The following is a 56,173-nucleotide window of genomic DNA, read 5'->3' on the forward strand; positions in this document are numbered from 1 at the left end:
CCAAGATTTTGAGTTTGAATATTTCAGCCATTTCGTATCGGATGGAAAAGGCAAATTCATTGAAATACCGTTAAGAAGAGGAAGGGATGACGGTGCATTTATTGACCAAATCACTTTCACAATTCATGAAGACAGTTTGCCTAAAGTAACAGGTAAAGGATTGGTATCAGATACAGAATTTATTGTGAAGTATAGCGAGCTGTTAGAAGAAATTTTAGGTTTTGGTATTACCCAAAAACTACCGTTCAAAGGAAAGTTTTTCTATAAAAGCTGTTACCAACTCGGCCCGGATAACGTCGAATATGGCAAGGTTCATTACGGCGGTCAGCGAGAAACAATGCTGGTTGAATTGAATGGTACAGGTTGCCAGGCTGCTATACCCGGTTGGGAAAACCGACTGTATGAGTTTTTAAGTAAGTGCATACGTCCAAAAATTACCCGTGTTGATGTGGCCCATGATTTTTTTAACGGCGAATACACACCCGATCAAGCATTACTTGATCATGATAACGGTCATTTTGACGTTCATAACATGAGGCCAAAAAGCGAATGCCGCGGTACTGCATGGCGCACTGATGATGGTAGCGGCAAAACATTTTATGTAGGTAAACGCGGCAATTCTAAATTCACTCGAGTTTATGAGAAAGGAAAACAATTCGGCGATGTCAACAGTCCATGGGTCAGGTTTGAAACTGAATTTCGGGCAGGCGATATAGAAATCCCCTTAGATGTTTTGCTTTATCCCGGTTCGTATCTTGGTGGTGCTTACCCGATATATTCGGCGATATTCAAAACAGAAGCCAAGCGGATGGATGCCAAGACAGAAACAGTAAATTTATCTTTCGATCATAAACTGTTCCATGCGCGTAATCAGGTAGGAAAGATGGTTAATTTCCTCCGCGATATAGGCTGGGATGATACAAAAATTGTCGATGAACTTGTAAAAGGCATTGAAGGTTATCCCAAAGGTTTACAACCTGAACAATACGACTGTAGAGATCAGACACAAAAGATTCAGTATATACACGAAGAGCAAAAAGCAATTGATGATTTGAACATGCAAACATTACTTGATGATTTGCTTGATGAGAAAGAAACCGCATTCCCACAAGATAGGGAAAAACAACACATTAAAGACATCGAACTCGAAGAGAAAATTATTTCAAATTTTTTAAACAAGTAAAGGAAATTCAAAATGTTTGAGCAAAGCCAAGTAACCACGTATTCAGCAACCTTGTTGGGTGCAAAACAATTTAAAGGCGAAATCGACGGTAACAAAATCGATTCTTGCACAGTTTTGGTAGCCAGCCCAATGCCGTCAAACGGCAATGCCGTAGGCTTTACCGCAGCAAGCATGAAATTTGGCGATAGCCATAATTTCGAAAAGCTGAAAAATCTCAAGTTCCCATGCGCGGTTGATGTAACCGTAGCAATGGAATCAACAGGTAAAGGCCTCGTTCCTAAATTGCTTGATTTCCAAGTTAAAGGCGCAGCGCCCAAAGCCTAAGGAAGGCTGGATCATGAGTAAGTATCAGCAAAAATTTATTGTTCAAGAACTTGAAAATCATGAATTCATCTATCCCGATCCATTCGGCGATATTGGTTTCACGCCTAACATTAAATCTGCCGGTCAATATGAAAGTTATGAAGATGCTTTCAGTTCGGCGATTGAAGAAATCGGCGGCGAATTTTTAATTTTCAGTTTTTATACAAAAGAAGATTAATTTTAAGAGGCTCGGCGGGCGGTCTCTAAAACCTTCACATAGCCCGCAAACACATTTTTTTAAACATTTCGTAAAGGAAAACATCATGAAATTGATGAATACTTGCCGTAAATACGGCGCAAAATTGGCTGTTGCTGCCGCTGTTCCATTGGCTTTTGCTACTCAAGCATGGGCTGAAGTTCCTGAAAGCGTTAAAACCGACTTGGAAACTGCAAAGACTGACGCATTATCTGTTGCGGCAATCGTACTGGGTATTATCGCTTCAATCTTCGCTATCCAGCTGATCCGCCGCGTATTGCGCTAATTTGAAGCATATTTCAGACGACCCCTTAAAGGTCGTCTGAATACTAATTGACATGAGAATTTAAATAATGGGCTACCAAGTCGGAAATAATTGTTACGCAACCCGTCAGGATGCCGAAAACGTCTATTTCAGTTTAGTGCCTCCCAAAATTGGTGATGACGGAAAGCTATATCAGCTTAATTTTACTAAGTTTGGCTGGAAATATGGGGAGCAGATTTTAAAAGCTGAATTGCCAGAATGTAACCCGATAGACAGCATGAAAGACGGATCCTATATAGGCTGGTCAGTTGTTGCCATCATGGCAGCGGTTTGGGGTATTAGGTTGATATGGCAGAAATTGAGGTAGTACCATGATGGATTTTTATTTTTATCTTGGTGTGTTTGTTCCGGTCGTGGTGGGCTGGATGATTTTTAAATGACGTGGCTATATAATCTAACTTTCAGCAACCATTACGAAAGTTAGCATTATGTTTATTAGAATTTTTAATCTTGTTTTTTTTATTCTATATACATTTCATTTTTTAAATATTATTTTTATTCCTAATGAAATTAGATATTCAATTATGGCATTGTATCTAGTTATTAATTTATTAGGTTTTATTCAAAAAAAATCTAAATCTAATATTAAATTTTCTGATAATGATGACTTTTATTTAATGAATACAACTCCAAAAAAACCAAGCCCTAAAGATCCTGATATGGTTAAGTTTATGTCTGATTTAAATGAATCCATAGAGAATAAGAAAATAGAGAAAATAAAAGTTAAAAATGAATAAATTTATCATTCCGTTATTAGTTTTATTTACTTCTAGCTTTGCTATTGCTGGCGAAATTCAAGTTAATAATTCAAAGAATATCACTTATACAAAACAACATACTGAACATTGGGATAAAAAACCGTGGGCGCGTTCTGTATCTGATAATTCGTATAGAAAATTTCAAACCGAGGCAATGAAGGCTAGATATGAAGGCTATTTGTCAAAACAGACTGTAAGTGCAACTGTTGAAGCCCAAGTATCCCGCAAAGCCGTCCTTTCAGGCGCATTTGGCCTGGTAAAAAAAGGAGCAGCATTAGGAACACGTTTAAGCGGTTGGGGTACAGCTGCTTATTTTGCTTACGAGGCCTATCAAGCTGTTAAATCTCCGTTGGAAAGTGAAGGCTACAAATGGAATGAAGCTAGCGAAGAATTTTTAAAAGAATGGCCGGCGAGGAATTGTATTTATAATTCACGAGATGAGGTTATTACAGCTTGTTATGGTGTTGATAGTTCTATATTAAGAACTTATTACACAGGGGGACAAAGCGAAAAAGAAGCTTTCCAATTGATGAAATCACAAATGGAAAAAATAGCTAGAACTTATTGGGAGAAAGAAAAAAAAGAACGTGATAAAGATTCAACTTTTAAATATTGGGAGTATTTTAATTTTACTGGATGTGAGTTCGATTGGAACGGAGGTTCATGTACTGTATCAAGAGGAGATGATAATAGAGAAGGAGTTATTTTTAGTTTAAGAAGGAATGACACAGAAGTTTTAACTAAAGAAAAATTCCTACAAATCGCTACCACATCTATAGACTCAAACCCTACGCCTTTTGTAGAAGGAACGGGTAAACCTGAATATAAAGAAAATATCAAAGTCCCTGCCGGTACTGTTGTAACCATTGGCCCTGTCACTCCCGAAAACGGCAAACCGGTTCAAATTACCATAACTTTCGGCAAAGACTCCAACGGCAATACAACGGCAGAAGTCGCAACTACTCAACGTCCCGATCTGACACCGGGCGGATCTGAAGCACCCAATACAAAGCCTGATCCAGATCCTACGCCTAATCCTGACGGAAAGCCTGATAAAAAGCCGGATGATAAACCCGATTCCGATGATAAGCCTGATAAACGTCCAGATGATAAACCTGATCCGGATGATGATCCATCTGATAAAGATAAAGACAAAAGAAAAGAAGACAAAAAAGATGACAAGAAAGAAGAATCCAAAGGGTTACTCTGTAATATTTTCCCTGACATATTAGCTTGTTCAGAAAAAGGCGATGTAGAGGAACAAGAAGAACCTTTCAAAATTCATCATACAAATAACGATACAACATTTAGCACTGATTTCTTCCTACCCGATAATGGTGTTTGCCCTGCTCCAAGAACTGCAACCTATTTGGGCATAACCATGGAATTTAAATATGACATGATTTGTAATTTTGCCGAAATGATCCGATTTCTTGTGATTGGTATCGCTGCGGTAGCAGCAGCATATATCATGTTTTCAAGTAGAAAGGACTAAAGCATGAAAGCTGCGTTTTTCGCCATATTACAAAGGCTATTAACCTATATTGTTGCAAAAGTATTTATTGCCCTTGGCATTAGTTTTGTAACTTATACAGGCTTTACAGTTGGATTAGGTTTTATAAAAGACTACGTAAAAAATCAGTTCAACTCAATGCCATCAGACATTCTTCAAATTGTCATGATGGCAGGTTTCGGCCATGCATTAGGTCTGATATTCGGTGCATTTGCATTTAACGTTGCTATGCAAAGTATTAGCAAACTGTCATTTATTCCAGGGGGAAAAGCTAAATGATTATTTTACAAACTGGCGTACCAGGTAGCGGAAAAACTAGCTCTGTCGTCAATATGCTGATGACAGACGAAAGCTACACACATTTTACTGATAAAGACGGCGTAAAGAAAAAACGTCCGTTGTTCGTCAACGGCATTCCTGAATTGAAGATAGAACATGAAGAACTTACAGATGAACAAATTAAAGAAAAGCCATTTCAAGATTTTCTCCCTTATGGCTCGCTCGTCATCATAGATGAAGCGCAAAGGCTGATGGGCACACGTTCAGCCGCTTCAAAAGTACCTCCATTTATAGAAGCTTTGGCATTACATCGACATCATGGTTTAGATATTGTGCTGATTACTCAACATCCAAGTTTTCTTGATAGCTTCGTAAGAAAGGTTGTTCAACGTCATATGCATGTATCGATTAAGCCGGTAGGACGTAAACTCTATGAATGGAACGAATGTGTAGATCAGCCTGATAGCAGTGTGAATATCGCTAGGGCAATCGAAAGAACGTTTGTAGTTCCTAAAAAGTCTTTCGGAATGTACAAATCTGCTGAAGTACACACCAAGCCTAAAAGACGTATCCCCAAAAGTCTTATATTCGTAGCCTTGTTTTTACCTTTATTAATTGGTTTTGCTGTTTATACCATTAATGGAATGAGTAAACGATTTAATCAAGAGGAAAATCAACAGACAGCGGCATTGTCGACATCAGATACAACGGATGAAGTTACAACGTCAGAAAGTAGTACACCGCCTCAACCGATTAGTAGTTTAAAGCCTGAAGATTTTGTACCTACTCTTGCCGAAAAACCTGAAAGTAAACCCATTTATGACAATGTAAGACAAGTTAAAACCTTTGAATACATCGCCGGTTGCGTACAAGGTGGTAATAGTGGCTGTACTTGTTATAGCGCCCAAGGCACGCCGCTGAAAGAAGTTACTAAAGCCATGTGCAAGGATTACGTCAAAAATGGCCTTCCTTTCAATCCCTATAAGGATGAACAGCACACCGTACAACAGCCACAAACAGCACCGCAGACAGCATACGCGCCTGAAAATGGACAAGTGCTTACGATGGGCGGCAAAAGCCCTCAAAACCTTATGTATGACGGCTATGTTGAAGCAGGCGAAAAAACAGGATTGCAAAACGGTGCAAAGGTCGGCAGTTAAGAGATATTTATTTAATTGTTGATGTAGCATAAGCGGAATCAACGGTTAAATAAATATCAATGGGGTGCGGGAACACCCGCCTTTTTGAAATTGGGTAAATTAAATTGAAACCTGTAAATCGTTTTAATTAAGACGGTTTACAGGTTTTTGTTTAAGCGCAAAACAAAAGCCTGGGCGGTTTAGACAGTATAACGACCAGAGTTAAAAACTGAGGAAAAGATATGTCGAACCGTCCAATTACCTTAAAGATTGAATATCATCATAGCCGTATCAGGCTGAATAAATAAGGAAAATGAAATGAATGTCATAGGGTTTGACGTATCTAAAGACACGATAGACGCAACATTGATTACAACTAAAGGAAGCAAAGACTATATAAAAATAGCCAACAATACAGAAGGATTTGAGAATCTGATTAATTGGATAAAAACAAAACGAATTAGAAAAATTGCCATAAGTATGGAAGCAACAGGCATTTACTATGAACAGGCGGCAGAATATTTGAGCGCGCTATATACGATCTTTGTTATCAATCCCTTAAAAATCAAAGAATACGCAAAAAGTCAGTTTAGCCATACAAAAACAGATAAAGCAGATTCAAAACTTATTGCTGAATTTGCAAACCGACATTTAGACAAACTGACACCGTTTAGGCCGTCTGAAAATCCAATACTCTACAAACTGATAAATCTGCTGCAACAACTAAAAGAACAGCAAAAAGAAACACAAAACAGGTTACATACTGCAAAAGACATCTACATAAAATCAACCCATGAAGCAATCATAGAACTGCTTGAAGAAAAAATAGATCAGACATCAAAGCGGATAGAAGGCATGATAAAGCAGAAAGAAAGCCTAAATATCGAATATCAAAACCTACAAACTATACCGGCAATAGGGAAAGAAACCGCAGTTATCCTACTAAGACACCTGACAGATAAAAATTTTGAAACAGCAAATAAATTTGTAGCCTTTGCCGGCCTAAGTCCAAAAATTGAACAATCAGGGACAAGTGTCAATAAAAAAGGCAGATTGAGCAGATACGGACACCGGCAATTAAAACGCGCCTTGTTCATGCCTGCCATTGTTGCCTACCGTATGAATGCATTTCCTCAACTTGTCAGAAATTTGGAAGCGGCAAAAAAGCCTAAGATGATAATCATCGTTGCACTAATGCGGAAATTGGCAAAAATCGCCTTTTATATACACAAGACTAAAAAGCCGTTTGATAAAGCGCGACATCAGACGGTTTAACGAATTTATACAAAACAAAACGGCTGTAAAAACAGCCGTTCTTTGTCGTTTCCGTTGAAAATGCAATAACTAAATATCCATTAAAAACATAAACATAAGAAATTAACCTATTTTAATAATTGACAGGTCAATATATCATCTTTTCCATTTCTGTTTATACGGTTTGCGAGTATTTGGCTTTGGTTTCTTTATGGCGCAAATGGTAGTCGAACACCATAGCGATGTTGCGGATCAAGAAACGGCCCTTCGGCGTAACGGTCAGGCCGTGCGGTTTGAGGCGAACCAGACCGAGGGTTTCCAGTTGTTTCATATCTTCCAGTTCCGCTACAAAATAGCGGCTAAACGGAATGCCGAACACGCTTTCGTAAATTTGATAATCAAGCGAGAAGCGGCACATCAAATCCTGAATGATGTTGCGGCGCAGAATGTCGTCTTGATTAAGCTGGTAGCCGCGCATAATCGGTAGATGTCCGGCATCGAGTGCGGCGTAATAGGCATCGATATCGCGCTCGTTTTGGGAGTAGGTGCTGCCGATTTTGCCGATAGAAGACACGCCGATCGCCACCAAGTCGCAGTCGGCATAGGTCGAGTAGCCTTGGAAATTTCGTTGCAGGAAACCTTCTTTGAGAGCGATGGAGAGCTCGTCGTCAGGTTTGGCAAAGTGGTCCATGCCGATGAAAACGTAGCCGCGCTCAGTCAGGGTTTGGACGCAATATTGCAGCATATCGAGTTTTTCTTCGCTGCCAGGAACGACATTGGTGTCGATACGGCGTTGCGGTTTGAAGATATGCGGTAGGTGGGCGTAGTGGTAGAGGGCGAGGCGGTCGGGGTCGAGGGACAAGACCGTGTCAATGGTGGTTTTGATGCTTTCGGTGTTTTGGTGCGGCAGGCCGTAAATCAAATCGACGCTGACCGATTTAAATCCGGCTTCACGCGCGGCATCAATCACTTCTTTAGTTTCTTCATAACTTTGAATGCGGTTGACCGCTTCCTGCACTTTAGGGTCAAAGTCTTGAATACCGACACTCATGCGGTTGAAACCGAGTTTGCCCAGTTTGAGGACGGTTTCGCGGCTGACTTTGCGCGGGTCTATTTCGATGGAGTATTCGCCGTTGGGAATCAGCTGGAAGTATTTACAAATCATGTCGAAGACGCGTTCGAGTTGGTCGTCGCTCAGGAATGTGGGCGTGCCGCCGCCGAAGTGGAGCTGCGCGAGCTGGTGTCTTCCGCCTAAATGAGGTGCCAGTAATTCCATTTCTTTTTCCAGATACTGGATATAGGCATCGGCACGGCTTTTGTCTTTGGTAATGATTTTGTTACAGCCGCAGTAGTAGCAGATGGTATTGCAGAAGGGGATGTGGATGTAGAGCGAAAGGGGTTTGTTGAGCGCGCCCATGTTGCGCAGGTTTAAAGCTTGGATATATTCGGCTTCTTTAAAGCCTTCATGGAAGCGGTCGGCGGTCGGATAGGATGTATAACGTGGACCGCTTGATGGCAAACTGGCAATTAATTCACGGTCAAATTCCGGTAATTCATTGTTTGTGTTGGTGTTATTTGAGATGGGGATGATTTTCATGGTAGGGGCTTGTAGTATAAAGTAGGGAAATTAGGGAAAATTTTAGTCAAAATTTCGATAGTTTGGTAGAATGCCTCATAATGATATGCCGACTTTGACATGGGTCAATAGTTATTCGGCTTCATCAGGGATTTATAGAACTATGCAGATTAAGGGTGCGTTATGGCCACACACAATGCAACACATCAAATGAAAACCTTGTGTTCCACATGTTCTTTACGCGAGCTGTGTTTGCCTGTCGGACTGATGCCTAACGAATTTTCACAATTAGATGCGGTTATTCGTCAAAGCCGCCGTCTGAAAAAAGGTGAATACCTGTTCCGTGCCGGCGAGCCGTTTACCTCTTTGTTTGCCATCCGTGCGGGCTTCTTTAAGACAACAGTCGCCAGCCAAGATGGACGAGATCAGGTAACCGGCTTTTTTATGTCGGGCGAGCTGATCGGTATGGATGGGATTTGTTCCCATATTCACAGCTGTGATGCTGTGGCTTTGGAAGACAGCGAGGTATGCGAGCTTCCGTTTACACATATTGAAGAACTTGGACAGGATATTCCCAGTCTTCGTTCTCACTTTTTCCGCTTGATGAGCCGTGAAATTGTCCGAGATCAGGGCGTTATGCTGCTTTTGGGCAATATGCGCGCTGAAGAGCGATTGGCAGCATTCTTGCTCAACCTGTCTCAGCGTCTCTATTCACGAGGCTTCGCCGCCAATGATTTTATCTTGCGGATGTCGCGTGAGGAAATCGGCAGCTATTTGGGGCTGAAGCTGGAAACAGTCAGCCGCACCTTGTCTAAATTCCATCATGAAGGCTTGATTTCGGTTGAACACAAGCACATCAAAATCTTAGATGCGACAACCTTGAAGAAAATGGTTTCCGGTTGTTCGCACGCTATCTGAATCTTAGGCCGTCTGAAATATTTCAGACGGCCTTTTTAACAAGAATTAAAGAATAATTGTTAAGTTACGCAAGTGATAGTCAGGTATTAAATTGAAAAATCTTCAACAACCGGCGTGTACAGAATGCGGTCGACTACTTCTCTGGTCAGTTTCGGTGCAAACATCTGGATAAAGTCATACGCGTAACCGCGCAGGTAAGTATCCGAGCGTAAGGCTATCCAAGTGGGCGACGGTTCAAATAAGTGTGCCGCATCAATAAGCTGTAAATCTTGATCGACAACGGGATCGTACGCCATTTTGGCCATCAAACCAACGCCCAAGCCTAAGCGGACATACGTCTTCAATACATCTGTATCGGCAGCCGATAAGGCAACATCAGGTTGCTCAATATGCGCTTTATTAAATGTACGCGCAATGCTGCTGCCGGAATTAAAAGCAAATTCGTAAGTAACCAGCGGAAAAGAAGCCAAATCTTCAAGGCTTAAAGGATTGCGGCAGTCCAAAAGAGGGTGGTCATGCGGAACAATCACGGCATGGTTCCATTCGTAGCAGGGCAGCTTGCCTAACTCAGGATGATCATCAATCTGTTCGGTAATAATTGCTAAATCTGCTTCGCCGCTGCTGACCATTTGCGCAATCGCAGAAGGGCTGCCTTGTTTGATGCTCAAATTGACCTTAGGGTAGTTTTTGACAAATTCCGCAACGATTTTGGGCAAGGCATAACGCGCCTGGGTATGCGTTGTCGCGATGGTCAGCGAACCGCTGTCATGATCGGTAAACTCGCTGCCGATATTTTTAATGTTTTGTACATCGCGCAAAATTCGTTCCGAAATTTCTAACACGGCTTTGCCCGGTTGCGAAACGGAAACCACACGCTTGCCGCTGCGGATAAAAATTTGGATACCCAATTCTTCTTCAAGCAGGCGGATTTGTTTGGAAATGCCGGGCTGGGATGTGAAAAGCGCATCGGCGGCTTCAGAGACATTCAGATTGTGCCGGTAAACTTCAAGGGCGTAACGTAATTGTTGCAGTTTCATGGTAGCAGTACCGAATACGTTGTTATTGTGGATTTTGTGCGACAAACGGCATGTAATTTAACATATTTTGCCCAGTTTTGCCCCGAGTTTTGAAAATGGTTGTTTTTAATGAAAATATCTTTTAATGATATGAAAACAGGAAATTCAGGAAAGAAGAGGGAAAGGGGTTTTGTTGTTTTTGTACAACTTTAGGTAGGTGAATTGTCTGATTTTGCCCTAAATTAATGACACAAGATTGATTTTTCGGCATGATTAACTACTAGGAAGCAGGCACTTCATGATTGTTTGAAGGCATCGAGTATTGACAGTTTGCCTTGCGCTTCTTTATAGTGCAACCTGATATATCCGATTTGCCGCTGTTTTGATACTGCGGCCTGTATATTGGTACTTTGCAGCGGTTGCTTTCCTAGTCCGCCGCATAACAATTTGATGAGGGAATAAAATGACCAAACAGCTGAAATTAAGCGCATTGTTCGTTGCCTTGGTTGCCTCTGGCACCGCTATGGCCAGCGAAGCGCACACCAAACACGGTTACACCGTAAGCAGCCAATCTCAAGAAATCGTCCGTAACAACTACGGCGAATGCTGGAAAAACAGCTACTTCGACAAAGCTACCGAAGGCCGTGTTGAATGTGGTGACCGCGAAGCAGTTGCTCCTGTACAACAAGCTCCTGAGTATGTTGATGAAACTGTTTCTCTGTCTACTAAAACTCTGTTCGGCTTCGACAAAGACAACCTGCGTCCTGAAGCTCAAGAAAACCTGAACTCTTTGGCTCAACGCCTGAGCAACGACAGCGTACAAACTGTACGTGTTGAAGGTCACACCGACTTCATGGGTTCTGAAGAATACAACCAAGCTCTGTCTGAGCGTCGTGCCAACGTAGTTGCTAACTACTTGGTAGGCCGTGGCGTTGCTTCTAGCAAAATCTCTGCAGTAGGTCTGGGCGAGTCTCAAGCTCAAATGACTGCTACTTGTGAAGCTGAAGTTGCTAAACTGGGTAAAAAAGTTTCTAAAGCTAAGAAACGTGCTGCCCTTATCGCTTGTATCGAACCTGACCGTCGCGTTGATGTTAAAATCCGCAGCGTTGTTACTCGTCAAGTTGCTCCAGGCCAAACTATCGAAGGTCAAGGTGAATTGCCTGCTACTGATGAAGGTTGGATCCCGGCTCCTTACAATGGCGTTCACGGTTACGCTAAACCTTAATCGGTTTGTGAAAAATGCCCTGCAATATGCAGGGCTTTTTTTTATGGTTTATATTTGAAGAGTCAGGGAATTTATGATTCAAAATAAAAGGCCGTCTGAAAGACTTTTTTCAGACGGCCTTTTATTAAGACAGATTAGTTTGGTTTGGGCCATTTCCATACGCAGATGGCTGCCAGTATCGTACAAATCAAAAAGATAATACTGGATAAGCCGTGCCAAACGCCGAATGTTCCGCCTACTAGGGACAGCAGCCAGTTATCCAGTCCGTACTTGTGTGCCTCGATAACCGGCGTAACCAAAAGATGGTTGCAGGCTAAGAGTAGCCAAAGCACTAAGATCCACCAAGAAAGTGAGGCCAGCTGTTTTCTGAAAAAGGCATAGGCTGCGCCAAAAATAACTAAGCCACATATTGCTGTAATGGCAAACAAGATGCCGGCAATTTCTCCCGCCTGCATTTTGGGCAGGAGGCGGAACAGGATAGGGGCAGTAACATAGCCTGCGGTCAGCTGCATACCAAGCCACATGGCGGCAGCGGTTTGGATAATTTTGTACAGTAGATTCATTATGCTTCTCCTGGGAAGATTTCACTTTTCTATTATGGTGTTTTTAGATACAACAAAAGGCCGTCTGAAAATGTTTTCAGACGGCCTTTTGTTTATTTAGATATATTGTACGGCAATAATGTCATATTCACGCACACCGCCAGGTGCTTGAACTTCTGCAACGTCGCCTTCTTCTTTGCCGATCAGGGCGCGGGCAATTGGGGAGCCAACGTAGATTTTGCGTTCTTTGATGTCTGCTTCATCTTCACCGACGATTTGGTAGGTAACTTGTTCTTCGGTTTCCAAATCTTCCAGTGTCACAGTTGTGCCGAATACGATTTTGCCTTCGGCATGGATTTCGGCAGGGTTGATGATGTGCGCCATAGAGAGTTTGTGTTCCAACTCGGCGATGCGGCCTTCGATAAAGCCTTGACGCTCTTTGGCGGCTTCGTATTCTGCGTTTTCAGACAAGTCGCCGTGCGAACGTGCTTCGGCGATGGCTTCGATGACTTCTGGGCGTGCTACGCTTTTGAGGTGTTGAAGTTCTTGTTTCAACAATTCTGCACCACGGACGGTCAAAGGGATTTTTTGCATAGAGTTCTCCATGAAAGCATGATGATGCTTTTAAAATTTTATCCGGCCACGCACGGTAGCCGGATTGGAAATAAAAATACAAGCCGCCAAAGCTTGGCGGCTTGATGAATAAATAAGTAATGCCCGTATTCTACCAAATTCTGCCGAAACCGCAATGATTAAAACGGATTTTCAGTAAAGTGTTGTTTTCTGTCTATTTTGTTTTTTCAGACGGCCTGAAAACTAAATATTGAAGTATTTCAAAGCTGCATTGGAAAAACGGTTTCTTAAATGAATGTTTTTGATTAAAATGTTTGTTAATAATCCTTAAGGATTAGTCTTATATAATTATATAAAGAGAATATATGGAAACAAAACCAACTTCCAAAAATGAACAACAGGCTAACCGCCGTTATTTGACTGTTTGGCGATGGCATTTTTATGCCGGACTTTTGGTTGCGCCGTTTTTAACCCTGCTGGCTGTTACAGGGTTGGGAATGCTGCTATTTGCCAATATCACCGGTAAAGAAGGCGAACGCATACATGTTGCGCCGCAGGCGCAAGTGCAGCCTTTGTCGGCTCAGGCTGAAGCTGCCAGACAGTTTGTGAATCCGGAAACTGCCTCTGTGGTGCAATATATTGCGCCGCGCGCAGATGATATGGTTGCCGTATTCCGCGTAAACAATGACGATAAAGCCACTATGGTTGCTGTTGATCCCTATACAGCAAAAGTTGTGAATACGATGCCGCGCGGGCAAGGCTGGTATCACACGATGGATGAAATTCACGGCGATATTATGCTAGGGGCGACAGGTGACTACCTGTTGGAAACCGCTGCGTCGCTAACCATCATCATGATTGTGACCGGTATTTATTTGTGGTGGGTAAAACAGCGTAGTCTGAAGGCCATCCTTTTGCCTAAGGCAGGAAAAGGCCGTTCTTGGTGGCGCAACCTGCACGGTGCATTTGGCTCTTGGGTTTCTTTGATTTTATTGCTGTTCTGTCTGTCAGGTATTGCTTGGGCAGGTATTTGGGGCGGTAAAGTGGTTCAGGCGTGGAGCCAATTTCCTGCGGGTAAATGGGGCGTGGAGCCTAATCCGGTATCTTCCGTACCAACCCATGGTGATGTGCTGAATGACGGTAAATCTAAAGAAGTTCCGTGGATTTTGGAGCTGACGCCTATGCCGGTTTCCGGTACGACAATGGGCGAAAATGGCATTAATCCGAGTGAGCCGATGACGTTGGAGACGGTTGACCGCTTTGCGCGCGAAATTGGCTTTAAAGGCCGCTATCAGTTGAACCTGCCTAAAGGTGAAACCGGCGTATGGACGCTGTCGCAAGACTCAATGAGCTACGATATGATTAGTCCGACTGCGGATCGTACGGTACACATTGATCAATACAGTGGCAAAATCCTGGCTGATATTCATTTCGATGATTACAACTGGTTTGGTAAATTCATGGCGGCAAGCATTGCTTTGCATATGGGTACACTGGGCTGGTGGAGCGTATTGGCAAATGTCTTGTTCTGTCTGGCGATTATCTTTATCTGTGTCAGCGGCTGTGTAATGTGGTGGAAACGCCGTCCTTCGGAAGCACGTGGTTTGGTTCCTCCTGCACAGAAAATCAAATTGCCGGTATGGTGGGCAATGGCTGCGCCACTTCTGATTTTGGCCGTGATTTTCCCAACAGCCATTGCCGCAATCGCTGTTATTTGGATTTTGGATACATTGTTGTTATCACGTATCCCAGCATTGGCAAGATGGTTTAAATAACCGTCCGATGTTATTAAAGGCCGTCTGAATCTTTTGTTTCAGACGGCCTTTTTTATAAAGGTTAAAAGAGGTAGGTAAGTTACGATTCTGTTTAAGTTTATATGTAAAATGGAGATTGTGGTTGGCTTGCAGGATTGGTGTAAGAAAGACGAGGAGATCTTGTATAAAAACAAAAAACCCACTTCATTGAAGTGGGTTTTTGATGAAGGCTATTAACCTTTGCGAGCAGGCAATTTTTCTTTAATGCGAGCTGCTTTACCGGTCAGGCCGCGCAAGTAGTACAGTTTGGCGCGACGTACGTCACCACGGCGTTTAACTTCGATTTTTTCTACGGTAGGAGAGTACAGTTGGAAAGTACGTTCTACACCTTCGCCGCTAGAGATTTTGCGAACGATGAAGTTGCTGTTCAGGCCACGGTTGCGGCGAGCGATAACAACACCTTCGTATGCTTGCAGACGGCTGCGAGAACCCTCAACTACGCGTACAGATACGACAACGGTGTCGCCTGGAGCGAATTCAGGGATTTCTTTGTTCAAGCGAGCGATTTCTTCTTGCTCTAATTGTTGAATCAAGTTCATTTGTTTTTCCTAAGTTATGATTGGATTTCCTGTTGCTCTTGCAAGATTTCTTTTAAGAGGCGGGATTCCTTTGGGATTAAACTGCGCTTTTCCAATAAATCGGGTCGGCGCTCTAAAGTGCGTCGCAGCGATTGTTTCAATCGCCACTCGGCAATCAAGCCATGATTTCCTGAGCGTAAGACATCAGGAACCATCATGCCTTGGAATTCTACGGGTTTGGTGTAATGAGGACAGTCTAAAAGGCCGTCTGAAAACGAGTCTTGTTCGGCTGACTGTATATCGCCCAATACGCCCGGAACCAATCTTAAGACAGCATCCATCAACATCATGGCGGGTAATTCGCCACCTGAGACGACAAAGTCGCCAATGCTGATTTCTTCGTCCACACTGCTTTGCAGTAGTCTTTCATCTATGCCTTCATAGCGTCCGCATAGAAGAATAAGATGGGGCAGTTCGGCAAGTTCTGCAGCTTTTTTATGTGTCAGCGGCTGACCTTGCGGACTGAGATAAATTACTTTGGCAGGTTTTTGCGAGTTTGCTTTGGCTTCTTCAATTGCCGCTTGAAGCGGCGGCGCCATCATAATCATTCCCGGACCACCTCCGAAGGGGCGATCATCGATATAGCCAAGTTTGTTGTCGGCAAATTTTCGGGGATTGATGGCTTGAAACTGCCAAAGATTTTGTTTTCTTGCTCTGCCTGTAACGCCGTATTCGACAATACTGTCGAACATCTCTGGGAAAATGGTGATGGCTTGAATCAGCATCAGTAGTCCAAACCCCAGTCGGCAATAATGGTTTTGCTGTCGGTATCGACAGATTCGATATAGTTGGAGACGAAGGGAATCAGGATTTGTCCGTGTTCGCCTTTAATCATCAAAACATCGTTTGCACCGGTTTCCATCAGGTTGCTGACTTTGCCGAGGATGATGTTTTCTTTGTTGATGACGGTCATGCCGACTAAATCTGCCCAGTAGTATTCGTCTTCTTCAGTAGGGGCGAATGACTCTCTGGGAATTTCGATGGTATAGCCGCGCAAGGCAAATGCTTGATCGCGATCGTCTATACCTTCAAATTTGACCTGAAGTTCGCCATTGACAATTTTACCTGCCTCAAGCACAACATTCAGGGTTTTGCCATCCTTGCACAACTGCCACTCGGGGTAGTCCAGCAGGCTGTCGGTATATTCGGTATTGGCAGCAATTTTAAGCCAGCCTTTAATGCCGAATACGCCTTTGATGTAGCCCATGGCTACCCGTTTTTGAGTGTCTGTCATGGTCGTTTCGGCTGATTAAGCAGCGATTTTTTGCTCTTTAATCAGTTTGGCAACTGCGTCGCTAACTTTCGCGCCTTGAGCAACCCAGTGGTTGATGCGGTCTGCGTCAAAACGTACGCGTTCTTGTTTTTCGTTGGCAACGGGGTTGTAGAAACCTACGCGCTCGATGAAGCGGCCGTCACGACGGTTGCGAGAGTCAGTTACGACTACGTTGAAGAAAGGGCGGTGTTTTGAGCCGCCGCGAGCCAAACGGATAACTACCATTTTGAGTCCTTTTGAAAAATGCGGATATATAGAAACCGCTAATTTTAGGATATTTCACACGGGTTATGCAAGTTTTTATTTGTTTTTGTTGCTGTTTTGCCATTCGTTCAAATCGAGGCTGGCTTGATACAGGCCGCGGTCGGTTTCCGACGGGGTAACGGTAAATCCTGATTTTTCAGCGAGTTTGAGCATTGGTGTGTTTTCTTTGAGGATTTCCGCATTCATGGTTTGGTAACCTTGCTGTGTGGCAGTTTGGATAATGAGGCTCATCATTTTGCCTGCCAAGCCGGTTTTGCGTGCTTCAGGTGCTAAAGTAATGCCGAACTCGCACTCATTACGATTGATGCGGCTGTAACGGCTGACTGCGACGATATGGCCGTCTGAAGCGAAGGCTGCCCACGCGCATTCGGTATGGAAATCAGGGCGTGTCAGCCGTGCGAGCGTGGGCAGCGGTAACTCGTTGGTATGGGTCATGAAGCGCGTATAGCGGTCGGCCGCGGGTAATTGGCGGACAAATTGTTGTTTGGCTTCGGCATCTTCAGGCTCTAGTGCGCGGATGTGTAGTGTGTTGCCGTCTGGCAGGGTAAAGGTATCTGTTTGGCTCGGATAGGGTGCGAGTACGTTTTGTATCTCGGGCGTTTCGGTTTTAGGGTGCAGCAGTTCGGAAGCGGCTTCACCGGTGTTGCGTAGGAACTCGGCCGCTACCGGATTTTTTTGTTGGAGGTAGGCGGCGGCGCTTTGCATTTTTGCTGCGGCCTGTTCTAAGGTTTGGACGGCTTTTTTGGGGATTTTGGTTGTCGGTGCGGCTGGTTTTTCCACAATTTCGGGAATGATGGTGCTGCTGTATTGGCCGCCGTTGTAGTTGAGGATGATGTCGCCGATATGCTGATTGTTGTGGATAAGCGTGTTTAGGGAATGCAGGAATTGATTGAGAACGGAAGTATTGTCAAGTTCTGCAAATTGGCTTAAACGCTGGATATCGAGCGTGGTAAAGGGCGGTAATGCGGCTTGGGTTTGGCCGTTGTAATGGGCGGTAAGGATGTTGCCGTAAATGGCATGACGGCTGAACCGGAATTGAACGGCATTGTGCTTTTGGGTTTGGCACGGAGGCAAGTAAAGGGCCTCTGTCATCAGGTCGGTTTGACCGGATGCAATGGCTTTATCGATACTTTTGTTTTTAGGCGTTTTCAGACGGCCTGTTTTGGCTGGGGCGGGGGTGTTTTGCGCTTGTTGCAAACAGGCGGTTTGATTGCGGAAATAAAGTGTCAGCAAGGCTTCTTCCGGGGTGTTGAACCGGGTCAGGCCGTCTGAAAAACGATGGCTGATGAGAATGGGCTTGCTGGTTTTTTGTGCTAAGTTATTCAGTGTTTGATGAATGCCGTACGCGGCCGGCGTGTCCGGCGAAATAATGCCGAGCAGGGCTTGGGTGTGCGGATTTTGCAATTGTTCGAGTGCCAGGCGGTGGATGCGTGCGGGCGTGGGGTCGCTGCCGATGCAGCCTTGTTGGATGGATGGTGCGTCGGTTGGAAGGTTGAGGGTCAATTGGCAGGCATCGGCGGTGCTGCGCAGCCATTCTATCGGCGTATCGGACAAAATAGTGGGATGGGTAATGACGGGAATGCCGGAAAGATGGGCTTTTAAGGCTGCTTCGAGTTCGTTGATATTGAATACCGGCAGGAAGTTGCAATGGCGGCTGAGGCTGTGTAGGACGGCTTTGTCTGTGTCGTCGGTGTAATGTGTGGACAACAGGATAAGCGGGGTGTGGCGTGTAAAGTGTCGGATGGCGCTGAACAGCTCGCGTTGGTTTTCGGCCGGATTGTAGTGGATGACGGCAACTTTGGTATGACGGTTGTGGCCGAAGCGGTTGAGCCAGTCGGCGGATGTAGTGGGGCTTAGGTTGTAGTTGAGGCTGATGTGGCGCGATACGCCTTGATGCATTGTGTTCAACAGATGGTTGATGTTGCGGCTGACAGTGCTGTGGCCGGTGAGTAATGCGATATGGCCGGCCGGATAGTCGGCTTGGGTGCCGATATTGAGATTGAGTGAGGGAAGTTGGATGCCTGCGCTGTTACACACGCTGATGTTTAATTCGTCGCCGTGATATTTTTGAATGATGGAACGGGCATTTTTGCAGGATTCGGGCGGCAGGTTTTCCCAATCTTGGATCAGGATAATGTGGCGCAGGCCTTTTTTGCGGCAGGCTTTGAACAGTGTGTCGTAATGGTCGTGCGGGATGACAGCGACAACTAGGTCGGCCCGGCCTGGAATTTTGCTGAGGCTGGAGTAGGAAGGGAGGCCGGCGACGCTGCTGTGGCGGAGATTGACGGGCGTGATTTTGCCTTGATATGAGGAACCGAGCAGGTGGCTGAAAATGCGTTCACCAAGGCTGTGCGGACGTTCGCTGGCGCCGACAAGGATGATGTGTTCGGGCATGAAGAAGTAGCCGGTTTGGACGGTTGCATTCATGATGGTTCCTTATTTGTGTTTTGGGCCGTCTGAAGAGTTTCAGACAGCCTTATTTTTAGGCTTCTTTTTTGTCTCCGGCTTTCTTTTTGGGAAGGATGAAACGCATCCTCAGGCCGTTGGGTTTGATATTTTCAGCAATGATTTTGCCGCAGTGCTGCTCCATGATGTGTTGCGTCAAGGCAAGTCCCAAGCCGGTGCCTGGCTTGTGTGCGCTGGAGTCGGCACGATAAAAGGCGGTAAAAATATGCGGAAGCTGCATTTCATCGACACCCGGGCCATTGTCGGTAACATCGATAATCCAGTGTTTGCCGTCTTGTCCGATATGGGCCTGAATGGTACTGCCTTCCGGACTGTAGTTGATGGCGTTGCGGATAACGTTGTCAAAGGCGCGGTACAAATAGCCTTCGTTAGCACTGATCACGGCATTTTCAGGGATTTTAGGGTCAATGCTCAAGGTAACGCTTTGATTGTTTTGGTGGGCAATGCTTTGGTTGTCCTCAATCAAGTTGGTCAGGAACGGAACGAGTTTGAGGTTTTCTTTTTCCAAAGGAATGTTGGAGGTCTCCAGGCGGGAGAGGGTCAATAATTCACCTACCAAAGTATCCATGCGCACCAATTCGCCTTCAAGCCGCTTGAGGTATTGCTCTTGTTTTTGCGGCTGAGATTGAATCAGGCCGACAATCGCCTGCATACGTGCCAGCGGCGAACGCATTTCATGAGAAACGTGGTGGAGCAAATGACGCTCTTTGGCCACAAGTTTTTCCAATTTTTCGGCCATTTTGTCGAACTGTACGGCAAGGTGGGACAATTCGTCGTCACGGTCGTCAACCTGCTGGGAAATGCGGGTTTCGAGTTCGCCGTTGGCTACCCTGTCCATGCCGCCGCCAAGAATTTTAATGGGCTTGGTAATATTGTTGGCAAGGATATATGCCATCAAGAGGCCGACGATGATGATGAAAGACAGAATGATAAATTCGTGCCAAATCGGTGAGAGCGGCAGGCCGGGAATGAAAAGCGGGCTGGGCAGGCGCTGGGCTTGATGGTTGTCCCAGCCTTTAATGAAGAAGAGGTATTCTTCGCCGAAGCGGTCGTATTCGATGTGGGCTAAATCGGATTCGGGATTGTTGATGGCGAAGATGCGGGCGCGTTCGATGGACAGGCTGTCAATATTGCGGCCTAAAATATCTTTTTTATCGTCGCCGGTAATCACATAAACGGCATTGGAAACCGGATTGTTTTTCCATTCCGAAAGAATTTCGCGTGCACCGCTGTCTCCGCGCGAGTTGAACGCGGAGATGATGCTGCTCATCAATGTGGTTTCGATGGTGCGGCGTTGGTTGAATTGGTTTTCGGCGAGGGTGTTTTGTACCAGCCAAAATGAAAAACTCGCCACAAAGATTGCGCAGACGATGACTGCGCAAAATGTGGCGAAGATGCGTTGAAACAGTTTCATTGATCTGTTTAATCTTTAGTTTTTAACAAACAGGTAGCCTAAGCCGCGTACAGTTTGAATCAGGGAAGCATCGCCCAATTTGTGGCGGATGCTGGAGATGTGTACGTCGATGCTGCGGTCAAATTTAGCCAGTTTGCGGTCGAGTGCCTCGATAGACAGGGTCTCTTTGCTGACGACTTGTCCGGCGTGGCGCATCAAAACTTCGAGCAGGTTGAATTCGGTGCTGGTCAACTCGAGCGGAGTATCTTTGATGCTGGCTTGGCGTTTGGCCGGGTATAAAACAACATCGCTGACAGAAATGCTGTTAGGCGCGTTGTTTTGTTCGTTGCTGTGTTGCGCGCGGCGTAGGATGGCGTTGATGCGGGCCAAGAGTTCGCGCGGTGTGCATGGTTTCGGAACATAATCGTCCGCACCCATTTCCAGACCGATGATGCGGTCGATGTCGTCGCCTTTCGCGGTCAGCATGATGATAGGCACGGTGCTTTGGGTGCGTACGTTTTTCAGTACGTCCAAACCGTTCATTTTAGGCATCATGGAGTCTAATACGACGACATCGTATTGTCCGGTCAGAATTTCTTGAACGCCGGCTTCGCCGTCGGGAACGCTATGAACGTTGAGGCCTTCGGCAGTCAGGTATTCGGTCAGCAATTCGGTCAAGAGGGCATCGTCATCTACGAGTAATACGCGACTCATGGAATTTCCTTTTCGTGATTGTATGCGCCGCGGTACTAAATGGCAGTACGGCGCTTAAAATAGAGTTGTGTTCAATCTTAACATGCAATCTGCTTTTGTTGATAGCGTAATTTTCTGTGCTTTTGCGCTTTTTTGCATAGAAACTCGCTGCTCTTTACATTTTCAGACGGCCTGTAAGGACAAACTGACAATTGGGTGTGTTTTGTTCAGGGTTTGTCGCATGATTGGGCGGTTTGGTGTTTCGGTGCATTGATGAAATCTTTGCAATCGGACAAAAGTTTGGGCAGTAAGGGGGCGAATGCCGGGTGGCTGCGTATTTTGTCGGCGTAGAAATACATCATATAAGGATAATAATATTGCATTGCCTGCATCCATTGCGCACCTTCTTCTTTTTTGCCTTGCCGGTAGAGGTAAAGGCCGACTTGATAGGCGTTGGAGTAGGGGCGGTATGTTAGGGCTTTGAGTGCGGCTTCTTCTGCCCACGGGCGGATATAGGCATCGGTCGGGTCGGCACGTTTGCTCAAGCTCAAATCGGCGTAATAGGCGAGCATGGGGCTTTCTTTGGAGAGCTGCTGCAAGCCGTCGATTTTGTTTTGAACTGTTTGCGGATCGTCGGTTTTCCCTACACGGCTATATTGGGTCAAATTTTGATATTCCCAGCTGAGGTTTGCCATACCGATTAAAATCGATAAAGCGGCTATACCGCCTGACCATTGTCTGATTCGGGTAGATAAAGGGCCGTCTGAAACATCTTTCAGATAAGAGGGTGTCAACGACAGAATCAGGCTGAATACGGTGAGGAAGTAGATATACCAAAGCGGATATTCGAGCATACTGTGGCAAAGGCTGACGGCGGCGGCAGTCAGTAAAAACAGCGAGGCCGGTGTTTGATTGCGGCCCAACAGTCGCCATACGGCTACAAGCAGGGTTAAGGCTGCAAGCAAGGTGCCGGCAATGCCCATTTCGGACAATAATTGCATGACGATGTTGTGTGAATGGGTAAACAGTACGCCGAGGATGTTGTTGGGGAAGTATTGTTGTTGTGCATTAATCAGGAAGGTTTGCTGGGCAAAGCTGTTCCAGCCGTGGCCGAACCAAGGTGCGGATTGAAAGGCAATCCATGCTTTGCTCCATTCGATTTGGCGCATGGAACCTTCAAAACCGCTGGTGCCTGCGCGTTCGACAGCGGTTTCGTATTTAATGTTGCCAAACAAATCCAGCAGGCTGCCCATACCGAATTGGAAAGCGGCGGCCAGGATGGCGGTCAGAAGGAAAATGCACAGTGCGCGTTTGTGTTGGAAACGGGTACGCCAAAACCATAACGGCGTAATCAGGAATAGGGCGGCGATGTAGCCTAAGATGGTGCGTGAGTTGACAAGGCCGAGGGTTGCGGTCAAAGCCAATACGAACAGAAAACCTGCTGCATTAGACATTTTGCGTGCTGTCCATAAATAGGACGCCGCCAAAATGCCCCACATTAAATAATGTCCCAAGTGGTTGCGCTGGCCGAGTTGGCCGTTTACGGTGCCGTTGCTTCGGGCAATGATGCCGTTCAACCACTCTACGTTGGACCAGCCTTTAAATTGCAGCCAGACGATGACGGCCTGTATGGTTGCCCCTATCAATAAAGACCAAGCAAAGATGCTGACGATGCGTTCTTGTCCGTAAGCTGCTACCCAGCCGCGAACTGACCATGCACCCAGCGCCAAAATGACAAAGGTCCAGGCAGTGATGTCGCTCATACCGGGGTAGGTGGAATGCATGAAGCGCGCTTGGAGCGACCAAAATGCAGCCATGGCAAACAAACCGATACTGAGTGCGGGAAGGCGGATATTCAGCAGGCCTTTGTGTGCGCTAATCAATGTCAGTACCAATGAACCGCTCAGTGAAATGGCTTCCAGATAAAAGCTGGGCAATGGGCCGACTCGGTAGAGTGAAAGAAAAGGGACGGCGCAAATCCAAAGAAAACTGAGCCATAAAGGCCAAAAGGTTTTTACTGAAGATTGAGTCAGGCCGTCTGAAAGTGTGTGGTAGGTCATTTTGATGTATGTTTTTGTTGTTTGATAAATGCAAGGCAGCCGAGGAAAAAAGCAATGCACAATAATACGGAAACGGCGGCGCAAATCCGGCTGGCGAGAGCCGTGTCTGCCAGGCGCATACAGGCTTCGGCAAAGTAAATCAGAATCAGCATGGAGCTGTATTGGTAAGTGTAGATGCGTTTTTTCAAAATGCCGGTCAACGGCAGGCACAAAGGCAGAGCTTTCAATGCCAGCCATGAGCCGCCTTCGCGCAATGGCGCGATCCATAATTCCCATGATAAGGAAAGCAAAATCAAAAGGATAAGGCTTATGGAAGTTGCAAGATAAGGTAACGGGGAGCGTGTATTGTTCACGATATAAAGGGCGTAAGCCGTACTAGAAAACTTGAAATTATACCGCTAAAAATGCGGGGGAAGCCAAGAATATTGCTTAAGGATATTCAAGAAAGAATTTATTGTTTTTCTTCAAACGAATGAAACTTTATCTTGTTTTATAGTCTTAATTAATATATATATCTAATAAAAATTGTGCTACTATTATAAATGCTTTATCTCAGGAGGATAGGAAACCATGAATCGCGTTGCTGATGTTATCCGTGATGATATTAAAGTAATGACAGCCTATCAGGTTGCCGATTTGCCGGAAGGTTTTATTAAGTTGGACGCCATGGAGTGTCCGCATCATCCTTTCGCCGGGTATGAATCTTTATTGTCAGAATGGGCAGACTTGGCAAAGCAGGCGCCGATTCATTTGTATCACCATACTGCCAAGAGCGGTATTTATGAAGAATTGAGGGAAGTTTTCGGTATTCCCGATAAAGCGGAAATTGCATTGGGTAACGGCTCCGACGAGCTTATCCAGTTTTTGACTATGCTGGTTGCCAAACCAAATGCGCATGTATTGGGTATTGAGCCAAGTTTCGTTATGTATCGTCATAATGCCGCGCTTTATGGCATGGAATATGTCGGCGTTCCCTTAAATCCGGATTTCTCTTTAAATCTCCCTGCCGTTTTGTCCGCTATCGAGCAACATCAGCCGTCATTAATTTTTATTGCCTATCCCAATAATCCTACCGGCGTGTGCTTTAAACGAGAAGAAGTAGAGGCAATCATTCGCGCGGCTACTGGCATTGTGGTTGTCGATGAGGCATATGGCGCGTTTCATCATGACAGTTTCCTTCCGTGGGCGGGCGAAGTCGAAAACCTGGTTGTAATGCGCACCATCAGTAAAATCGGCTTTGCCGGCTTGCGGATGGGATATGCGGCGGCAAGCCCAAGCATTATGGGTGAGCTGGCCAAAATCCTTCCGCCTTACAATATGAATCAATTAAGCTTGGCGGCGGCAAAATTCTCATTGAAACATCATCAAATCATTCAGCAAAACATTGATACATTAAAAAACGAGCGTTCGCGTGTGATGAATGAATTGTTGAAATTAAACCGTTTGGAAGTTTTTCCGAGCGAAGCCAACTTTATTACCGTTCGCGTTCCTGATGCGAACGGGCTGTTTGAAACATTGAAGCAAAACCGCATACTGATTAAAAAACTGCATGGCAGCCATCCGCTTTTGGATCAGTGTGTCCGCATAACCATAGGCTCGGCAGCGCAAAATGATGCTGTCTTGGCCGTTATTAAAAATCTTTATCCCAATCTTTGATTTCAAGGAAACTACCATCATGAACAAAGCTCAACTGCATTTGACCAATTTTCTGTTACTGGTTGAAGAAGCCGGCTCATTGACCAAGCTTGCACGTGCATGCGGTTATGAAAACTCCGCCTCTTTGTCTCAGCTCAAACGCCGTTTGGAACAACAGGCAGGCGATGAGTCTGCACGCGGCATTCGTCCGAGCCTGGCTGCGAAGTTGGAATCCGGTATGCGCAAACGCAAAGGCTGGCTGAACCGTGATCACAGCAAAGATCAAGAAAAAGCAGCAGTTGAAGCGGCGCGTTTGGAAAAACAAACTGTCGAAGCAGCAGAAACTGGTGTTTCAACCGAAGGCCGTTTTGTTACTATTACCCGTAATACCTGCGAAACCCAAATTACCGTCAGCCTCAACCTTGACGGTACCGGTAAATACCGTCTAGATACCGGTGTTCCTTTCCTTGAGCATATGCTTGCCCAAGTAGCGCGTCATGGTTTGATTGACTTGGATATTACCTGCAAAGGCGATTTGCACATTGACGACCATCACACAGTTGAGGACATCGGTATCGTGGTGGGTCAGGCCTTGAAACAGGCGCTTGGCAATAAAGCCGGCATTACCCGTTACGGTCATGCCTATGTTCCGCTGGACGAGGCGTTGAGCCGTGTAGTCATCGATCTTTCCGGCCGTCCTGGCTTGGTGTACAACATCGACTTTACCCGCGCTCTGATCGGCCGTTTTGATGTCGATTTGTTTGAAGAATTTTTCCACGGTCTTGTGAACCACAGCATGATGACCTTGCACATCGATAATTTGAGCGGCCGTAATGCACATCATCAAGCTGAGACCGTTTTCAAAGCCTTCGGCCGCGCCTTGCGCATGGCAGTTGAATACGATCCGCGCATGATTGGCCAGACGCCTTCTACCAAAGGCACGCTGAGCGAAGAATCTGTTCAAGAAGAAGCAGAAGCCGCATCTGAAGAATAAGGCATCGTGTGAGTGAATAAAGGCCGTCTGAAACCGATAGTAATTTCAGATGGCCTTTTATTATTTGTCTTGTATATTGCCAATATTTTGTTTTAAACCATCTTTTGCTACAATCATTCTTATTATTATATTAATCATTAAATGTTTTCAGACGGCCTGAGGAGTAGCAATGAAAGTAGCGATTGTCGATTATGGAATGGGAAACCTGCATTCAGTATTGAAATCTGTTCAGGCGGCGCAGGCCTTGTCCAAGCAAAATGCCGAAATTTATCTGACTTCGCGGCCCGAAGAAGTGATGGCGGCGGATAAGGTTATCTTTCCGGGGCAGGGTGCCATGCCGGACTGTATGTCTGCGCTGAAGGCCAGCGGTTTGGGCGAGGCAGTTTCAGACGGCCTGAAAAACAAGCCGTTTTTTGGAATTTGCGTAGGTGCGCAATTATTGTTTGAACACAGTGAAGAAGGCGATACAGATGGTTTGGGCTGGTTTGAAGGGCAAGTAAAACGGTTTTTGCCCAATCAAACCGATGCACAAGGAGGCCGTCTGAAAGTGCCGCATATGGGGTGGAATACAGTGCGCCAAACCCGTCCGCACCCTTTATTTCAAGACATTGGGCAGAACGAGTATTTTTATTTTGTTCACAGCTATTATTTTGCACCGAAAAATGAAGAGATTGTTTTAGGCGTCAGCGAATATCCGAATGAATTTGCCTGCATTGTCGGTAAGGACAATGTGTTTGCCACACAGTTCCACACGGAGAAAAGCCATCAGGCAGGATTGCTGCTGCTGCGTAATTTTTTAAATTGGCAGATTTGAGGCTTTTTAACATAAATCTGCTAAAAATCGCTAATTTGTGTAAAATATACTGAAATTGAATAGAGGAGAAAAAAATGCTGTTGATACCTGCCATTGATTTGAAAGAAGGACGCTGTGTTCGCTTAAAACAAGGTTTGATGGAGCAGGCGACGGTGTTTTCCGATTCGCCGGCAGAGATGGCGTTGCATTGGCGCAATCAAGGCGCACGCCGTTTGCATTTGGTTGATTTGAACGGCGCATTCGCAGGCGTTCCTCAAAATTTTCCGGCGATTAAAGAAATTTTGGCCGCCGTAGCCAAAGATATTCCGGTACAGCTTGGCGGCGGTATCCGTGATTTGGGCACCATCGAAAAGTATTTGGATTTGGGTCTGACTGATGTGATTATCGGTACGGCCGCGGTAAAAAATCCTGAATTTGTGCGCGAAGCATGTAAGGCATTTCCGGGTCAGATTATCGTCGGCTTGGATGCCAAAGACGGGATGGTGGCGATAGACGGTTGGGCAACGGTAACGGAGCATCATGTCGTCGATTTGGCCAAGCGTTTTGAAGACGATGGTGTCAACAGTATTATTTATACTGATATTGGTCGCGACGGCATGATGAGCGGGGTGAATATCGAAGCTACCGTCAAATTGGCTCAATCAGTGAATATCCCGATTATCGCTTCCGGCGGCTTGACGAATTTGGACGATATCCGCGCATTGTGTGCCGTTGAAAAAGAGGGTGTGAGCGGTGCGATTACCGGCCGCGCAATTTATGAGGGAAGTATTAATTTTGCACAGGCGCAAAAACTGGCCGATTCTTTGGCTTGACCTAAGTGCGTTTAATTATGCAGATTAAGGCTTTGCAAGGGGTAACAGCACAGGAGTTGGCGTATAGCTGAAAATGCCTTCAAAAGCGGCATTTTGCAAAGTCCTTAGACTTAAAATTTGTCTGAAATAATTATAAAAAACAACTCACTCAATATCTTATTTTATTAAGGGATTGGTATGCTTGAAGCGTTTGTTTTGGGTTTTTGGATTATTTGGTCATCCGATCGCGAAGTGTATCCGCTAAGCGAAAGTTTGTGGTTTACACTGATTGCAGTGATACTGCGGCAGCTGACGGCGTTTGATTTGCCGATTATCGATACCTATTGGATGATTTTCAACGGGATAATCTGGGCATTTGCCGGTTTGATTTTTTCCATCGTCGGTCGCATCGACAGTAATTTCATCATCTCCTGCGTTTTGGCAATGATAGCGGGGATTGGTTATTTTCAGCTGTTGCAACATTTGCCGGATTGGTTGAGCAAATTTTTGGCCTGACGGTTTCAGACGGCCTGAGAACGGATAAGAGGTATTGAGTATGGCATTGGCAAAACGAATTATTCCTTGTCTGGATGTAAAAGACGGTCGCGTGGTAAAAGGTGTCAACTTTTTGGGTTTGCGCGATGCAGGTAATCCGGTTGACGTTGCCAAACGCTACAACGATGAAGGCGCAGATGAGTTGACCTTTTTGGACATCACTGCTTCCAGCGACAATCGCGACACTATTTTGCACGTTATTGAGGCAGTTGCATCACAAGTTTTTATTCCATTAACAGTCGGCGGCGGTGTGCGCACGGTTGCCGATATCCGTCGTCTGCTTAATGCCGGTGCCGATAAGGCCAGCATCAATACGGCCGCCGTAACCAATCCTGATTTGGTAAATGAAGCGGCCGGTTTTTTTGGTTCGCAAGCGATTGTTGTTGCTGTAGATGCCAAAGCGGTCAACCCTGAAAACACCCGTTGGGAAATCTTTACCCACGGCGGACGTAATCCGACCGGTTTGGATGCGGTGGAATGGGCTGTCGAAATGCAGCGGCGCGGTGCGGGCGAGATTTTGCTGACCAGTATGGACCGGGACGGTACCAAGCAAGGTTTCAACTTGCCTTTGACACGCGCGGTCAGCGAAGCGGTCGATATTCCGGTCATTGCTTCCGGCGGCGTCGGTTCGGTCCAACACTTGGTGGACGGTATTAAAGAAGGGAAGGCCGATGCGGTATTGGCCGCCAGTATTTTCCACTTTGGCGAAGCGAGTATCCGCGAAGCGAAACTGGCCATGCGCGAAGCAGGAATTGAAGTGCGTTTGTGATTGCTATCCAAAGGCCGTCTGAAAATATGGGAGAAAGACGCGAATGTCGAACATAAACGAAACGCTGCTGAATGCCGTAAAATTTGATGAAAAAGGTTTGGTTTGCGCGATTGCCCAAGATTGGCAGACACACCGTGTGCTGATGGTTGCCTGGATGAACGCCGAAGCCCTGCAAAAAACCGTAGAAACCGGGTTTGCCCACTATTACAGCCGTTCCCGCCAAAAACAATGGATGAAAGGCGAAGAGTCAGGGCATACACAAAAAGTACATGAATTGCGTCTGGATTGCGATGGCGACGCGGTGGTTATGCTGATTGAACAAAACGGTGGCATTGCCTGTCATACTGGGCGCGAAAGCTGTTTTTACAAAGTTTGGCAAGAGGGCGCATGGCAGACAGTGGATGCCGTGTTGAAAGACGAAGAAGCGATTTACGGACATAAACATCCTTAAGGCCGTCTGAAAGAAAATAAGAGAAACCGACCATGACCGATACTATCCTTACCCAAATTCAAAACGTCATCGATTCGCGCAAAGGCGGCGATCCTGATGCTTCTTATGTCGCCCAACTGCTGCACAAAGGCGAAGACAAGATTTTGAAAAAAGTCATCGAGGAAGCGGGTGAAACCTTGATGGCTTCTAAAGATGGCGGTGGCGAACATTTGGTTTACGAAGTGGCGGATTTGTGGTTTCATACCATGGTTTTATTGGCGCATCACGGATTGCGCGCTGAAGATGTGGTAAATGAGCTTGCGCGCCGTCAAGGTTTGTCGGGGTTGGTGGAAAAAGCTTCTCGCAAAGAATCTTGAATTTATATTACAATCTCGTATTTGACCTGTTTCAGAATCCGTCTCTTGGGGCAAAACGATTTCACTTTTTGGGTTGAAACCCGTTACGCCCGTTTTCAGACGGCCATTGGAGCCATTATGGATAATTGTATTTTCTGCAAAATCGCAACCAAAGATATTCCGGCACAAACCGTTTACGAAGACGACGAGATGCTTTGTTTCAAAGACATCCGTCCTGCCGCGCCGGTGCATCTGCTGCTGATTCCGAAAGTACACTTCGATTCACTGGCACACGCCACTGCCGAACATCAAACCCTATTGGGCAAAATGATGTTGAAAGTCCCTCAAATCGCCCAAGAGGCAGGTTTGACCGATGGTTTCAAAACCCTGATCAATACAGGCAAAGGCGGCGGACAAGAAGTCTTCCACCTGCATATCCATATCATGGGTACGCCTGCATAACTATTATTTATTTTTAACAAATTCAAGGATTTATCATGGGTAGCTTCTCTCTTTGGCACTGGATTATCGTACTGATTATTGTCGTTTTGGTATTCGGTACCAAAAAATTACGTAACGTCGGCAAAGACCTCGGCGGTGCGGTACATGACTTCAAACAAGGCCTGAATGAAGGTACAGACGGCAAAGATGCCAAAAAAGACGAAGTCATCGAACACAAAAAAGACGAAGACAAAGCATAATCCATGTTTGATTTCGGTTTGGGCGAATTGCTGCTGGTCGGCGTTGTCGCCCTAATAGTGCTTGGTCCCGAACGTCTGCCGCAAGCCGCGCGCACGGCCGGGCGTTTGGTCGGTAAATTGCAAGGCTTCGTCAACAACGTCAAGCAGGAGCTCAATACTCAGGCTGAGTTGGACGAATTGCGCAAGGTGAAGCAGGAATTTGAAACCGCCGCATCCGAGTTTCGCGACGGTATCAAAGACTTGGGCAACGATGCACAAAAAAATCTGAGCGATATTTCAGACGGTCTTAAGCCGTGGGAACGCCTGCCCGAACAGAAAACGCCTGCCGATTTTGGTGTGGATGAGTTTGGCAATCCTTTACCTGATCTGGCTTCAAACAGCACTGAGCATGAAAATGCAATCGAGGCTTCTGAGCAGGGTGGGGCAGTGCAAACCCAAGAGCTTGTCGAGGCTGAAAATGCCGAGTCCGAGCAAGACCGCGCTTGGCGTGAGTATTTGACGGCTTCGGTTTCCCCAGCTCCTGCGGTTGAAGTCAGCTATGTCGAATCTCCTGCTGCCGATGTTCCTCCGCTGCATACGACTTCTTTGTGTAAGCAGGCGATGAGCCGCAAACGCGATATGCGCCCGAAATTCCACGCCAAGCCCAAACTGCGCGTCCGTAAGTAAAAAGTGAGTCAACCGGTGTCCGAACCTCAACACGAACAACCCGTCCAACCGCTTATCGAGCATCTTCTCGAGCTGCGCCGCCGCATGATGTGGATCGTCATCGGTATCGTCGTCTGCTTCTTGGGCATGATGCCGTTTGCCCAGCAGCTCTATACCTTTGTTGCCGAACCATTAATGGCCAATCTGCCTAAAGATACCAGTATGATTGCGACCGATGTGATCGCGCCGTTTTTTGTGCCGGTCAAGGTTACTTTGATGGCGGCGTTTCTGCTGTCCTTGCCGCACACGCTATATCAAGTCTGGGCGTTTGTCGCCCCGGCCTTATACCAAAACGAAAAGCGTTTGATTACGCCGCTGGTGTTGTCCAGCGTGACACTTTTCTTCGTTGGTATGGCCTTTGCCTATTTTTTGGTGTTTCCCGTTATTTTCAAATTCTTGGCCGGTGTAACCCCTGTCGGCGTCAATATGGCGACCGATATCGACAAATACCTGTCCTTTATTTTGGGCATGTTTGTCGCATTCGGTACGACGTTTGAAGTTCCTGTTGTTGTGGTGTTGCTTGCAAAAATGGGCATTGTTTCGACCGCTCAGCTTAAGAACGCCCGTCCGTATGTTATCGTGGGTGCGTTTATCGTGGCCGCAATCATCACGCCGCCTGACGTAATTTCTCAAACCCTGCTTGCTGTTCCGCTGATTCTGCTCTACGAAGCAGGCATTTGGTTCAGCCGTTTTGCCAAGGCCAAAACGCAGCAGGAAGATGAGGATACACCGCAACCACCGGCAGAAGTTTAAGAATTAAGGCCGTCTGAAGAATTTTTCAGACGGCCTTTGTATCATGGCACTTTCAGTTTTTAAGAAAAAGCATGATGGATGTTCAGTAAATCGTGCAAAAACGTTACAGCGCTAAATCTTTTAATGTGACTAAAAATTTCGACCGAGGATTTTGCCGAAATCGAAGCAGTAATGCGTAACAGTCCCTCATGCCTCAATGGGCTGGTACTCTGAAGATGATTTCAATACCAAACTGCCGGAATTACGTTTGGAAAATGGGGTAATTTGTACCAAGGCATAAGCCAAAAATATTTGATTTTAGGTAATTGAAAAAATATTCGTTTCTATTTTATTAAAAAGTATGATGTCAGGCCGTCTGAAAATTAACTACTTTTCAGACGGCCTTTTTATTGTTCTTGTTTTTCTTTGTCCTCCTTATTTTTCAAGCATCTTACAAAAAGGGTTTGGAAAAATAGGTGCTTATATTTTGGCCGGATTTAGCCGTACGATTTCATGGATAAATGTGTTATCGTATTCATATATGTTAAAAAACATTAATAAATTTGTATTTTTCTTACAGAGAAAGGCTTCAAAATAGATGGTTGGACTCAAACGCTGAGTGTCGGTACTTTGCTCGGTATTGCGGCGGCGGCAATTTTGCTGATTTTGGTTTTAATTGTGAAACTGCGCGTTCATGCTTTACTGACGTTGGTATTGGTCAGCCTACTGACTGCTATCGTAACAGGCCTGCCTATGGGCAGTATCGTCAATGATGTGTTGGTCAAAAACTTTGGCGGCACGCTCGGCAGCGTGGCGTTGTTGGTCGGTTTGGGTGCAATGCTTGGCCGTTTGGTGGAAACTTCCGGCGGTGCTCAGTCTTTGGCAGATGCGCTGATTCGGATTTTTGGTGAGAATCGTGCGCCGTTTGCCTTAGGCGTGGCTTCTTTGATTTTCGGTTTTCCGATTTTCTTTGATGCCGGTTTGGTGGTGATGTTGCCGATTGTGTTTGCAACGGCACGCCGCATGAAGCAAACTGTTTTGCCCTATGCGTTGGCATCTATTGGCGCATTTTCCGTCATGCACGTCTTCCTGCCGCCACATCCCGGCCCGATTGCAGCTTCTGAATTTTATGGCGCAAATATTGGTCAACTGCTGATTTTGGGTTTGCCTGTTACCTTGATTACTTGGTATTTCAGCGGCTATTTATTGGGTAAAGTTTTGGGTCACAGCATTCATGTACCCGTTCCTGATCTGATCAGTGGCGGTACGCAAGATAACGACCAACCGAAAGCGCCTGCAAAAGCATCTACCATCGTCGGTATTATGCTGATTCCTATGCTGTTGATTTTCTTGAATACTGGTTTGTCTACTCTAATCAGCGAGAAAATGGTCAGTGCGGATGAAGGCTGGGTGCAGTTTGCACGAATGCTCGGTTCGACACCGATTGCTTTGCTGATTTCTGTTTTGGTAGCCCTGTATGTATTGGGTAGTAAACGTGGCGAAAAAGCCAGCGCTTTGGAGAAAACCATTGATGGCGCATTGGGTCCGGTTTGCTCGGTTATTTTGATTACCGGTGCAGGCGGTATGTTCGGCGGCGTATTGCGTGCTTCCGGTATCGGTAAGGCTTTGGCTGACAGCATGGCTGACTTGGGTATTCCTGTTTTACTAGGCTGTTTCTTGGTGGCTTTGGCTTTGCGTATTGCGCAAGGTTCTGCGACTGTTGCCCTGACTACCGCTGCCGCGTTGATGGCACCGGCCGTTGCGGCGGCAGGTTTCAGCGATTGGCAGATTACTTGCGTGGTATTGGCGACGGCGGCAGGTTCCGTTGGTTGCAGCCACTTTAACGACTCAGGCTTCTGGCTTGTCGGCCGTCTGTTGGATATGGATGTGCCGACGACCTTGAAGACATGGACGGTCAACCAAACACTTATCGCACTCATCGGTTTTGCTTTATCGTCAGTGTTGTTTATCTTGGTTTAATCGAAAATGGCCGGCGGATAGTGTTTTTGAGATAACACAATCCGCCTGTTTTCAAATACCGTTAAAATCCAGATAAACAAGGAGTAGAAAAATGACGACACATTTTGTCATGATGGGCGTGTGCGGTTGCGGTAAAACCACTGCCGCATTGTCTTTGCAAAAACATCTCAACCAATGCCCGTATGCCGAAGGCGATGATTTCCATACTCAAGCCAACCGCGACAAAATGGGTGCCGGTATTCCGTTGACGGACGAAGACCGCTATCCTTGGCTGGGCAATTTGCGTGACTGGATGACGGAGCAGGCAAAAAACGGGGAAAAATATTCCATCGTTACTTGTTCCGCACTCAAGCATCACTATCGCGATATTCTGCGTGGTGCGGAAGGAAAGGTGGCTTTTATCCATCTGACTCCGCCTCAAGCAATCAATCTTGAACGTATGCTGTCGCGTCAGGGGCATTATATGAAAGCCGGAATGCTGGATTCACAGCTGGAGATTTTGGAAGAGCTGGGTGCGGATGAGTACGGCGTTAAAATCGACAACCCGGGTACGCCTGAAGCCGTTGAGGCAGATATTGTGAACTGGGTGAAAGCGCAAGGCTTAATTTAATGATGATTAGAAATGAAAAGGCCGTCTGAAATCTTTCAGACGGCCTTTTTTGATGAGATTTAGAATGTTTTTTGCGAATCAAGCAATAAGGTAACCGGCCCGTCATTACAAAGGGAAACCTGCATATGGGTTTGGAATCTTCCGGTTTCGACTGTCAAACCATGTTCGCGCAAAAGTTGCGCGGTGTATTGATAAAGCTTGTCCGCTTGCTCTGCAGGCGCGGCATTGGAGAAAGAAGGGCGGCGGCCGCTGCGCGCATCAGCGTAAAGGGTAAACTGGGAAACCAGTAATATCGAGCCGCCGACATCTTTGAGCGATAAATTTAATTTGCCGTTTTCGTCTTCAAAGATGCGCAGGTTGGCGGTTTTATCCGCAATGTATTTGGCGTCTGCTTCCGTATCGGCGTGGGTAACACCGAGCAATATCATAAATCCGTTGTCGATTTTGCCGCAGGTTTCGCGGGAGTTTTCGGACAAAACGTCAACTTTGGCTTGGGTAACTTTTTGAATAACGGCGCGCATGATGTTTTTGAATAAAAAAAGTTTGTAAAAAAGGGCGTAAAAGACACGCCCTTTGGGTTGGAGTATGGTTTCAGACGGCCTGAAACCATTGAATCAATTTACGGATTAATGCCGTTTTCTTTCAAGATACGTTCGATCTGATTATTAACTTTTTGCCGTTTAACTGCTTGGGCAATTTGGTTGCGTACCAGCTCGAAAGGTTCGGCATTCGGATCATGCTCTACTGCACTGAGTTTAAACAGATAAAAACGGTTTTCCATTTGAATCGGCTCATGTGTTACATCGCCTCGGTTCATGTTGGCAAAAGCGGTAGCCAGTTGAGGAGGAAGCTGCTGTGGAGAGATGAAGCCATCGAACTCTTGTTCGGGGTTGGGATAGCGTTTCATCAGTTCTTCAAATGATAAGCCTTTGAGCAGCAGTTCTTGCGCTGCGCGTACTTCGTCGGCTGAAGCAAAGCTGACTTGTTGCAGCTTGATAATGCGTGTTTGCTGGTCGTAGAAACGGCGCAACTCGGCATCGTCAACCACAGTTTGACGTTCTAGATAAGCAGCGTATTGGTTGGCATAAAACTCAGCTTCAACGTTTTTAAACTGATTCTGCACTTCTGCATCTTTGTCCAAACCGGCTTTGATGGCTTCATTTTTCAAAATTTCCAAAGTCTGCAAACGTGTAATCACATCTTTGCGGATTGCCTGACCATCAGGTTTGGCAGTCTGGTTGGGACGTTGATCGGCCTGTCTCAACACTTCGGCGACCATGCTGTCGATACGCGCGGGATCGATTTCAGGTGCTTTGGCGGTTGCCAAGCCGACGGTTGATAGGGCGAGGATAGCCAAAACGGCAGTTTTGGGCTTGATGTTCATGTGAGTTCCTTATTGCCCGCCGCCATCACGGCGGGCACGTTATATTATTTGTTGACTTTGATGCTGGCTTTTTTCAGCAATGATTGAATGGCCGCATCAACACGGGCTGCCTGTAAGTCGCTGCCAATCTCGTTTTTAGCGGCTTCGTAAGAAGGCACGGTAACATTACGGCGGTCATTGACGTAGAAAACGGCGTACAGATTATCGTTTTGCAGCGGCGTTTTAGTGTGCGCACCTTTTTTCAGGTCTTTGATAGCTGCGTAAAGCGGAGGCGCTGATTCTTGTAAATCTTTAAGCGGAACATAAGCTTTAGGGATGCCGCCAGCTTTTTTGGCCGCTTCGTCAATTGAGTATTGGTTCAATACCGAAACAAAGTTCTTTTTCGCGTCCAAATCGGCAATGGCTTTTTGGGCATTGCTGCTGCTGTCGGTTACGATTTCGCCCAATTGGACTTCCTGAGTACCTTTATAGAAGTTGCTGAAGTCGTTGTAAGCGGCTTTGACATCTTTTTCTTGAACAGGATATTGACGGACGATATGCGCCGCGAAAGCTTGGCCTAACAAATCATTTTCGAAAACTGCCCATTCGGTTTTGAATGTGGCTTTTTTATCTGCACCTTGCTTGGCGGCATCGGCACGCGCTTGCTCCAATGCAGCTTTGAATTCAGCGCTTTGATCCAGTTTTAATTTTTTGGCTTCTTGGGTCACAACAGTGCTGATAACTTGGCGTTCAGTCAGCATTTGACGCAATTCAGGCGTGTCTTGAACGTTCGGGTTGCTGGCGCGCACGGAAGCAACTTGGTCATCGATAACACTGCTGTCGATGGCTTGGCCGTTTACGGTGACCAAAGTTTGGGCAAACAGGGTGCCGGAAGCCAGGGCAAGCATCAAGGTTGAAGCAAAGTAGGTTTTTTTCATCGTATTTCTCTTTTAAATTAATGATTGGAAATCAAAGTTTGGGCAGTAATCTTAATGGAAGTATTCGTCCGGCGTGGTTGCTTTGATACTGAGTGCATGAATCAGGCCGTCTGAAAACAAGTCCTGCAAAAGCTGCTTAATCATACGTTGCCGCTGGAGGCGGCCAATGTTTTCGAATGCGTTGCTGACCACCACTATGGCGTAATGCCCGCCGCCTTTATTGCCGGCATGGCCGGCATGCAGATGGCTTTCATCTTCAAAATCAAAGAATTCAGGCTCAAGCGCCTGCAGGCGTTCCTCGATAATTTGACGCATATTGCTCATTTGAACACGGCTTTAAAGGGTTTAACCAATACTTCTGCGTATACGCCAGCATCGACGTAAGGGTCTTGTTCAGCCCATTCTTGTGCTGCGTCCAAAGATTCAAATTGAGCCACAATCAGGCTGCCGGAAACGCGTTCCGGATTGTCTGGTAGAGGATTGGGGCCGGCAGTCAGCAGACGGCCTTGCGCTTTCAATTCTTCCAAGCGTGCCAAATGAGCAGGGCGGGCTGCCATGCGTGCTTCGTGGACATCTTCGGCATCAGTGGCCAAAAGCATGAAATATTCCATTATTGATCCTCCTTAGGCTGGAAACGCATCAGATACATGCCCTGTGCGATAGAAAAAATGATTGTGAAACCCAATGTGCCGAACAATTTGTAATTGACCCATTGGTCTGGAAAATACGTAAAGACAAAGAGATTGGCAGCCCCCATAAAAATCAGGAAGCCAATCCATGCATAAGTCAGGCGCGTCCATACAAAATCAGGAAGCTGCATTTCTTTACCCATCACGGCTTTTAGCCCGTTTTTACCGGCAAGATGACTAAACAGCATGACGATTGCGCCAATCCAAAACAGAACGGTCGGTTTCCACATGATGAAGCGGTTGTCTTTCAGTAAAATCGTTGCACCGCCAAAAAAGACGATCAAAATCAGGCTGATCCATTGCATGGTGTCCAGCTTGCGGTGTTTCCAAAAGGTCAGCGCAGCTTGGGCAATACCGACTATAACCGCAACAGTCGTTGCGGCAATCATGTCTTTGGTGATGATGTATGTGATGAAAAATAAGAATACGGCGAATAAGTCGCTCAAAACTTTCATATGTTAATGATGAAACTAATTGAGTAAATGCTAATCATACAGGCAGATGTGTTTTTTTGCACCTTTCCTTATGACTTTAATACCACATATATCCATATGAAATATTTGTTTTGGGTTGGCGAAATTTGTAAAAAAGAAACACAAGCATGCAAAAGTAATAGATTTGCTAAGGAATTTTAGGCTGAATAGCCTCTATTGCTTGGCAGGAATGGGTTAAAAATATATCATGACGTAATATCTAGTAAATATATGGTTAAATGCGCGCACATTGGTCAGTACCATAATTTCCGAACAGGGGATCAGTTTTGAAAAAACATCACAATATTAAATTAATTACAGCTTCTATCGCTTTAATGACATCGCTCAGTGCCTCTGCAGGTTTGGGTGGCTTAAACGTTCAATCTCATTTGGGTGAGCCTTTTACAGGCAGTATCACTGTGACTGGCGAGGAAGCTCAGGCTCTGCTTAATGGCGGTAAGGCCACTATTTCAAATGGTAATTTGCGCGCGGCGGTACGCAAATCAGGCGATAAGGCAGTCGTTACCATTCGTTCCTCTAAAGCCATCAAAGATCCTGTTTTGGTTTTCCAAGTAGGTGTTGGCGCGCAATCGCGTGAATACACCGCTATTATCGATCCGGCCGGATATGATTCTAAAGATGCTGCATCTGTTCGTACTCGTCCGGCTGCTGAATCTCAATCCTCCGAGCCGATGCGCAATGCCCAACAGCCTGCAACGAAAAATAATAAAGCAGCAGGTAATCAGGCAATTCAAGCGCGTAAGGATGTGCAGCGTAAGGCTGAGAAAAAACAAGTTCAGACGGCCCCTGCTAAAAACGACATGGCTGCACGTTCAGGTAGACAGCATTTGGTGCGTACGGGTGAAACCCTGATTGCCATTGCGTCCAGCATCCGTCCGCAAGGTATGACCTTGGATCAAACCATCCAGGCTTTGGTAAATGCCAACCCGGATGTGTTTATCGATAATAATGCCAACCGTATGTTGGCAGGTAAGGTGCTGAATATTCCAAACCGTAGCGAATTGCAACGTTTGGCTGCTTCTGCTCCTGCTAAAACTAATACGGCAACAGAAAAAGCCAATGAAACCGCTAATACAACAGAGGCTAAAACAGAAAAACCTGTTGTTCAGCCTGAGGCTCAAACTGAAGCTCAGGTCAAAGATGCTGGCGTAAATACACAACAACAGGAAGAAGTAAAACAAGCTTCAGCTGAACAAACAGAACAAGCAGCATCTGCGGCAGTTAATGAAAATGCCGCATCGACTGTTCCTACGTCCGATATTCAAGAAGCTATGGCTTCTGATGCTCAAGAGAACGTAGTGGCTTCTGAGCCTGTTGCAACCACTGATTCTGTTGCGGAGCAAACAGAAAGCGAATCAGACGGCAATTTATGGAAATGGTTGTTGGCAGGCGGTGCAGCCCTTATTGCTGTTTGGTTGTTGTTGAAAGCTGCCGGTAAACGTAAAGACGAGCCAGAAGCGGCACCTGTAAGCCGTAAGGATAAAGAGGAGGCTGTACAGAAAAATGTTGCTGCTTCAGCTGCTGCGGTTGCTGCAACTAAAGTAACGCCGTCTGAAAAAACTCAAGACGGCCTGCTGATTGAAGACGATTTTGAAGATGATGTGGTTATCAATGAAGTAGAAGAATCTTCCAATATTAATGATGTCAAACTTGATTTGGGTAAGATTGACAATAGTCAGGCAGGTATTCTTTCAGGTGCAGTAACGCATGATGTTGAGACAGAGCAACGTCGCCATGCTGATTGGGATAATATCGAATCAACGGAAAGCGTGTACGAGCCTGAACCAGAAAATCCGTATCAGCCAGTATCTGTTGTTATGCCTGAACGTAAAGAAGAGCAGGCAAATGCATTTGCTGAGTTTGATTTGGCGGCAGAGAAAAAAGTCTCTGAGTCAAGAAATGAAGAGCCACTCGAGTTTACGGTAGAAACCCCTGAAGCTTCAGACGGTCATGCGTTGCCATTCGAGGTCAAGCAAGATCAAGACTTGCAAATTCAAGAAACCAAAGAAGAAGTAGAGAAAGAAGAAGCTGCTTCTGAGTTTGTGATTGAAGAAGGTGCATTGGAATGGGGAGCTGAAGATGTTTCAGTAGCCGCCGATAAAAGCAATAGTGAAAGAGGCTTTGTTTCAGAATCAGTTGGCATGACTGCACCGCTTGAAGCTAAATATGATTTGGCTAAGATGTATATCGAAATCGGTGATCCTGAAGCGGCTCGAGAAACATTGCAAGCGCTGATTGAAGAGGCTGAAGGCGATATTCTGCATAAAGCCCAAAAACTGATGAAAGAACTTGGCGCATAAGTACCAGTCAAATGAAGATGCCGTTTCAGACGGCATCTTTTTTATGGTAAATTAAAAAGCAAGATTTTGGCTGAGTCTATTGTCAGTTGGGTAAGATTTCAGCTTTATTATGATGTTCGCAGATAAAGGCCGTCTGAAATACATGAAAGGCGTGTGTTAATCACGCCTTTTTAATATTTGTTGCTTGAGCGTAGGCAACAATATCAATCTACAAGAAGTATAAGAAATGACTGAGCAAGGAAATATAACAGGGCATCTGGTGCAGCGCTGGGCTTTGACCCTCTCTTATGACGGTAGCCGTTTTTATGGTTGGCAAAAACAGGCTGGGGATTTGCCGACTGTTCAGACGGCCTTGGAGCAGGCGTTGTCTTCAATAGCAGGGGAACAAATTAATACCGTCGTTGCGGGAAGGACGGATACGGGTGTGCATGCAACTGCTCAGGTAGTGCATTTTGATACATCAGTAAGTCGTCCGGAGCAAGCATGGGTTCGAGGTGTCAATGCACATTTGCCTGATGGTGTTGCTGTGTTGGTTGCGCAAAAAGTTGCATCTCATTTTCATGCCCGATTTGATGCTTATGGCCGCCATTATCGTTATTTATTGGAATCCTCACCGGTTCGTTCTCCATTATTGGTTGGCAGAGTAGGGTGGACGCATTTGAAATTAGATTTAAATCTGATGAGGCAGGCTGCTGCCTTGTTGGAGGGTGAACATGACTTTTCCAGCTTTCGAGCAGCTGAATGTCAGGCGAAGTCCCCTATAAAGACACTATATAGTACAAAGATTAGTGGAACTTCTCGTTATCTGTGCCTTGATTTGCATGGAAATGCATTCTTGCATCATATGGTACGCAATATCATGGGCGCATTGGTATATGTAGGAAGTGGCAGGATCAGTGTGGATGAATTTCAGTTAATCTTTCATGCAAGAAGCAGATTGAAAACACCTCCGACTTTTATGTCTGACGGCCTGTATTTAACAGGCGTTGATTATCCCGATGAGTTTGGGGTGGTAAAACTGCCTCTGCCTGAGTGGATGGATGTTTCGGGTAATGTTTTTCAGACGGCCTAATTGACGGATTGTTGGTATAAAAGCAACAAAATAGCGTGATTGATGTGTAAATTAATAAAGTGTTGTAAAAATGCACAGTTGGTTTTAAAAGAAATTTATCATTGATTTTAAATAATAAATTTCCTTTTTGGGGCTGTGTTTCCCTTTGCTGGGTTTCAGGGGTAGTGGGGATGGATTGAATAAAGTTTGTTTTTTTAGAGAGGAGCAATTATAGTAACAGTCATGGAATCGCTGATTCCAGCGATAATGTAAGCCTAAGCGGATTGTCTGGTCTGCTTAAGTTATTTCTTCACAATAGAAAAGGAATACAGCAATGAAAAAATCTCTGATTGCTCTGACTTTGGCAGCTCTGCCTGTTGCAGCTATGGCTGATGTGACTCTGTACGGTCAAATCAAAGCCGGCGTTGAAATTTCTAAAGTAAAAGAAGGTAAGACTACTTCTAAAACTGCTACTGAGATTGCTGACTACGGCTCTCGCATCGGTTTCAAAGGCCACGAACACTTGGGTAGCAACCTGAATGCTATCTGGCAAGTTGAACAAAGAACTTCTATCGCCGGTGGTGACTCTGGTTTCGCTAACCGTGAATCTTTCTTGGGTTTGGAAGGCGGTTTCGGTAAAGTTCGTGCCGGTAACTTGAATACTGCTCTGAACGACAGCAGTGACAGCTTTGACCCTTGGGAATCTAGTGTGGCTAACGAAGACGCTCTGCAATTGGGTAAAATCAAACGTGTAGATTCTCGTAAAGTATCTGTACGTTACGATACCCCTGTATTTGGTGGTTTCAGCGCAAGCGTACAATACCAACCTCGCGACAATGCTAACCCTGCCGACAAAGGTGTACATGCCGTAAAAAGTCGTGAATCTTACGACTTGGGTCTGAACTACGAAAACTCTGGCTTCTTCGGTCGCTATGCTGGTTCTTATGCTAAACGTGCTGACTTGACTGATGATTACTTGGAAGTATTCAACCACAATAAAACTTTGGCTGCTGGTACTTACAAAGATCACCAAGCTCACCGTCTGACTGCTGGTTACGATGCTAACAACCTGATGGTTGCTGTTGTAGGTCAATACGAAGGCTTCAAAGCTGACGTAGTTGGTGCTAAGAAAAATGAACGTACTGAAGTTGGTGCAACTGCTGCTTACCGCTTCGGTAACGTAACTCCTCGTGTTTCTTACGCTCACGGCTTCAAAGCTAAAGAAAACGGCGTGAAACAAGAGAACAGCGCTTACAACCAAGTTATCGTTGGTGCTGACTACGACTTCTCTAAACGTACTTCTGCCCTGTTGTCTGCCGGCTGGTTGAAAGAAGGCAAAGGCGACAACAAATACGAGAAAACTGCTGGTACTGTTGGCCTGCGTCACAAATTCTAATCTGACTTAAGATTAGTCTGAAAAAGAGCCTGTTTTATACAGGCTCTTTTTGTTTGTGTGGAAAATATATTTTGTTTTGAAAGAATGGAAGGTTAAAGTTTTTAGATTATTTTCAGACGGCCTATTGAAATTAAAATCGAATCTTTGTATTCTGCTTTAATATATGCTAAATAGAATTTTGGGAATTGTTTTGAGTATTATTATAAATAAATTAATAATATAATAAGATTTGTTGAATCGGGTTGATTTCACTGTGTTTCATGTCTGCTAAAGATGGGATTGTTTAATATAGTTCTAAAGTATTATTAGCATGTAGAATTTGGTTTTAAGATTTGTAAACTTGATTTTAATCAAATTATTGCTGATGGATGATTCATATAATATCAGTGTTTAGAGTATCGATATATCGGGAATAGCCATGTCCTGTCTTGAAATGAAGTGCTTAAGTGGCATTTGGAAACGAATCCTTGTGCTGTTTGCTGTATTTTCTATGATGATAGTAAGCCTGCCTGCTTACGCGGAGCGCTTGCCTGATTTCTTGGCAAAAGTTCAGCCGTCTGAAATTTTCCCCGGTGCTGATCGCTACGGTAAGCCTGAAGGTAAGCCCTTGGTTGCTCGCGTGTACAAGGGCGAAGAGCAGCTTGGCTTGGTTTATATCACAACTGACGTGGTCAATACGCGCGGTTATTCGAGCAAACCGATCGATACGATGGTTGCTTTGGCCAATGATGGCACTATTGCCGGCGCAAAATTGGTTGAACACCATGAGCCGATTATGCTGATCGGTATCCCGCAATCCCGTGTCGATAAATTCATCGACAAATATATCGGCTTAAATTTTATTAAAAATCCGCCTCAACCTGGTGTGGCTCCTGGTGATATCATCAGTGGTGCGACTGTAACGTTAATGGTGATTAACGACAGTATTCAGCGTTCTGTCAAATCGGTTATTCATCAATATCATTTGGGTACTGATAAAGCGACTCAAGCCGGTGCTGTTGCCGCTTCTGGTGAACAAGCTGCAAATGAGCCTGCGGTTCAAACCCGTCCCCGTCGTGCTGTGAATCCTGATAAACAAGACATTCAGTCTTGGAATGCGCTTTTGGAACAAAAAGCCGTCGGCCATCTGCATATTTCTATCGACGAAATCAATAAACTGTTTGAGAAAAGCGGTAAAGCAGGTGTGGCAGATCATGCGGAGCAGGGCGATAGTAATGATACATTTATTGATCTGTATGTTGCCTTGGTTAGCCAACCTTCCATCGGTAAAAGCCTTTTAGGTGAAGCCGGTTGGAACAACCTGCAAAAACGTTTGAAACCTGGCCAAGAAGCCGTGATGGTGGCCGGCGAGGGTCGCTATTCTTGGAAAGGTTCGGGTTATGTCCGCGGTGGTATCTTTGACCGTATTGAAATGATTCAAGGCGATACCAGCTTCCGCTTTACCGATGCGCAACATGAACGTGTAGTTGCTTTATCCGCAGAAGGTGCGCCTGCATTTAAAGAAGTTTCTTGGTTCACTATTCCCGAAGGTGTGGAATTTGATGGTGCTGAACCATGGCGTTTGCAATTGATGATTCAACGCGTATTGAGCGTAAATGATAAGGCATTTGTAACTGCCGATTTGGATTATGAATTGCCAAAAGGCTACTACGTTGACGATCCTAAAGCACCGCCGGTTGAAATTAGTGCACCGGTTGAGCCGGTGGCTGCGGCAGCCTCTGTTCCAGAAGAAAGTACAGGTATTGCAGAAGATGCAACGGCTGAGGAAGGCGTATCCAACCAACTTTGGAAACAGGTTTGGAAAGCCAAACAAGGTCAAATCGTGGTTGTCGGTATTGCTTTGACAATTCTTCTGTTGGTATTCCTGTTCCAAGATTGGATTGTCCGTTACGAAAAATGGTATGACCGATTCCGTCTCTGTTTCCTGACCTTTACGCTGTTTTATATCGGCTGGTATGCTCAGGCACAATTATCGGTAGTGAATACTTTGACGTTGTTCTCAGCTGTTTTGACTGAGTTCCACTGGGAATTCTTCCTGATGGATCCGCTGGTATTCATTCTGTGGCTCTTTACAGCGGCGACCATGCTGTTGTGGAACCGCGGTACATTCTGTGGATGGCTGTGTCCTTTCGGTGCATTGCAAGAGTTAACCAACCGTATCGCTAAAAAATTGGGTATGAAACAAATTACAGTGCCACACTTGTTGCATACCCGTCTGAGTGCGATTAAATATGTAATTTTCTTCGCTTTGCTGGCAATTTCCCTGTACGATTTGGGTACGGCTGAAAAATTTGCTGAAATTGAGCCTTTCAAAACTGCAATTATTTTGAAATTCATGCGTGAATGGTGGTTTGTTCTGTTCGCCGCCGCTTTGCTGATTGCAGGCTTGTTCATCGAACGTTTCTTCTGCCGTTATCTGTGTCCTTTGGGTGCAGGTATTGCATTGCCGGGCCGCTTCCGTGTGTTTGATTGGCTGCGCCGTTATAAAATGTGCGGTAACCCATGCCAGATTTGTACACACGAATGCCCAGTACAGGCAATCGCACCTGAAGGCGACATTCATCCGAACGAATGTATCCAATGTCTGCATTGTCAGGTAATGTATCATCACGATACGCGTTGTCCTCAAGTAGTGGCAACGAATAAGAAAAAACAAAAACAAGCGGCGGCAAAAGCTGAACAGCATGATGCGGCAGCGACGCAAAATGCCCAAGAACAAGTTGTCCAGTTTGTTAAAAAAGAATCGGCAATCAGTGTCGACAAGTAGTAATTTATCAATAAAAAAAGAGGGCTGTATCGGCAGCCCGACTTAGAAAATTTTTCATCGGCAGGCCGTCTGAAAAATCGGCCGCCGGATTTTATCCAAGGAGTGTCGTATGTCAGACGAAAAATTAGAACAAAACGGCTTAAGCCGTCGTTCATTCTTAGGTACTGCCGCTGCTTCCGGTGCAGGTATTGCCGGTGCCGGTTTGTTGGGCTTGGCCGGTTGCTCTAACGGCGAGGGTGATAAAGCCGCTGCTTCCGGTGCTGCACCTGCCGAAAAAGCCGCTGCTCATTCTGCCGAACCGGGCAAACAAACTTCCGAAGTCGGTCCAGGCGAGCTTGACCAATACTACGGTTTCTTGTCAGGCGGTCAATCAGGCGAAATGCGCTTGATCGGCGTACCTTCTATGCGTGAGTTGATGCGTATCCCTGTATTCAATATGGACAGCGCTACCGGTTGGGGTCGTACCAACGAGAGCCTGCGTATTTTGAATGAAAAAATTACACCGGAAACCCGTAAATTCCTGCAAGACAGCGGTCTGCGCTGCTACCCTAACGGTGACTTGCACCACCCGCACTTGTCTTTTACCGATCAAACTTACGACGGCCGCTATGCATATGCCAACGATAAAGCAAACAACCGCGTTTGCCGTATCCGCTTGGATGTGATGAAAACCGATAAAATCGTTGAAATTCCAAACGTTTCAGGTGTTCACGGTCTGCGTCCTCAACGCTATCCGAAAACTGGCTACGTATTTGCCAACGGTGAGCATATCGTTCCTGTTGATGGCGTAGGCAAATGGGATGATCCTAAAACTTGGAATGCCGTTTATACTGCAGTTAACGGCGAAACCATGGACATCGCATGGCAAGTATTGGTAGACGGTAACTTGGATAATGGCGATGCCGACTACCAAGGTAAATACTCTTTCTCTACCTGCTATAACTCTGAGCGCGCTCTGACTGTACAAGGTGCATCTTCTAACGAACAAGACTGGTGTGTGGTATTTAACCTGGCCGCCATCGAAGAAGGCATCAAAAAAGGCGACTTCAAAGAAGTTAACGGCGTGAAAATGTTGGACGGTCGTGCGGAAGCCAACTCTCCATACACTCGTTACATCCCGGTTCCTAACTCTCCTCACGGCTGTAATGCAAGCCCTGACGGCAAATACATCATGCTCAACGGTAAACTGTCTCCAACCGTTACCGTATTGGATGTCAGCAAACTGGATGACTTGTTTGCAGGTAAAATCAAAGAGCGCGATGTTGTCGTAGCCGAGCCTCAACTGGGTCTTGGCCCATTACACACTGCATTTGACGGTCGCGGCAATGCCTATACTACATTGTTTATCGACAGCCAAATGGTGAAATGGAACATCGACGATGCGATTAAAGCCTATAAAGGCGAGAAAATCGATCCGATCAAACAAAAACTCGACGTTCACTATCAACCGGGCCACAACCACACTACCATGGGCGAAACCAAAGAAGCCGACGGTAAATGGTTGGTATCTTTGAACAAGTTCTCTAAAGACCGCTTCTTGAATGCCGGTCCTTTGAAACCTGAGTGTGACCAATTGATCGACATCTCCGGCGACGAAATGCGTCTGGTGCATGACAATCCGACTTTTGCCGAACCACACGACTTGTGCTTGGTTGCTGCGTCTAAAGTGAACCCAAGCAAAACTTGGGACCGCAAAGACCCATGGTTCTGGCAAGAAGCTTTGGAACAAGCTCAAAAAGACGGTGTTGAGCTGGAAAAAGCTGCCAAAGTCGTACGTGAAGGCAACAAAGTACGCGTGTACATGACTGCCGTTGCGCCTGCTTACAGCGTTCCTCAATTTGAAGTGAACCAAGGCGACGAAGTTACCGTATATGTAACCAACGTTGAGACCATTGAAGACTTGACTCACGGCTTTACTTTGGAAGGTTATGGCATTGCTATGGAGATTGGCCCGCAAGCTACATCTTCTGTAACCTTCAAAGCTGTCCGTCCAGGCGTACACTGGTACTACTGCCAATGGTTCTGCCACGCATTGCACATGGAAATGTCTGGCCAAATGATTGTTAAACCAAAATAATTTCGGTTTGATGATTTAATTCTTCAGGCCGTCTGAAAAAACATTCTTTCAGACGGCCTTTATAGCAAAGTTGTTTGTCGGCCGATATGGCCACAAAATGAAAGCCATCATCAGGCAGCTTTGCTATAACACCAAAATACCTGTTTCCGCATCGGTTTATCATGCGGCAAGCAGGCCGTCTGAAACAGAGATATGATTATGACGCACACACAAATCCATCGTTCCAAATGGCAACGTGCCGCACTCGTATTGCTGCTTGGCAGCATGGTTCAGACGGCCTTTGCCGCAGTCATCAACGTATCCGCACAAGACAATCTCAATGATGCTTTGGCGCGCGCCCAAGCCGGCGATACGCTCAAGCTTGCCTCCGGTACATACAAAACCAAACTCTATATCGACAAACCCATTACCATCGAAGGCCCTGCCGATCGTTCCGCCAAGATTGTCGGCGACCGGAGCGGGAGGACGGTTGCCGTTCATGCGCCTGATGTAACTTTGCGCAATCTGACCGTTTCCCATTCCGGCATGAGTTTGCCGGCAATGGATGCCGGTATCTATTTAGAAGAGACGGCAACGCGCGCGCTGGTGGAGCATAACAACATCATCGACAATTCCGTCGGCGTGTATATTCACGGTGCGGCAGAATCCATGGTGCGGGAAAATAAAATCATCGGCGATGCAACCCTGCGCGTCAACGAACGCGGCAACGGCGTAACCGTCTGGAATGCGCCCGGTGCGCAAGTGGTCGATAACGATATTTCCAAAGGCCGTGACGGTATTTTTTCAAATACCAGTACTCATAATACCTACAAAGGCAACCGTTTTAGCGACTTGCGCTTTGCCGTCCATTATATGTACACCAATGACAGCGAAGTCAGCAACAATATCTCCGTCGGCAACAATATGGGTTATGTGCTGATGTTTTCCGAACGCCTGAAAGTGTATGGCAACATTGCCGTTGGCAGTCGCGACCAAGGCATTATGCTCAACTACGTCAATTATTCTGAAATTCACGATAATGTGATCAATAAGGCAGGCAAATGCGTGTTTGCCTACAATGCCAACTACGATAAAATCTTTGCCAATCATTTCGAGAACTGCCAAATCGGTATCCACTTCACCGCAGCCATCGAAGGCACAACCCTGTACGAAAATTCATTTATTAACAACGAAAGCCAGGTTAAATATGTCAGCACCCGCTTCCTCGATTGGGGCGAGGGTGGTCGCGGCAACTATTGGAGCGATAACAGTGCCTTTGACCTTGACGGCGACGGCTTCGGCGACAGTGCCTACCGTCCCAACGGGATTATCGACCAAATCATCTGGCGCGCACCCGTCGCCCGGTTATTGATGAACAGCCCTGCCATCAGCATTGTCAAATGGGCGCAATCGCAATTTCCCGCCATCCTGCCTGGTGGCGTAATTGATAGCAAGCCTTTGATGAACCCTGTCCGTAATAAAACGACAACCAAATACGAAGCCATGAAGGACGAATTGCTGCATGAAGCAAAAACGCACCAATCCGAATGGGGTAATGCCGAAAACGGTGCGCTGACAGGCGGAAATGCCAATATGTAACCTTTCAGACGGCCTAATATCAAAGGCCGTCTGAAACATTCACTAGAGGAATATCCATGAGCAGTACCAACCACGTTGAATTAAGAAACGTGACCAAGCAGTTTGGCAGCCAAAAGGCCGTCAACCAAGTCGATCTGGTTCTCAAGGCAGGCGAGAGCGTCGGCATGGCAGGACACAACGGTGCAGGCAAATCTACCATTATGAAGCTGATACTCGGCCTGATTACGCCGACCAAGGGCGAAGTGATGCTTTTGGGAGAGCCGACCGGCAGTAAAGCAGGCGCGCAGCGTCGCAGCCAAATCGGTTACCTGCCTGAAACGGTTGCATTGCACCCTTCATTGACCGGTATCGAAACCATGGATTTCTATGCCAAACTTAAAAAACAGCCCCTGAGTAAAAACCGTGAATTGCTCGAGCGTGTCGGCATTTCTCAAGCGGCACGCCGCCGTGTCGGCACTTACTCCAAAGGTATGCGCCAGCGTCTCGCTTTGGCACAGGCCTTGTTGGGTGAGCCTAAAGTCTTATTGTTTGACGAACCGACCACAGGCCTTGACCCGGCTTCACGCCAAATGTTTTACGAAGTCGTGCGCGAACTGAATGGACGCGGTGCGACCGTATTGCTCAGCACCCACGCACTGGCCGAGCTTGACGGCCACGCCGACCGCATCATCGTCATGAAAAACGGCGTGAAAGTTGCCGACGGCAGCATGGATGAGTTGCATGTTCAAAGCGGCCTGCCGCTGACCGTCAATGTCCGTTTGAAAGAAGCGCGTCCGTTGAGCGAGCGTTGGCAGCCGCTTTCAGACGGCCTGTCGTATAAAGCGCAATGTAAAGCCGAAGAGCGCATGGCTCTTTTGAGCGAATTGGGTGATTTGGGCAGTCTTGCCTATATCGATATCCACACGCCTACACTTGACGATATGTACGCGCAATTCTTGAAGAGGGAAGACGTATGAACCCCGTTTGGATTATTACCGGCAAAGAAGTCCGCGACAGCCTGCGCAACCGTTGGGTTCTTGCCGCCGCACTTTTGCTTGCCGCATTGGCACTGTCATTAGGCTTTCTCGGCAGCTCGCCTACCGGTTCGGTCAAGGTTGATCCCTTGACGGTAACTGTAGTCAGCCTGTCCAGCCTGTCTATCTTCTTGATTCCGCTGATTGCGATGTTGCTCTCTTATGATGCACTGATTGGCGAAATCGAGCGCGGTACAATGGCGTTGCTGCTAAGTTACCCCATCTCGCGCAACCAAATCCTTGCCGGTAAATTTATCGGCCACCTCATCATTCTTGCCCTTGCTACCACGGCAGGCTACGGATTGGCAGGTATTACCCTTCAGCTTGCCAACGGCGGTTTTGATATTGCCGCATGGCAGCCTTTCGCCCTCTTGATTGCTGCCAGCGTGATTCTTGGCGCAGCCTTTTTGTCCATGGGCTATTTGATCAGCGCAAAAGTTAAAGAACGCGGTACCGCCGCCGGTATCGCCATCGGCGTATGGTTGTTTTTTGTGGTGATTTTCGATATGGCGCTTTTGGGTGTTTTGGTTGCCGATACCGAACAAGTCATTACCGCGCCTGTAGTGGAAACCGTTCTTTTGTTCAACCCCGCAGACATTTATCGCCTGCTGAACCTGACGGGTTACGAAAATACAGCCATGTATGCCGGCATGGCGGGTTTGAGCGAACAAATCAGCCTGAGTATGCCTATTTTGCTGACGGCTCAGGTATTATGGGTTATCATTCCTTTGATTTTAGCCGCCTGGATTTTCGGAAAGCGACAAATATGAGAAAAATATTATTGACAACCTTCACACTCATCGCATTGGCAGCCTGCAGCAAGCAGGACAACAGCCCTCCGCCTGCGCCCCAACAAATCAGCGACAGCGCAGTCGGTCATTACTGCAGCATGAATTTGACCGAACACAACGGCCCTAAAGCGCAAATCTTCTTGAACGGCAAACCTGACAAACCGGTTTGGTTTTCCACCATAAAGCAGATGTTTGGCTACACCAAACTGCCCGAAGAGCCTAAAGGCATTCATGCCATCTATGTTACCGATATGGGTAAAGTCAAAGATTGGGAAAAACCCAATGCCGACACTGAATGGATAGATGCGAAAAAGGCCTATTACGTTATTGAAAGCAGCTTTATCGGCGGCATGGGTGCGGAAGATGCGCTTCCGTTTGCCGACAAGGCTCAGGCTGAAAAATTCGCCAAAGAAAAAGGCGGCAGAGTAGTCGGTTTTGCAGAGATGCCCGACGAATACATTTTCAAATAAAACAATCAATAAAAGGCCGTCTGAAACAGTTTCAGACGGCCTTTGTGTTGAAGGCTTGCCGATTGATATTTAATGATGCAGGCTTGCAATGTAAAAATAAAAAATCCAAGGAATACTCCATGTCTACTCCTTTAACGCGTCGCCGCTTCATTGCCATCACCGCCACACTTGCCGTCGGTGTCGGTATTCCTTTTGCCATCAGCCGCAAAACCAATCGACCGACTCATCCAACCAGCCCAAATCAAGAAGAGCAGCCAGTTATTTGGAGAGGCATTGCATTGGGTTCGGGCGCGGAGTTGCGTTTGTTCGGCGTTGAACGCAAGCAGGCAGAAATATTGGTCAACAAAGTATTGGCAGAAGTTTCACGGTTGGAAAAAATCTTCAGCCTGTATCGGGACGACAGCCTGATCAGCCGTTTAAACCGAGAAGGCCGTCTGAAAAATCCGCCATCCGATTTTTTGCAGCTGCTCAGTATCAGCCGAGATATCCATCAGCTGACGCAGGGTGCGTTTGATCCTAGCATTCAGCCATTGTGGAATCTGTATGCCGATCATTTCAGGCGAAACCCAAAAACCGAAACGCCGCCATCTGAACGCAGTATCAAAGACACGCTCAAATTAGTGGATTTCAACAAAGTCGATTTTGATACCAAAGAAATCCGTTTTGCCCAAAAAGGCATGGGCTTGTCGCTTAACGGCATTGCCCAAGGCTATATCACCGACAAAGTAGCTGAATTGTTGAAGCAGCAAGGCGTTTCTCAGGCATTGATTGATATGGGGGAGATTTACGGCTTTGATAATGCCAACCAGCGCGAGTGGAATGTCAGCATCCGCAATCCTGACCAAGAAGACCAAATCCTGACCACCATTGCTATGAAAAATCAAGCGTTTGCCACATCAGGCGGCTATGGCACGGTAATGGACGAGGCAGGCAAATTTACCCATCTTTTTGATCCGCGCACAGGCGGAAGCCAGCCGCGCTATAAAAGCATGAGCGTTATGGCGGAAAGTGCGGCAGTTGCCGATGCTTTTTCTACCGCATTTTCTATTATGGATGAAGCGGCTATCCGAGCAGCGGCCCAAGTTAAAAAGGCACAGGTTTGGCTGGTGATGCCGAATAATGAATTGAAGAAGATTTGAGATTGAGAAAAAGAATGGTTTTGTCAGTTGGTTTGAATATATGAATAAGGAAAAGTCTAAGATATTGAAATAATGAAATATAAAAAAAGAAGGGCTGCCCAAGGGGCAACCCTGAAACTCTTGCAGTTGGGAGTAATTAGCAAGAGATTACGACACTTAAAACAAAAATTCACTCATTTCAAAGCACGAAGCTTTAATATCTAAGCAAAACGGTATTTCGACCGCTCAAACCCCTTTGAAACGGAGAAACACAACATTATGGGAAAATCCGACAAAGTGGTTTAAAGCACTTTAGATGAACGGTCTAAAATGCAGATAACCGGTTGTCTTTAGATAAGCGGTATAATATCAGGATAAGCGGAACATTACCAGTGAATATTATAAAAAAGTAGAATAATTTATTTAGTGGTTGATTATATTGAATAAAAACATGGATTTTTATTGAATGTTTTTACAACAGTTGATTCGGTTTGATATAAGAAATTATGTAAGCGATTGTTATCAGTAAAAAATAATTTTGACTTTGTGAGTGATGATAGAAAAAGGCCGTCTGAATGTTCAGACGGCCTTTTTTCAAAAAGTTACTTATTTGGTTGCAGAAGCAGTAGAGGCGGCTTCGGCTTGAGCACCTGCTGCTGCGTTTTCACCCCATGCCGCAGGATATTTGTAACCGGCAAAGCGTTTTTGTGAGTAGGCTTTGAACTCGTCAGAGTTGTAGGCTTCGGTTACATCTTTCAGCCATTGGCTGTCTTTGTCGGCAGTGCGGACGGCAGACCAGTTAACGTAGGCAAAGCTTGGCTCTTGGAACAGGGCTTCGGTCAGTTTCATGCCGCTGCTCATGGCGTAGTTGCCGTTAACGATGGCAAAGTCAACGTCGGCACGGCTGCGCGGCAGTTGGGCGGCTTCAAGTTCTACGATTTGGATGTTTTTTGGATTTTCGGCAATATCGTTTTTAGAGGCAGTCAGCGGATCAACGTCGGCTTTCAGTTTAATCCAGCCTAATTCGTTCAACATAACCAATGCACGGGCAAAGTTAGATGGGTCGTTAGGTGCAGAAACGCTGACGCCGTCTTTCACTTCGTCCAAAGATTTCAGTTTGCCAGGGTACAGGCCCAAAGGTGCGGTCGGTACTTGGAAGGCCTCAACGATGTCCAGTTTGTGTTCTTTTTTGAAGTCGTCCAGATAAGGTTTGTGTTGGAAGATGTTGATGTCCAATTCGCCTTCAGCCAAAGCAAGGTTGGGGCGCACATAGTCGGTGAACTCGATCAGTTTGACTTTATAGCCTTTTTTCTCCAAAGCCGGTTGGATTTGGTCTTTTACCATATCGCCGAAGTCGCCGACGGTTGTACCGAAGACGATTTCTTTTTTCTCTGCACCGTTGTCGGCAGAAGAAGCGGCAGAAGCAGCAGGCGCGCTGTCTTTTTGACCGCCGCAGGAAGCCAGTACGATGGCGAGCGCAGCGGCTGAAAGAGTTTTGAAGAATGTGTTGATTTGCATATTTTGCTCCTGATGGATGATAAAACGGTTTCAGACGGCCTCAATCTGCCGCCGTTAAAAAAAGAGGGATTGTAAATCTATTTTGGAAATATGAGGACGTTTTTTGTAAATTTATTTGAAATATATGCCCTAAATAGATAACAGGCCGTCTGAAAAATAGTAAGTCCATTTCAGACGGCCTGTTTGCTTAACGCTTGTCCAGTTTGCGCGCCAATCTGTTGCCGATACCTTGAATCAGGATAACGAGTAAAACCAGGATGGCGACGATGAAAATGATGACTTCCATTTGATAGCGGTAGTAGCCGTAACGGATGGCAAGGTCGCCCAAGCCGCCGCCGCCAATCATACCTGCCGCCGCGCTGTACGACAGAAGGCCGATAGCCAGTACGGTAATGCTGGAAACCATACCTGCGCGCGCTTCATTCAAAAGCACTTTGCAGATGATGCTCATGGGGGAAGCACCCATTGCGGAGGCCGCTTCAATCACGCCTCTGGGTACTTCGCGCAGGTTTTGCTCGACCAGACGGGCGAAGTAGAACAGGCCGGATACGCTCAATACCAATGAGGCGGCCACCGGGCCGATGGTCGTGCCGATGATGGCGCGAGTAACAGGAATCATGGCAATCATCAGGATGACGAAAGGGAATGCGCGCATTAGGTTGACCAGGTTGTCCAAAAACAAATTCAGCTGTTTGTTGTAGTGCAACTGATGACTTGACGTCACAAACAGCAATACGCCCAAAATCGTACCGAAGATAACGGCGAAAGTAGTTGATAGGCCGACCATAATAAAGGTTTCACCCAAGGCTTGGATAATTTCGCCCTTCATGCTGACGATGGTCGCAACAGCACTTTCAAATGTTAAATCTGCCATATTAGTCCTCTCGAATCAGCTCTTGCCCGATTTTGGATTGGGCATGGATTTGGTTGCCGTGTACTTCAACGATTTCCAGCAGACGGCCTTTGTCCAAGAGGGCGGCACGGTCGCACAGGCGGCGGATAACGCTCATTTCGTGGGTAACGATGACGATGGTTACGTTGAAACGTCGGTTGATGTCTTCCAAACACTTCAAAACGCTGCGCGTAGTGGCAGGGTCGAGGGCGGAAGTAGGTTCGTCGGCGAGGATGACTTGAGGTTGCGGCGCCAGCGCGCGGGCAATGCCGACACGTTGTTTTTGACCGCCGGAAAGTTGGGACGGGTAATGGTTGGCACGGTCTTGCAAATCAACGATTTCCAAACATTCTTCAACACGCGCTTGGATTTTTTTAGACGGCCATTTGGCAATTTCTAAAGGAAAGGCGACGTTTTCGGCAACGGTACGGTTGCTCAATAGGTTGAACTGTTGGAACACCATGCCGATGTTTTGTCTGGCGTGGCGCAGTTGCGTGGCGTTGAGCGCGGTCAGCTCTTGGCCGCATACGCTGACGGTACCTGTATCCGGACGTTCCAATAAGTTAATCAGGCGCAGCAGGGTGGATTTGCCTGCGCCGGAATAGCCCATCAGGCCGAAGATTTCTCCCTGTTTGATTTCGAGGCTGGTCGGCTCGACGGCGACAAAGTCTTTGTTGTCGCGTGTTTGATAGTGTTTGGAGACGTGATCCAGAATAATCATGGTTTATCCGTGTTTTCTTTAATTCGTGTGGCCATCAGGGTGTGCAGACGGCGGTTGTCGGCGCGCGCGACGGTAAATTGCAGGCTGCCGATGATGACTTTTTCGCCTCGTACGGGCAGATGTCCAAACTCTTGAATGACCAGGCCGCCGATGGTGTCGGCTTCTTCGCTGCTGTATTCCGTACCGAAAAAGGCGTTGATGTCTTCGATTTCGGTTGCGGCGTGGATGCGCCAGCGTTCGGAAGAAACGGCATGGATATTGTCGGCGCTGTCGTCTTCGTCAAATTCGTCTTCGATGTCACCGACGATTTGCTCGATGATGTCTTCAAAGGTTACCAGGCCGGATGTGCCGCCGTATTCGTCGATGACAATCGCCATGTGGTTGCGTTGTTCGCGGAACTCTTTTAAAAGGGAGGCCAGTGATTTGCCCTCGGGGACGAAAACGGCAGGGCGCAAGACGGATTTCAGGTGGAACTGCTCGGGGTTGAACATATATTTGAGCAGGTCTTTGGCGTGCAAAATACC

The 56,173-nt window shown here is 46.2% G+C and carries 60 protein-coding genes (2 of these 60 only partly in view); 37 read left to right on the plus strand and 23 right to left on the minus strand.

Translation table 11 applies throughout. The features are described 5' to 3' along the window. From ACTHS4_RS05450 to ACTHS4_RS05495, 10 genes are all read left to right on the plus strand, one after another. Positions 1 to 1,183: the 3' portion of a replication initiation factor domain-containing protein gene (locus ACTHS4_RS05450; RefSeq protein ID WP_440365589.1), read on the plus strand. The gene continues 119 nt to the left of window position 1, outside the view; the window shows 1,183 of its 1,302 coding nt (coding positions 120–1,302); its start codon lies off the left edge, out of view; its stop codon occupies positions 1,181 to 1,183. 12 nt (positions 1,184 to 1,195) lie between these two features. Continuing rightward, the gene (locus tag ACTHS4_RS05455; RefSeq protein WP_049344888.1) at positions 1,196 to 1,507 is read left to right on the plus strand and encodes a hypothetical protein; all 312 of its coding nucleotides are present in this window, start codon (positions 1,196 to 1,198) and stop codon (positions 1,505 to 1,507) included. Between the two features lie 13 nt (positions 1,508 to 1,520). Next, positions 1,521 to 1,724 (plus strand): hypothetical protein, encoded by a 204-nt coding sequence (locus tag ACTHS4_RS05460; protein ID WP_049336678.1) that lies wholly within the window; start codon positions 1,521 to 1,523, stop codon positions 1,722 to 1,724. Between the two features lie 85 nt (positions 1,725 to 1,809). Then, positions 1,810 to 2,028: a major capsid protein gene (locus tag ACTHS4_RS05465; RefSeq protein WP_049344887.1), complete on the plus strand. Its 219-nt coding sequence runs from the start codon at positions 1,810 to 1,812 to the stop codon at positions 2,026 to 2,028. 67 nt (positions 2,029 to 2,095) lie between these two features. Then, on the plus strand, positions 2,096 to 2,374 hold the full coding sequence (locus tag ACTHS4_RS05470; protein WP_036472918.1) for a hypothetical protein: 279 nt from the start codon (positions 2,096 to 2,098) through the stop codon (positions 2,372 to 2,374). A gap of 121 nt (positions 2,375 to 2,495) precedes the next feature. Then, positions 2,496 to 2,804 carry a hypothetical protein gene (locus tag ACTHS4_RS05475; protein ID WP_070646581.1) on the plus strand — a complete coding sequence of 103 codons (309 nt, stop codon included), beginning with the start codon at positions 2,496 to 2,498 and terminating at the stop codon, positions 2,802 to 2,804. Then, entirely contained in the window at positions 2,797 to 4,320 is a 1,524-nt protein-coding gene (locus ACTHS4_RS05480) for an IgG-binding virulence factor TspB family protein (protein ID WP_440365580.1), read from the plus strand. The genes ACTHS4_RS05475 and ACTHS4_RS05480 overlap by 8 nt, the downstream gene beginning before the upstream one ends. A 3-nt stretch (positions 4,321 to 4,323) precedes the next feature. Next, the gene (locus ACTHS4_RS05485; RefSeq protein ID WP_049337051.1) at positions 4,324 to 4,617 is read left to right on the plus strand and encodes a DUF2523 domain-containing protein; all 294 of its coding nucleotides are present in this window, start codon (positions 4,324 to 4,326) and stop codon (positions 4,615 to 4,617) included. Continuing rightward, positions 4,614 to 5,777, plus strand: coding sequence for a zonular occludens toxin family protein (locus ACTHS4_RS05490; protein ID WP_440365581.1), 1,164 nt, complete (start codon positions 4,614 to 4,616; stop codon positions 5,775 to 5,777). The genes ACTHS4_RS05485 and ACTHS4_RS05490 overlap by 4 nt, the downstream gene beginning before the upstream one ends. Positions 5,778 to 6,074: 297 nt before the next feature. Further along, the gene (locus tag ACTHS4_RS05495) at positions 6,075 to 7,031 is read left to right on the plus strand and encodes an IS110 family transposase (RefSeq protein WP_440365582.1); all 957 of its coding nucleotides are present in this window, start codon (positions 6,075 to 6,077) and stop codon (positions 7,029 to 7,031) included. Positions 7,032 to 7,185: 154 nt separating this feature from the next. On the opposite strand, the gene hemN is transcribed toward ACTHS4_RS05495, so the two are convergent. Next, positions 7,186 to 8,607, minus strand: a complete 1,422-nt coding sequence (hemN, locus tag ACTHS4_RS05500) for an oxygen-independent coproporphyrinogen III oxidase (RefSeq protein ID WP_440365583.1) — start codon at positions 8,605 to 8,607, stop codon at positions 7,186 to 7,188. A gap of 162 nt (positions 8,608 to 8,769) precedes the next feature. Between hemN and fnr the strand changes: the two genes are divergently transcribed. Beyond that, positions 8,770 to 9,504: a fumarate/nitrate reduction transcriptional regulator Fnr gene (gene fnr, locus ACTHS4_RS05505; RefSeq protein WP_039862092.1), complete on the plus strand. Its 735-nt coding sequence runs from the start codon at positions 8,770 to 8,772 to the stop codon at positions 9,502 to 9,504. 86 nt (positions 9,505 to 9,590) lie between these two features. On the opposite strand, the gene ACTHS4_RS05510 is transcribed toward fnr, so the two are convergent. Further along, positions 9,591 to 10,541, minus strand: a complete 951-nt coding sequence (locus ACTHS4_RS05510; RefSeq protein ID WP_440365584.1) for a CysB family HTH-type transcriptional regulator — start codon at positions 10,539 to 10,541, stop codon at positions 9,591 to 9,593. Positions 10,542 to 10,983: 442 nt separating this feature from the next. Between ACTHS4_RS05510 and ACTHS4_RS05515 the strand changes: the two genes are divergently transcribed. Next, complete coding sequence (locus tag ACTHS4_RS05515; RefSeq protein WP_314273343.1) at positions 10,984 to 11,745, plus strand: OmpA family protein; 762 nt, start codon at positions 10,984 to 10,986, stop codon at positions 11,743 to 11,745. 134 nt (positions 11,746 to 11,879) lie between these two features. Here ACTHS4_RS05515 and ACTHS4_RS05520 read toward each other — a convergent pair whose 3' ends face one another. Together ACTHS4_RS05520 and greA are read right to left on the minus strand one after the other, a co-directional pair. Continuing rightward, the gene (locus tag ACTHS4_RS05520; protein ID WP_150537281.1) at positions 11,880 to 12,308 is read right to left on the minus strand and encodes a DUF4149 domain-containing protein; all 429 of its coding nucleotides are present in this window, start codon (positions 12,306 to 12,308) and stop codon (positions 11,880 to 11,882) included. 96 nt (positions 12,309 to 12,404) lie between these two features. Beyond that, positions 12,405 to 12,881 (minus strand): transcription elongation factor GreA, encoded by a 477-nt coding sequence (greA, locus tag ACTHS4_RS05525; protein WP_003684304.1) that lies wholly within the window; start codon positions 12,879 to 12,881, stop codon positions 12,405 to 12,407. Positions 12,882 to 13,225: 344 nt separating this feature from the next. Here greA and ACTHS4_RS05530 point away from each other — a divergent pair, with 344 nt between their 5' ends. Next, positions 13,226 to 14,635: a PepSY-associated TM helix domain-containing protein gene (locus tag ACTHS4_RS05530; protein ID WP_440365585.1), complete on the plus strand. Its 1,410-nt coding sequence runs from the start codon at positions 13,226 to 13,228 to the stop codon at positions 14,633 to 14,635. 212 nt (positions 14,636 to 14,847) lie between these two features. On the opposite strand, the gene rplS is transcribed toward ACTHS4_RS05530, so the two are convergent. The 9 genes from rplS to ACTHS4_RS05575 form a co-directional block, all read right to left on the minus strand. Beyond that, positions 14,848 to 15,213: a 50S ribosomal protein L19 gene (rplS, locus tag ACTHS4_RS05535; protein ID WP_003679470.1), complete on the minus strand. Its 366-nt coding sequence runs from the start codon at positions 15,211 to 15,213 to the stop codon at positions 14,848 to 14,850. A gap of 14 nt (positions 15,214 to 15,227) precedes the next feature. Then, complete coding sequence (gene trmD, locus ACTHS4_RS05540) at positions 15,228 to 15,977, minus strand: tRNA (guanosine(37)-N1)-methyltransferase TrmD (RefSeq protein ID WP_003684316.1); 750 nt, start codon at positions 15,975 to 15,977, stop codon at positions 15,228 to 15,230. Next, complete coding sequence (rimM, locus tag ACTHS4_RS05545) at positions 15,977 to 16,486, minus strand: ribosome maturation factor RimM (RefSeq protein ID WP_070826643.1); 510 nt, start codon at positions 16,484 to 16,486, stop codon at positions 15,977 to 15,979. The genes trmD and rimM overlap by 1 nt, the downstream gene beginning before the upstream one ends. A gap of 15 nt (positions 16,487 to 16,501) precedes the next feature. Then, positions 16,502 to 16,750 carry a 30S ribosomal protein S16 gene (rpsP, locus tag ACTHS4_RS05550; RefSeq protein WP_003684452.1) on the minus strand — a complete coding sequence of 83 codons (249 nt, stop codon included), beginning with the start codon at positions 16,748 to 16,750 and terminating at the stop codon, positions 16,502 to 16,504. 75 nt (positions 16,751 to 16,825) lie between these two features. Then, the gene (locus tag ACTHS4_RS05555) at positions 16,826 to 19,216 is read right to left on the minus strand and encodes a bifunctional acetate--CoA ligase family protein/GNAT family N-acetyltransferase (RefSeq protein ID WP_371460294.1); all 2,391 of its coding nucleotides are present in this window, start codon (positions 19,214 to 19,216) and stop codon (positions 16,826 to 16,828) included. Between the two features lie 55 nt (positions 19,217 to 19,271). Further along, positions 19,272 to 20,669, minus strand: coding sequence for a HAMP domain-containing sensor histidine kinase (locus tag ACTHS4_RS05560; RefSeq protein WP_036493156.1), 1,398 nt, complete (start codon positions 20,667 to 20,669; stop codon positions 19,272 to 19,274). A 15-nt stretch (positions 20,670 to 20,684) separates the two neighbouring features. After that, a complete protein-coding gene (gene misR / locus ACTHS4_RS05565; RefSeq protein ID WP_003748666.1) occupies positions 20,685 to 21,362 on the minus strand; it encodes a two-component system response regulator MisR in 678 nt (225 codons plus the stop codon). A gap of 206 nt (positions 21,363 to 21,568) precedes the next feature. Then, the gene (locus tag ACTHS4_RS05570; RefSeq protein WP_070826641.1) at positions 21,569 to 23,401 is read right to left on the minus strand and encodes a PglL family O-oligosaccharyltransferase; all 1,833 of its coding nucleotides are present in this window, start codon (positions 23,399 to 23,401) and stop codon (positions 21,569 to 21,571) included. Next, the gene (locus ACTHS4_RS05575; protein WP_039862096.1) at positions 23,398 to 23,754 is read right to left on the minus strand and encodes a DUF2069 domain-containing protein; all 357 of its coding nucleotides are present in this window, start codon (positions 23,752 to 23,754) and stop codon (positions 23,398 to 23,400) included. The genes ACTHS4_RS05570 and ACTHS4_RS05575 overlap by 4 nt, the downstream gene beginning before the upstream one ends. Positions 23,755 to 23,971: 217 nt before the next feature. Between ACTHS4_RS05575 and hisC the strand changes: the two genes are divergently transcribed. The 14 genes from hisC to ACTHS4_RS05645 all read left to right on the plus strand — a co-directional run bounded on the left by hisC (position 23,972) and on the right by ACTHS4_RS05645 (position 34,473). Beyond that, entirely contained in the window at positions 23,972 to 25,057 is a 1,086-nt protein-coding gene (gene hisC / locus ACTHS4_RS05580; RefSeq protein ID WP_440365586.1) for a histidinol-phosphate transaminase, read from the plus strand. A 19-nt stretch (positions 25,058 to 25,076) separates the two neighbouring features. Beyond that, positions 25,077 to 26,030, plus strand: a complete 954-nt coding sequence (hisB, locus tag ACTHS4_RS05585; protein ID WP_070826638.1) for an imidazoleglycerol-phosphate dehydratase HisB — start codon at positions 25,077 to 25,079, stop codon at positions 26,028 to 26,030. A 169-nt stretch (positions 26,031 to 26,199) separates the two neighbouring features. Then, the gene (gene hisH / locus ACTHS4_RS05590; protein WP_070826637.1) at positions 26,200 to 26,844 is read left to right on the plus strand and encodes an imidazole glycerol phosphate synthase subunit HisH; all 645 of its coding nucleotides are present in this window, start codon (positions 26,200 to 26,202) and stop codon (positions 26,842 to 26,844) included. A gap of 74 nt (positions 26,845 to 26,918) precedes the next feature. Continuing rightward, a complete protein-coding gene (gene hisA / locus ACTHS4_RS05595) occupies positions 26,919 to 27,656 on the plus strand; it encodes a 1-(5-phosphoribosyl)-5-[(5-phosphoribosylamino)methylideneamino]imidazole-4-carboxamide isomerase (RefSeq protein WP_070826636.1) in 738 nt (245 codons plus the stop codon). Between the two features lie 177 nt (positions 27,657 to 27,833). Then, positions 27,834 to 28,151, plus strand: coding sequence for a hypothetical protein (locus tag ACTHS4_RS05600; protein ID WP_004519651.1), 318 nt, complete (start codon positions 27,834 to 27,836; stop codon positions 28,149 to 28,151). A gap of 40 nt (positions 28,152 to 28,191) precedes the next feature. Next, the gene (hisF, locus tag ACTHS4_RS05605) at positions 28,192 to 28,959 is read left to right on the plus strand and encodes an imidazole glycerol phosphate synthase subunit HisF (protein ID WP_003748652.1); all 768 of its coding nucleotides are present in this window, start codon (positions 28,192 to 28,194) and stop codon (positions 28,957 to 28,959) included. A 43-nt stretch (positions 28,960 to 29,002) separates the two neighbouring features. Further along, the gene (hisI, locus tag ACTHS4_RS05610) at positions 29,003 to 29,410 is read left to right on the plus strand and encodes a phosphoribosyl-AMP cyclohydrolase (protein ID WP_003748650.1); all 408 of its coding nucleotides are present in this window, start codon (positions 29,003 to 29,005) and stop codon (positions 29,408 to 29,410) included. A 32-nt stretch (positions 29,411 to 29,442) separates the two neighbouring features. Next, positions 29,443 to 29,766 carry a phosphoribosyl-ATP diphosphatase gene (locus ACTHS4_RS05615; RefSeq protein WP_003679440.1) on the plus strand — a complete coding sequence of 108 codons (324 nt, stop codon included), beginning with the start codon at positions 29,443 to 29,445 and terminating at the stop codon, positions 29,764 to 29,766. A 117-nt stretch (positions 29,767 to 29,883) separates the two neighbouring features. Beyond that, positions 29,884 to 30,207 carry a histidine triad nucleotide-binding protein gene (locus ACTHS4_RS05620; RefSeq protein ID WP_004519654.1) on the plus strand — a complete coding sequence of 108 codons (324 nt, stop codon included), beginning with the start codon at positions 29,884 to 29,886 and terminating at the stop codon, positions 30,205 to 30,207. 35 nt (positions 30,208 to 30,242) lie between these two features. Next, positions 30,243 to 30,446 carry a Sec-independent protein translocase subunit TatA gene (tatA, locus tag ACTHS4_RS05625; RefSeq protein ID WP_003679438.1) on the plus strand — a complete coding sequence of 68 codons (204 nt, stop codon included), beginning with the start codon at positions 30,243 to 30,245 and terminating at the stop codon, positions 30,444 to 30,446. 3 nt (positions 30,447 to 30,449) lie between these two features. Further along, positions 30,450 to 31,112: a Sec-independent protein translocase protein TatB gene (tatB, locus tag ACTHS4_RS05630; protein ID WP_440365587.1), complete on the plus strand. Its 663-nt coding sequence runs from the start codon at positions 30,450 to 30,452 to the stop codon at positions 31,110 to 31,112. A gap of 15 nt (positions 31,113 to 31,127) precedes the next feature. Then, the gene (tatC, locus tag ACTHS4_RS05635; RefSeq protein WP_039862097.1) at positions 31,128 to 31,904 is read left to right on the plus strand and encodes a twin-arginine translocase subunit TatC; all 777 of its coding nucleotides are present in this window, start codon (positions 31,128 to 31,130) and stop codon (positions 31,902 to 31,904) included. Positions 31,905 to 32,477: 573 nt separating this feature from the next. Then, complete coding sequence (locus ACTHS4_RS05640; RefSeq protein ID WP_070826634.1) at positions 32,478 to 33,863, plus strand: GntP family permease; 1,386 nt, start codon at positions 32,478 to 32,480, stop codon at positions 33,861 to 33,863. Between the two features lie 91 nt (positions 33,864 to 33,954). Beyond that, positions 33,955 to 34,473: a gluconokinase, GntK/IdnK-type gene (locus ACTHS4_RS05645; protein ID WP_070826633.1), complete on the plus strand. Its 519-nt coding sequence runs from the start codon at positions 33,955 to 33,957 to the stop codon at positions 34,471 to 34,473. A 59-nt stretch (positions 34,474 to 34,532) separates the two neighbouring features. Here ACTHS4_RS05645 and dtd read toward each other — a convergent pair whose 3' ends face one another. The 6 genes from dtd to ACTHS4_RS05675 form a co-directional block, all read right to left on the minus strand. After that, a complete protein-coding gene (dtd, locus tag ACTHS4_RS05650; protein WP_003748635.1) occupies positions 34,533 to 34,994 on the minus strand; it encodes a D-aminoacyl-tRNA deacylase in 462 nt (153 codons plus the stop codon). A gap of 98 nt (positions 34,995 to 35,092) precedes the next feature. Beyond that, on the minus strand, positions 35,093 to 35,857 hold the full coding sequence (locus ACTHS4_RS05655; RefSeq protein ID WP_070826632.1) for a peptidyl-prolyl cis-trans isomerase: 765 nt from the start codon (positions 35,855 to 35,857) through the stop codon (positions 35,093 to 35,095). A gap of 44 nt (positions 35,858 to 35,901) precedes the next feature. Then, positions 35,902 to 36,774 (minus strand): peptidyl-prolyl cis-trans isomerase, encoded by an 873-nt coding sequence (locus ACTHS4_RS05660; protein ID WP_070826631.1) that lies wholly within the window; start codon positions 36,772 to 36,774, stop codon positions 35,902 to 35,904. 51 nt (positions 36,775 to 36,825) lie between these two features. Next, positions 36,826 to 37,098: a BolA family protein gene (locus ACTHS4_RS05665; protein ID WP_070826630.1), complete on the minus strand. Its 273-nt coding sequence runs from the start codon at positions 37,096 to 37,098 to the stop codon at positions 36,826 to 36,828. Further along, positions 37,095 to 37,385, minus strand: coding sequence for a YciI family protein (locus tag ACTHS4_RS05670; protein ID WP_070826629.1), 291 nt, complete (start codon positions 37,383 to 37,385; stop codon positions 37,095 to 37,097). Before ACTHS4_RS05670 ends, ACTHS4_RS05665 begins: the two co-directional genes overlap by 4 nt. Then, positions 37,385 to 37,918, minus strand: coding sequence for a septation protein A (locus ACTHS4_RS05675; RefSeq protein WP_063069207.1), 534 nt, complete (start codon positions 37,916 to 37,918; stop codon positions 37,385 to 37,387). The genes ACTHS4_RS05670 and ACTHS4_RS05675 overlap by 1 nt, the downstream gene beginning before the upstream one ends. Positions 37,919 to 38,271: 353 nt before the next feature. Between ACTHS4_RS05675 and ACTHS4_RS05680 the strand changes: the two genes are divergently transcribed. The 10 genes from ACTHS4_RS05680 (at position 38,272) to ACTHS4_RS05725 (ending at position 52,539) form a co-directional block, all read left to right on the plus strand. Continuing rightward, entirely contained in the window at positions 38,272 to 40,257 is a 1,986-nt protein-coding gene (locus ACTHS4_RS05680) for a FimV/HubP family polar landmark protein (protein WP_084824616.1), read from the plus strand. Between the two features lie 226 nt (positions 40,258 to 40,483). Then, positions 40,484 to 41,329 (plus strand): tRNA pseudouridine(38-40) synthase TruA, encoded by an 846-nt coding sequence (gene truA, locus ACTHS4_RS05685; RefSeq protein WP_070826627.1) that lies wholly within the window; start codon positions 40,484 to 40,486, stop codon positions 41,327 to 41,329. Positions 41,330 to 41,642: 313 nt separating this feature from the next. After that, entirely contained in the window at positions 41,643 to 42,704 is a 1,062-nt protein-coding gene (porB, locus tag ACTHS4_RS05690) for a trimeric porin PorB (RefSeq protein ID WP_070826626.1), read from the plus strand. Between the two features lie 490 nt (positions 42,705 to 43,194). Continuing rightward, positions 43,195 to 45,471, plus strand: coding sequence for a NosR/NirI family protein (locus tag ACTHS4_RS05695; RefSeq protein ID WP_283122308.1), 2,277 nt, complete (start codon positions 43,195 to 43,197; stop codon positions 45,469 to 45,471). 109 nt (positions 45,472 to 45,580) lie between these two features. Further along, a complete protein-coding gene (nosZ, locus tag ACTHS4_RS05700; protein ID WP_070826625.1) occupies positions 45,581 to 47,548 on the plus strand; it encodes a TAT-dependent nitrous-oxide reductase in 1,968 nt (655 codons plus the stop codon). A gap of 198 nt (positions 47,549 to 47,746) precedes the next feature. Continuing rightward, entirely contained in the window at positions 47,747 to 49,126 is a 1,380-nt protein-coding gene (locus ACTHS4_RS05705) for a nitrous oxide reductase family maturation protein NosD (RefSeq protein WP_371460289.1), read from the plus strand. 56 nt (positions 49,127 to 49,182) lie between these two features. Next, positions 49,183 to 50,082 (plus strand): ABC transporter ATP-binding protein, encoded by a 900-nt coding sequence (locus ACTHS4_RS05710; RefSeq protein WP_070826624.1) that lies wholly within the window; start codon positions 49,183 to 49,185, stop codon positions 50,080 to 50,082. After that, a complete protein-coding gene (locus ACTHS4_RS05715; RefSeq protein WP_004519673.1) occupies positions 50,079 to 50,909 on the plus strand; it encodes an ABC transporter permease in 831 nt (276 codons plus the stop codon). The genes ACTHS4_RS05710 and ACTHS4_RS05715 overlap by 4 nt, the downstream gene beginning before the upstream one ends. Further along, positions 50,906 to 51,400 (plus strand): nitrous oxide reductase accessory protein NosL, encoded by a 495-nt coding sequence (locus ACTHS4_RS05720; RefSeq protein WP_004519674.1) that lies wholly within the window; start codon positions 50,906 to 50,908, stop codon positions 51,398 to 51,400. The genes ACTHS4_RS05715 and ACTHS4_RS05720 overlap by 4 nt, the downstream gene beginning before the upstream one ends. A gap of 119 nt (positions 51,401 to 51,519) precedes the next feature. Next, positions 51,520 to 52,539, plus strand: a complete 1,020-nt coding sequence (locus ACTHS4_RS05725; RefSeq protein WP_070826623.1) for an FAD:protein FMN transferase — start codon at positions 51,520 to 51,522, stop codon at positions 52,537 to 52,539. A 585-nt stretch (positions 52,540 to 53,124) separates the two neighbouring features. Here the strand turns inward: ACTHS4_RS05725 and ACTHS4_RS05730 are convergent. The 4 genes from ACTHS4_RS05730 to ACTHS4_RS05745 form a co-directional block, all read right to left on the minus strand. Then, the gene (locus ACTHS4_RS05730; protein WP_070826622.1) at positions 53,125 to 54,036 is read right to left on the minus strand and encodes a MetQ/NlpA family ABC transporter substrate-binding protein; all 912 of its coding nucleotides are present in this window, start codon (positions 54,034 to 54,036) and stop codon (positions 53,125 to 53,127) included. A 187-nt stretch (positions 54,037 to 54,223) separates the two neighbouring features. Continuing rightward, on the minus strand, positions 54,224 to 54,910 hold the full coding sequence (locus ACTHS4_RS05735; protein WP_004519678.1) for a methionine ABC transporter permease: 687 nt from the start codon (positions 54,908 to 54,910) through the stop codon (positions 54,224 to 54,226). Between the two features lies 1 nt (position 54,911). Then, positions 54,912 to 55,649 carry a methionine ABC transporter ATP-binding protein gene (locus ACTHS4_RS05740; protein WP_049322796.1) on the minus strand — a complete coding sequence of 246 codons (738 nt, stop codon included), beginning with the start codon at positions 55,647 to 55,649 and terminating at the stop codon, positions 54,912 to 54,914. Continuing rightward, on the minus strand, positions 55,646 to 56,173 hold the 3' portion of the coding sequence (locus tag ACTHS4_RS05745) for an HlyC/CorC family transporter (protein WP_070826621.1). It continues 315 nt past the right edge of the window; the window shows 528 of its 843 coding nt (coding positions 316–843); its start codon lies off the right edge, out of view; the stop codon is at positions 55,646 to 55,648. The genes ACTHS4_RS05740 and ACTHS4_RS05745 overlap by 4 nt, the downstream gene beginning before the upstream one ends.

The sequence above is a fragment of the Neisseria sp. P0014.S009 genome (assembly GCF_051958155.1).
In the GTDB taxonomy this organism is placed as follows: domain Bacteria; phylum Pseudomonadota; class Gammaproteobacteria; order Burkholderiales; family Neisseriaceae; genus Neisseria; species Neisseria flavescens_C.

Coding starts and splice junctions, on each gene's coding strand:
- hemN (WP_440365583.1), bottom strand. CDS start 8,607: ATGAAAATCATCCCCATCTCAAATAACACCAACACAAACAATGAATTA.
- ACTHS4_RS05495 (WP_440365582.1), top strand. CDS start 6,075: ATGAATGTCATAGGGTTTGACGTATCTAAAGACACGATAGACGCAACA.
- tatB (WP_440365587.1), top strand. CDS start 30,450: ATGTTTGATTTCGGTTTGGGCGAATTGCTGCTGGTCGGCGTTGTCGCC.
- ACTHS4_RS05680 (WP_084824616.1), top strand. CDS start 38,272: ATGACATCGCTCAGTGCCTCTGCAGGTTTGGGTGGCTTAAACGTTCAA.
- ACTHS4_RS05715 (WP_004519673.1), top strand. CDS start 50,079: ATGAACCCCGTTTGGATTATTACCGGCAAAGAAGTCCGCGACAGCCTG.
- ACTHS4_RS05490 (WP_440365581.1), top strand. CDS start 4,614: ATGATTATTTTACAAACTGGCGTACCAGGTAGCGGAAAAACTAGCTCT.
- hisA (WP_070826636.1), top strand. CDS start 26,919: ATGCTGTTGATACCTGCCATTGATTTGAAAGAAGGACGCTGTGTTCGC.
- porB (WP_070826626.1), top strand. CDS start 41,643: ATGAAAAAATCTCTGATTGCTCTGACTTTGGCAGCTCTGCCTGTTGCA.
- ACTHS4_RS05695 (WP_283122308.1), top strand. CDS start 43,195: ATGATGATAGTAAGCCTGCCTGCTTACGCGGAGCGCTTGCCTGATTTC.
- ACTHS4_RS05530 (WP_440365585.1), top strand. CDS start 13,226: ATGGAAACAAAACCAACTTCCAAAAATGAACAACAGGCTAACCGCCGT.
- ACTHS4_RS05555 (WP_371460294.1), bottom strand. CDS start 19,216: ATGAATGCAACCGTCCAAACCGGCTACTTCTTCATGCCCGAACACATC.
- ACTHS4_RS05460 (WP_049336678.1), top strand. CDS start 1,521: ATGAGTAAGTATCAGCAAAAATTTATTGTTCAAGAACTTGAAAATCAT.
- ACTHS4_RS05660 (WP_070826631.1), bottom strand. CDS start 36,774: ATGAAAAAAACCTACTTTGCTTCAACCTTGATGCTTGCCCTGGCTTCC.
- fnr (WP_039862092.1), top strand. CDS start 8,770: ATGGCCACACACAATGCAACACATCAAATGAAAACCTTGTGTTCCACA.
- ACTHS4_RS05720 (WP_004519674.1), top strand. CDS start 50,906: ATGAGAAAAATATTATTGACAACCTTCACACTCATCGCATTGGCAGCC.
- ACTHS4_RS05705 (WP_371460289.1), top strand. CDS start 47,747: ATGACGCACACACAAATCCATCGTTCCAAATGGCAACGTGCCGCACTC.
- ACTHS4_RS05670 (WP_070826629.1), bottom strand. CDS start 37,385: ATGGAATATTTCATGCTTTTGGCCACTGATGCCGAAGATGTCCACGAA.
- rplS (WP_003679470.1), bottom strand. CDS start 15,213: ATGAACTTGATTCAACAATTAGAGCAAGAAGAAATCGCTCGCTTGAAC.
- trmD (WP_003684316.1), bottom strand. CDS start 15,977: ATGCTGATTCAAGCCATCACCATTTTCCCAGAGATGTTCGACAGTATT.
- ACTHS4_RS05455 (WP_049344888.1), top strand. CDS start 1,196: ATGTTTGAGCAAAGCCAAGTAACCACGTATTCAGCAACCTTGTTGGGT.
- ACTHS4_RS05480 (WP_440365580.1), top strand. CDS start 2,797: ATGAATAAATTTATCATTCCGTTATTAGTTTTATTTACTTCTAGCTTT.
- greA (WP_003684304.1), bottom strand. CDS start 12,881: ATGCAAAAAATCCCTTTGACCGTCCGTGGTGCAGAATTGTTGAAACAA.
- ACTHS4_RS05470 (WP_036472918.1), top strand. CDS start 2,096: ATGGGCTACCAAGTCGGAAATAATTGTTACGCAACCCGTCAGGATGCC.
- nosZ (WP_070826625.1), top strand. CDS start 45,581: ATGTCAGACGAAAAATTAGAACAAAACGGCTTAAGCCGTCGTTCATTC.
- ACTHS4_RS05655 (WP_070826632.1), bottom strand. CDS start 35,857: ATGAACATCAAGCCCAAAACTGCCGTTTTGGCTATCCTCGCCCTATCA.
- ACTHS4_RS05560 (WP_036493156.1), bottom strand. CDS start 20,669: ATGAAACTGTTTCAACGCATCTTCGCCACATTTTGCGCAGTCATCGTC.
- ACTHS4_RS05730 (WP_070826622.1), bottom strand. CDS start 54,036: ATGCAAATCAACACATTCTTCAAAACTCTTTCAGCCGCTGCGCTCGCC.
- ACTHS4_RS05615 (WP_003679440.1), top strand. CDS start 29,443: ATGACCGATACTATCCTTACCCAAATTCAAAACGTCATCGATTCGCGC.
- ACTHS4_RS05510 (WP_440365584.1), bottom strand. CDS start 10,541: ATGAAACTGCAACAATTACGTTACGCCCTTGAAGTTTACCGGCACAAT.
- ACTHS4_RS05515 (WP_314273343.1), top strand. CDS start 10,984: ATGACCAAACAGCTGAAATTAAGCGCATTGTTCGTTGCCTTGGTTGCC.
- ACTHS4_RS05485 (WP_049337051.1), top strand. CDS start 4,324: ATGAAAGCTGCGTTTTTCGCCATATTACAAAGGCTATTAACCTATATT.
- rimM (WP_070826643.1), bottom strand. CDS start 16,486: ATGACAGACACTCAAAAACGGGTAGCCATGGGCTACATCAAAGGCGTA.
- truA (WP_070826627.1), top strand. CDS start 40,484: ATGACTGAGCAAGGAAATATAACAGGGCATCTGGTGCAGCGCTGGGCT.
- ACTHS4_RS05725 (WP_070826623.1), top strand. CDS start 51,520: ATGTCTACTCCTTTAACGCGTCGCCGCTTCATTGCCATCACCGCCACA.
- misR (WP_003748666.1), bottom strand. CDS start 21,362: ATGAGTCGCGTATTACTCGTAGATGACGATGCCCTCTTGACCGAATTG.
- ACTHS4_RS05520 (WP_150537281.1), bottom strand. CDS start 12,308: ATGAATCTACTGTACAAAATTATCCAAACCGCTGCCGCCATGTGGCTT.
- ACTHS4_RS05645 (WP_070826633.1), top strand. CDS start 33,955: ATGACGACACATTTTGTCATGATGGGCGTGTGCGGTTGCGGTAAAACC.
- ACTHS4_RS05620 (WP_004519654.1), top strand. CDS start 29,884: ATGGATAATTGTATTTTCTGCAAAATCGCAACCAAAGATATTCCGGCA.
- ACTHS4_RS05710 (WP_070826624.1), top strand. CDS start 49,183: ATGAGCAGTACCAACCACGTTGAATTAAGAAACGTGACCAAGCAGTTT.
- tatA (WP_003679438.1), top strand. CDS start 30,243: ATGGGTAGCTTCTCTCTTTGGCACTGGATTATCGTACTGATTATTGTC.
- ACTHS4_RS05675 (WP_063069207.1), bottom strand. CDS start 37,918: ATGAAAGTTTTGAGCGACTTATTCGCCGTATTCTTATTTTTCATCACA.
- hisI (WP_003748650.1), top strand. CDS start 29,003: ATGTCGAACATAAACGAAACGCTGCTGAATGCCGTAAAATTTGATGAA.
- ACTHS4_RS05735 (WP_004519678.1), bottom strand. CDS start 54,910: ATGGCAGATTTAACATTTGAAAGTGCTGTTGCGACCATCGTCAGCATG.
- ACTHS4_RS05600 (WP_004519651.1), top strand. CDS start 27,834: ATGCTTGAAGCGTTTGTTTTGGGTTTTTGGATTATTTGGTCATCCGAT.
- ACTHS4_RS05570 (WP_070826641.1), bottom strand. CDS start 23,401: ATGACCTACCACACACTTTCAGACGGCCTGACTCAATCTTCAGTAAAA.
- ACTHS4_RS05465 (WP_049344887.1), top strand. CDS start 1,810: ATGAAATTGATGAATACTTGCCGTAAATACGGCGCAAAATTGGCTGTT.
- ACTHS4_RS05475 (WP_070646581.1), top strand. CDS start 2,496: ATGTTTATTAGAATTTTTAATCTTGTTTTTTTTATTCTATATACATTT.
- rpsP (WP_003684452.1), bottom strand. CDS start 16,750: ATGGTAGTTATCCGTTTGGCTCGCGGCGGCTCAAAACACCGCCCTTTC.
- hisC (WP_440365586.1), top strand. CDS start 23,972: ATGAATCGCGTTGCTGATGTTATCCGTGATGATATTAAAGTAATGACA.
- ACTHS4_RS05665 (WP_070826630.1), bottom strand. CDS start 37,098: ATGAGCAATATGCGTCAAATTATCGAGGAACGCCTGCAGGCGCTTGAG.
- dtd (WP_003748635.1), bottom strand. CDS start 34,994: ATGCGCGCCGTTATTCAAAAAGTTACCCAAGCCAAAGTTGACGTTTTG.
- hisH (WP_070826637.1), top strand. CDS start 26,200: ATGAAAGTAGCGATTGTCGATTATGGAATGGGAAACCTGCATTCAGTA.
- hisF (WP_003748652.1), top strand. CDS start 28,192: ATGGCATTGGCAAAACGAATTATTCCTTGTCTGGATGTAAAAGACGGT.
- ACTHS4_RS05740 (WP_049322796.1), bottom strand. CDS start 55,649: ATGATTATTCTGGATCACGTCTCCAAACACTATCAAACACGCGACAAC.
- hisB (WP_070826638.1), top strand. CDS start 25,077: ATGAACAAAGCTCAACTGCATTTGACCAATTTTCTGTTACTGGTTGAA.